General features: G+C 69.9%; 55 protein-coding genes, 1 tRNA gene and 2 pseudogenes (1 of these 58 only partly in view). 28 read left to right on the forward strand and 30 right to left on the reverse strand.

Going from position 1 to position 52,490, the window contains the following annotated elements:
- The 3 genes in view from A4R44_RS26835 to A4R44_RS26845 are tightly spaced (at most 52 nt apart) and all read left to right on the forward strand, a layout consistent with a single transcriptional unit that may run on beyond the window.
- On the forward strand, positions 1–138 hold the 3' portion of the coding sequence (locus tag A4R44_RS26835; protein WP_067586438.1) for a hypothetical protein. It extends 387 nt beyond the left edge of the window; 138 of the gene's 525 nt are visible here — the last part of the coding sequence; its start codon lies off the left edge, out of view; the stop codon is at positions 136–138.
- Positions 139–190: 52 nt separating this feature from the next.
- Positions 191–958, forward strand: a complete 768-nt coding sequence (locus A4R44_RS26840; RefSeq protein WP_067586441.1) for a trans-aconitate 2-methyltransferase — start codon at positions 191–193, stop codon at positions 956–958.
- Positions 958–1,533 carry a trans-aconitate 2-methyltransferase gene (locus A4R44_RS26845; RefSeq protein WP_067586444.1) on the forward strand — a complete coding sequence of 192 codons (576 nt, stop codon included), beginning with the start codon at positions 958–960 and terminating at the stop codon, positions 1,531–1,533. The genes A4R44_RS26840 and A4R44_RS26845 overlap by 1 nt, the downstream gene beginning before the upstream one ends.
- A gap of 11 nt (positions 1,534–1,544) precedes the next feature.
- Here the strand turns inward: A4R44_RS26845 and A4R44_RS26850 are convergent, their stop codons facing one another.
- Positions 1,545–1,724 (reverse strand): hypothetical protein, encoded by a 180-nt coding sequence (locus A4R44_RS26850; protein WP_067586600.1) that lies wholly within the window; start codon positions 1,722–1,724, stop codon positions 1,545–1,547.
- Positions 1,725–1,889: 165 nt separating this feature from the next.
- Between A4R44_RS26850 and A4R44_RS26855 the strand changes: the two genes are divergently transcribed.
- Positions 1,890–1,962: transfer RNA gene (locus A4R44_RS26855), tRNA-Asn, on the forward strand.
- A gap of 1,195 nt (positions 1,963–3,157) precedes the next feature.
- Positions 3,158–3,403: a hypothetical protein gene (locus A4R44_RS26860; protein ID WP_067586447.1), complete on the forward strand. Its 246-nt coding sequence runs from the start codon at positions 3,158–3,160 to the stop codon at positions 3,401–3,403.
- 81 nt (positions 3,404–3,484) lie between these two features.
- On the opposite strand, the pseudogene A4R44_RS26865 reads toward A4R44_RS26860, so the two are convergent.
- Positions 3,485–3,853: pseudogene (locus A4R44_RS26865) on the reverse strand (fatty acid desaturase); the annotation flags it as partial.
- Between the two features lie 2 nt (positions 3,854–3,855).
- On the opposite strand from A4R44_RS26865, the pseudogene A4R44_RS26870 reads away from it, so the two are divergent.
- Positions 3,856–4,380: pseudogene (locus A4R44_RS26870) on the forward strand (ABC transporter permease); the annotation flags it as partial.
- A gap of 277 nt (positions 4,381–4,657) precedes the next feature.
- On the opposite strand, the gene A4R44_RS46200 reads toward A4R44_RS26870, so the two are convergent.
- The 8 genes from A4R44_RS46200 to A4R44_RS26915 form a co-directional block, all read right to left on the reverse strand.
- Positions 4,658–5,494 (reverse strand): IS5 family transposase, encoded by an 837-nt coding sequence (locus A4R44_RS46200; RefSeq protein WP_338080300.1) that lies wholly within the window; start codon positions 5,492–5,494, stop codon positions 4,658–4,660.
- A gap of 827 nt (positions 5,495–6,321) precedes the next feature.
- Positions 6,322–7,947, reverse strand: a complete 1,626-nt coding sequence (locus tag A4R44_RS26885) for a CdaR family transcriptional regulator (RefSeq protein WP_067586453.1) — start codon at positions 7,945–7,947, stop codon at positions 6,322–6,324.
- A gap of 23 nt (positions 7,948–7,970) precedes the next feature.
- On the reverse strand, positions 7,971–9,224 hold the full coding sequence (locus A4R44_RS26890; RefSeq protein ID WP_067586456.1) for a M20 family metallopeptidase: 1,254 nt from the start codon (positions 9,222–9,224) through the stop codon (positions 7,971–7,973).
- Positions 9,221–10,135, reverse strand: a complete 915-nt coding sequence (locus tag A4R44_RS26895) for a DUF1028 domain-containing protein (protein WP_067586458.1) — start codon at positions 10,133–10,135, stop codon at positions 9,221–9,223. Before A4R44_RS26895 ends, A4R44_RS26890 begins: the two co-directional genes overlap by 4 nt.
- Positions 10,132–10,956 (reverse strand): alpha/beta fold hydrolase, encoded by an 825-nt coding sequence (locus A4R44_RS26900; protein WP_067586461.1) that lies wholly within the window; start codon positions 10,954–10,956, stop codon positions 10,132–10,134. Before A4R44_RS26900 ends, A4R44_RS26895 begins: the two co-directional genes overlap by 4 nt.
- A 24-nt stretch (positions 10,957–10,980) precedes the next feature.
- Entirely contained in the window at positions 10,981–11,445 is a 465-nt protein-coding gene (locus tag A4R44_RS26905) for a nuclear transport factor 2 family protein (RefSeq protein WP_067586464.1), read from the reverse strand.
- A gap of 16 nt (positions 11,446–11,461) precedes the next feature.
- Positions 11,462–12,475 (reverse strand): glucose-6-phosphate dehydrogenase (coenzyme-F420), encoded by a 1,014-nt coding sequence (fgd, locus tag A4R44_RS26910; protein WP_067586467.1) that lies wholly within the window; start codon positions 12,473–12,475, stop codon positions 11,462–11,464.
- 12 nt (positions 12,476–12,487) lie between these two features.
- A complete protein-coding gene (locus tag A4R44_RS26915; protein ID WP_067586469.1) occupies positions 12,488–13,462 on the reverse strand; it encodes an LLM class flavin-dependent oxidoreductase in 975 nt (324 codons plus the stop codon).
- Positions 13,463–13,603: 141 nt separating this feature from the next.
- Here A4R44_RS26915 and A4R44_RS26920 point away from each other — a divergent pair, with 141 nt between their 5' ends.
- From A4R44_RS26920 to A4R44_RS26950, 7 genes are all read left to right on the forward strand, one after another.
- Positions 13,604–16,072, forward strand: a complete 2,469-nt coding sequence (locus tag A4R44_RS26920; RefSeq protein WP_232791785.1) for a xanthine dehydrogenase family protein molybdopterin-binding subunit — start codon at positions 13,604–13,606, stop codon at positions 16,070–16,072.
- A complete protein-coding gene (locus A4R44_RS26925; RefSeq protein WP_232791786.1) occupies positions 16,069–16,725 on the forward strand; it encodes a xanthine dehydrogenase family protein subunit M in 657 nt (218 codons plus the stop codon). Before A4R44_RS26920 ends, A4R44_RS26925 begins: the two co-directional genes overlap by 4 nt.
- A gap of 15 nt (positions 16,726–16,740) precedes the next feature.
- Positions 16,741–16,950, forward strand: coding sequence for a hypothetical protein (locus A4R44_RS50775; protein WP_232791787.1), 210 nt, complete (start codon positions 16,741–16,743; stop codon positions 16,948–16,950).
- The gene (locus A4R44_RS26930; protein WP_067586472.1) at positions 16,947–17,435 is read left to right on the forward strand and encodes a (2Fe-2S)-binding protein; all 489 of its coding nucleotides are present in this window, start codon (positions 16,947–16,949) and stop codon (positions 17,433–17,435) included. Before A4R44_RS50775 ends, A4R44_RS26930 begins: the two co-directional genes overlap by 4 nt.
- Before the next feature lie 1,275 nt (positions 17,436–18,710).
- Positions 18,711–19,196 carry a hypothetical protein gene (locus A4R44_RS26945; RefSeq protein ID WP_067586492.1) on the forward strand — a complete coding sequence of 162 codons (486 nt, stop codon included), beginning with the start codon at positions 18,711–18,713 and terminating at the stop codon, positions 19,194–19,196.
- Positions 19,193–19,351, forward strand: a complete 159-nt coding sequence (locus A4R44_RS48290; RefSeq protein WP_157905006.1) for a hypothetical protein — start codon at positions 19,193–19,195, stop codon at positions 19,349–19,351. The genes A4R44_RS26945 and A4R44_RS48290 overlap by 4 nt, the downstream gene beginning before the upstream one ends.
- A gap of 501 nt (positions 19,352–19,852) precedes the next feature.
- Positions 19,853–20,791, forward strand: a complete 939-nt coding sequence (locus A4R44_RS26950; protein WP_067586609.1) for a phosphotransferase — start codon at positions 19,853–19,855, stop codon at positions 20,789–20,791.
- A 1,198-nt stretch (positions 20,792–21,989) separates the two neighbouring features.
- On the opposite strand, the gene A4R44_RS49280 is transcribed toward A4R44_RS26950, so the two are convergent.
- Positions 21,990–22,220: a hypothetical protein gene (locus A4R44_RS49280; protein ID WP_163069776.1), complete on the reverse strand. Its 231-nt coding sequence runs from the start codon at positions 22,218–22,220 to the stop codon at positions 21,990–21,992.
- Here A4R44_RS49280 and A4R44_RS26955 point away from each other — a divergent pair.
- The 4 genes from A4R44_RS26955 to A4R44_RS48295 all read left to right on the forward strand — a co-directional run bounded on the left by A4R44_RS26955 (position 22,212) and on the right by A4R44_RS48295 (position 24,686).
- Positions 22,212–22,487 carry a hypothetical protein gene (locus A4R44_RS26955; protein ID WP_232791788.1) on the forward strand — a complete coding sequence of 92 codons (276 nt, stop codon included), beginning with the start codon at positions 22,212–22,214 and terminating at the stop codon, positions 22,485–22,487. The genes A4R44_RS49280 and A4R44_RS26955 overlap by 9 nt on opposite strands.
- Positions 22,488–22,540: 53 nt before the next feature.
- Positions 22,541–23,230 (forward strand): Crp/Fnr family transcriptional regulator, encoded by a 690-nt coding sequence (locus A4R44_RS26960; protein WP_161269368.1) that lies wholly within the window; start codon positions 22,541–22,543, stop codon positions 23,228–23,230.
- Between the two features lie 120 nt (positions 23,231–23,350).
- A complete protein-coding gene (locus A4R44_RS26965; protein WP_067586496.1) occupies positions 23,351–24,121 on the forward strand; it encodes a hypothetical protein in 771 nt (256 codons plus the stop codon).
- The gene (locus tag A4R44_RS48295) at positions 24,114–24,686 is read left to right on the forward strand and encodes a hypothetical protein (RefSeq protein WP_067586500.1); all 573 of its coding nucleotides are present in this window, start codon (positions 24,114–24,116) and stop codon (positions 24,684–24,686) included. The genes A4R44_RS26965 and A4R44_RS48295 overlap by 8 nt, the downstream gene beginning before the upstream one ends.
- A gap of 804 nt (positions 24,687–25,490) precedes the next feature.
- Here the strand turns inward: A4R44_RS48295 and A4R44_RS26975 are convergent.
- From A4R44_RS26975 to A4R44_RS27045, 15 genes are all read right to left on the reverse strand, one after another.
- Complete coding sequence (locus tag A4R44_RS26975; RefSeq protein WP_067586503.1) at positions 25,491–25,928, reverse strand: response regulator; 438 nt, start codon at positions 25,926–25,928, stop codon at positions 25,491–25,493.
- Positions 25,925–27,472 (reverse strand): ATP-binding protein, encoded by a 1,548-nt coding sequence (locus tag A4R44_RS26980; RefSeq protein WP_067586506.1) that lies wholly within the window; start codon positions 27,470–27,472, stop codon positions 25,925–25,927. The genes A4R44_RS26975 and A4R44_RS26980 overlap by 4 nt, the downstream gene beginning before the upstream one ends.
- Positions 27,469–28,542 carry a PP2C family protein-serine/threonine phosphatase gene (locus A4R44_RS26985; protein ID WP_232791789.1) on the reverse strand — a complete coding sequence of 358 codons (1,074 nt, stop codon included), beginning with the start codon at positions 28,540–28,542 and terminating at the stop codon, positions 27,469–27,471. The genes A4R44_RS26980 and A4R44_RS26985 overlap by 4 nt, the downstream gene beginning before the upstream one ends.
- 109 nt (positions 28,543–28,651) lie before the next feature.
- Positions 28,652–29,617, reverse strand: coding sequence for an AraC family transcriptional regulator (locus tag A4R44_RS26990; protein WP_067586512.1), 966 nt, complete (start codon positions 29,615–29,617; stop codon positions 28,652–28,654).
- A 108-nt stretch (positions 29,618–29,725) separates the two neighbouring features.
- On the reverse strand, positions 29,726–30,016 hold the full coding sequence (locus tag A4R44_RS26995; RefSeq protein WP_067586615.1) for a putative quinol monooxygenase: 291 nt from the start codon (positions 30,014–30,016) through the stop codon (positions 29,726–29,728).
- Between the two features lie 35 nt (positions 30,017–30,051).
- Positions 30,052–30,786: an iron-sulfur cluster assembly protein gene (locus A4R44_RS46215; RefSeq protein WP_232791790.1), complete on the reverse strand. Its 735-nt coding sequence runs from the start codon at positions 30,784–30,786 to the stop codon at positions 30,052–30,054.
- 30 nt (positions 30,787–30,816) lie between these two features.
- Entirely contained in the window at positions 30,817–32,052 is a 1,236-nt protein-coding gene (locus A4R44_RS27005; RefSeq protein WP_067586515.1) for an NAD(P)/FAD-dependent oxidoreductase, read from the reverse strand.
- The gene (locus A4R44_RS27010) at positions 32,049–32,375 is read right to left on the reverse strand and encodes a Rieske 2Fe-2S domain-containing protein (protein WP_232791791.1); all 327 of its coding nucleotides are present in this window, start codon (positions 32,373–32,375) and stop codon (positions 32,049–32,051) included. Before A4R44_RS27010 ends, A4R44_RS27005 begins: the two co-directional genes overlap by 4 nt.
- Entirely contained in the window at positions 32,372–33,403 is a 1,032-nt protein-coding gene (locus A4R44_RS27015) for a toluene hydroxylase (RefSeq protein ID WP_067586518.1), read from the reverse strand. The genes A4R44_RS27010 and A4R44_RS27015 overlap by 4 nt, the downstream gene beginning before the upstream one ends.
- Positions 33,400–33,717, reverse strand: coding sequence for an MmoB/DmpM family protein (locus tag A4R44_RS27020; protein ID WP_067586520.1), 318 nt, complete (start codon positions 33,715–33,717; stop codon positions 33,400–33,402). The genes A4R44_RS27015 and A4R44_RS27020 overlap by 4 nt, the downstream gene beginning before the upstream one ends.
- Positions 33,714–34,016, reverse strand: coding sequence for a toluene-4-monooxygenase system B family protein (locus A4R44_RS27025; protein ID WP_067586523.1), 303 nt, complete (start codon positions 34,014–34,016; stop codon positions 33,714–33,716). Before A4R44_RS27025 ends, A4R44_RS27020 begins: the two co-directional genes overlap by 4 nt.
- Positions 34,017–34,019: 3 nt before the next feature.
- Positions 34,020–35,549, reverse strand: coding sequence for a toluene monooxygenase (locus A4R44_RS27030; RefSeq protein WP_067586526.1), 1,530 nt, complete (start codon positions 35,547–35,549; stop codon positions 34,020–34,022).
- 14 nt (positions 35,550–35,563) lie between these two features.
- Positions 35,564–36,037, reverse strand: a complete 474-nt coding sequence (locus tag A4R44_RS27035) for a nuclear transport factor 2 family protein (RefSeq protein ID WP_067586529.1) — start codon at positions 36,035–36,037, stop codon at positions 35,564–35,566.
- A gap of 20 nt (positions 36,038–36,057) precedes the next feature.
- Entirely contained in the window at positions 36,058–36,540 is a 483-nt protein-coding gene (locus A4R44_RS27040; protein ID WP_093573509.1) for a nuclear transport factor 2 family protein, read from the reverse strand.
- Complete coding sequence (locus A4R44_RS27045; RefSeq protein WP_067586532.1) at positions 36,537–37,556, reverse strand: type 1 glutamine amidotransferase domain-containing protein; 1,020 nt, start codon at positions 37,554–37,556, stop codon at positions 36,537–36,539. Before A4R44_RS27045 ends, A4R44_RS27040 begins: the two co-directional genes overlap by 4 nt.
- A gap of 245 nt (positions 37,557–37,801) precedes the next feature.
- On the opposite strand from A4R44_RS27045, the gene A4R44_RS27050 reads away from it, so the two are divergent.
- Positions 37,802–38,524: a type 1 glutamine amidotransferase domain-containing protein gene (locus A4R44_RS27050; protein WP_067586534.1), complete on the forward strand. Its 723-nt coding sequence runs from the start codon at positions 37,802–37,804 to the stop codon at positions 38,522–38,524.
- A 34-nt stretch (positions 38,525–38,558) separates the two neighbouring features.
- Here A4R44_RS27050 and A4R44_RS27055 read toward each other — a convergent pair whose 3' ends face one another.
- Positions 38,559–39,512, reverse strand: coding sequence for an AraC family transcriptional regulator (locus tag A4R44_RS27055; RefSeq protein ID WP_067586537.1), 954 nt, complete (start codon positions 39,510–39,512; stop codon positions 38,559–38,561).
- A 105-nt stretch (positions 39,513–39,617) separates the two neighbouring features.
- On the opposite strand from A4R44_RS27055, the gene A4R44_RS49285 reads away from it, so the two are divergent.
- The 4 genes from A4R44_RS49285 to A4R44_RS27075 all read left to right on the forward strand — a co-directional run bounded on the left by A4R44_RS49285 (position 39,618) and on the right by A4R44_RS27075 (position 43,531).
- Entirely contained in the window at positions 39,618–39,887 is a 270-nt protein-coding gene (locus A4R44_RS49285; protein ID WP_067586540.1) for a hypothetical protein, read from the forward strand.
- Between the two features lie 114 nt (positions 39,888–40,001).
- Entirely contained in the window at positions 40,002–40,694 is a 693-nt protein-coding gene (locus tag A4R44_RS27065) for a helix-turn-helix transcriptional regulator (RefSeq protein WP_067586543.1), read from the forward strand.
- 68 nt (positions 40,695–40,762) lie between these two features.
- Entirely contained in the window at positions 40,763–42,088 is a 1,326-nt protein-coding gene (locus A4R44_RS27070) for an amidase family protein (RefSeq protein ID WP_067586545.1), read from the forward strand.
- A 159-nt stretch (positions 42,089–42,247) separates the two neighbouring features.
- Entirely contained in the window at positions 42,248–43,531 is a 1,284-nt protein-coding gene (locus A4R44_RS27075; protein WP_067586548.1) for an FAD-binding oxidoreductase, read from the forward strand.
- Positions 43,532–43,622: 91 nt separating this feature from the next.
- Here the strand turns inward: A4R44_RS27075 and A4R44_RS27080 are convergent, their stop codons facing one another.
- Entirely contained in the window at positions 43,623–44,897 is a 1,275-nt protein-coding gene (locus A4R44_RS27080; protein WP_067586551.1) for a CdaR family transcriptional regulator, read from the reverse strand.
- A 772-nt stretch (positions 44,898–45,669) separates the two neighbouring features.
- On the opposite strand from A4R44_RS27080, the gene A4R44_RS49290 reads away from it, so the two are divergent.
- Together A4R44_RS49290 and A4R44_RS27090 are read left to right on the forward strand one after the other, a co-directional pair.
- Positions 45,670–45,969 carry a hypothetical protein gene (locus A4R44_RS49290; RefSeq protein ID WP_067586554.1) on the forward strand — a complete coding sequence of 100 codons (300 nt, stop codon included), beginning with the start codon at positions 45,670–45,672 and terminating at the stop codon, positions 45,967–45,969.
- Positions 45,970–46,221: 252 nt separating this feature from the next.
- On the forward strand, positions 46,222–47,430 hold the full coding sequence (locus A4R44_RS27090; RefSeq protein WP_232791792.1) for an MFS transporter: 1,209 nt from the start codon (positions 46,222–46,224) through the stop codon (positions 47,428–47,430).
- A 4-nt stretch (positions 47,431–47,434) separates the two neighbouring features.
- Here A4R44_RS27090 and A4R44_RS50780 read toward each other — a convergent pair whose 3' ends face one another.
- The gene (locus A4R44_RS50780; protein ID WP_067586557.1) at positions 47,435–47,623 is read right to left on the reverse strand and encodes a hypothetical protein; all 189 of its coding nucleotides are present in this window, start codon (positions 47,621–47,623) and stop codon (positions 47,435–47,437) included.
- A gap of 45 nt (positions 47,624–47,668) precedes the next feature.
- On the opposite strand from A4R44_RS50780, the gene A4R44_RS27100 reads away from it, so the two are divergent.
- The 4 genes from A4R44_RS27100 (at position 47,669) to A4R44_RS49300 (ending at position 50,791) form a co-directional block, all read left to right on the forward strand.
- Entirely contained in the window at positions 47,669–48,955 is a 1,287-nt protein-coding gene (locus A4R44_RS27100; RefSeq protein ID WP_095213618.1) for a GGDEF domain-containing protein, read from the forward strand.
- 304 nt (positions 48,956–49,259) lie between these two features.
- On the forward strand, positions 49,260–49,856 hold the full coding sequence (locus tag A4R44_RS27105) for a bifunctional DNA primase/polymerase (protein WP_232791793.1): 597 nt from the start codon (positions 49,260–49,262) through the stop codon (positions 49,854–49,856).
- A 186-nt stretch (positions 49,857–50,042) separates the two neighbouring features.
- The gene (locus A4R44_RS49295; protein WP_198545449.1) at positions 50,043–50,189 is read left to right on the forward strand and encodes a hypothetical protein; all 147 of its coding nucleotides are present in this window, start codon (positions 50,043–50,045) and stop codon (positions 50,187–50,189) included.
- 173 nt (positions 50,190–50,362) lie between these two features.
- The gene (locus tag A4R44_RS49300) at positions 50,363–50,791 is read left to right on the forward strand and encodes a hypothetical protein (RefSeq protein WP_198545450.1); all 429 of its coding nucleotides are present in this window, start codon (positions 50,363–50,365) and stop codon (positions 50,789–50,791) included.
- An 841-nt stretch (positions 50,792–51,632) separates the two neighbouring features.
- Here A4R44_RS49300 and A4R44_RS27115 read toward each other — a convergent pair.
- On the reverse strand, positions 51,633–51,989 hold the full coding sequence (locus A4R44_RS27115; protein ID WP_067586566.1) for a hypothetical protein: 357 nt from the start codon (positions 51,987–51,989) through the stop codon (positions 51,633–51,635).
- Between the last annotated feature and the right edge of the window lie 501 nt (positions 51,990–52,490).

A 52,490-nucleotide genomic window follows, 5' to 3' on the forward strand; every position in this document is an offset into this window, starting at 1 on the left:
GCGTGGTTCGTCCAGCGCAAGGTCCCCGGCCGCGACGGCGTGGAACTGCAGGTCCGTCCCGATCCGGGCACCGACCCGGCGCTGGTCGAGGCGGTCGCGGCAGAGGTCGCGGAGAAGCTGGCCAACCGCGGCGAGTAGCAGTACGCTCGTACTCAGTACGTCTGTACTGTTTACTGGCGGGAGGCTGCTCGTGTGGGACCCGGCGAAGTACCTCGACTACTCCGACCTGCGCGGCCGGCCGTTCTACGACCTGATCGGGCGAATCTCGGCGACTTCGCCCCGCCGGGTGGCCGACCTGGGCTGCGGCCCCGGCACCCTGACCCTCGACCTGGCTCTCCGCTGGCCCGACGCGGTCCTGGAGGCGATGGACAGCTCGCCGGAGATGGTCGCCGCCGCCCGGGAACGCGGGGTGGCCGCCGAGGTCGGCGACGTCCGGACGTGGACGCCGAAACCGGACACCGACGTGGTCGTCTCGAACGCGGTCCTGCAGTGGGTGCCCGGACACGAGGACCTGCTGCGCCGCTGGGCCTCGGAACTGCCCGCCGGAGCTGTGCTGGCGGTGCAGGTACCCGGCAATTTCTCGGCCCCTTCGCACGCCCTCACGCGTGCGCTGGCGGCCTCCCCGGCCTGGGCCTCGCGTCTCTCGCCGGTGTCCTTGCGGGCCGAAGACGCAGTCGGCGAACCCCGCGACTACGCGAACCTCCTCGCCGACGCCGGATGCCTGGTCGACGCGTGGGAAACGACGTACGTGCAACAACTTTCCGGCCCGCGCGCAGTCCTGGAGTGGATCACCGGAACCGCACTCCGTCCCGTCCGCGCCGCCCTGGGCGACGAGGACTGGGCCGCCTTCCAAGACGACCTCGCCCCGCTGCTGGACGAGGCCTACCCGCCACGCCCGGACGGCACCACCTGGTTCGCATTCCGGCGCATCTTCTTCGTCGCCAAGATCCCGGGCTGATGTCGTACTGGACCACGAACGTCGCCCGCCATCCGGGCATCCTCCGCGCCGTTCCCCGCGGCTGCTCGACCGCGCTCGACGTCGGCTGCGGAGACGGCCTGCTGGTGCGGAAACTGGCTCTCGTGGTGCCCGAGGTCAGCGGCATCGACAAGTCTGCGGAGATGGTCACGCAGGCTCGTTCGCGGTCCGGCGACACCTTCGTCGAGGGAGACTTTCTCTCCGCTGACCTCGGTACCTACGACTTCATCTGCTCAGCGGCCGCCATCCACCACCTGGATTTCGAAGCCGCCCTCACCCGGATGCGGGATATGCTGCGCCCAGGCGGCGCACTGGTGGTCGTCGGCCTGGCCCGCGACGCGAGCGCGACGGACTGGGCAGCGACGATCGCGGCCGCACCGATCGTGCGAACCGTGAAGACGGTCCGCCGCGCACACGGCCCGGCGGGCATGCCGACGGTGCAGCCGCGGATGAGCTACCGCGAGGTGCGCACCGCAGCGCGGCGGCTGCTGCCCGGAGTGCGCTACCGCCGACACGTGCTGCGCCGGTACTCGCTCACCTGGCAAAAACCGTCCTGAGCTGGGCTTGCTCAGCCGTTCCCGCGCCCGAACTTCTCGCCGAGCTTCGCCCGAGCCACCCCGGCGGCCCCCTGGACCATCGGATGGTCGGCCAGTTTGCGGTAGGTGCGCACGATCTGCTCGTACCGTCCCCGGCCGGCCTTGGTGCCCAGCACGTATCCCAGGCCCACGCCCAGCAGGAACTTCTTCATCAGCGGCCACACCTCTTTCTCACCAGGACTTCCGACTGTCCATTGTCCAACACAACCGGCTTCCGCGCGGGGCCGCCGCAAACCCACCCCCCTGTGCGGGGCGGGGAGGGCATGGGCTAAAGTTCTTCTCGTCAGCCCGGAGAGATCCGGACCGGCGAAGCACGATCCCCTGTAGCTCAACTGGCAGAGCATTCGGCTGTTAACCGGAGGGTTCTTGGTTCGAGTCCAAGCGGGGGAGCAAAGCCCAGGTCAGCGACCTGGGCTTTTGTGTTACCTGTGAGTAGGGGCGATTTAGTGTCGATTTTGACGGTCGTCTAACCGGTCGGCTGTCGAGGCCGTGGGTGGTTCGCTGCCGTTGCCGGTGGCAGTTCGGAGCCGCAGGACGGCGCCGCGTTGGCCGCTGTCGATCTTGGCGGGGGTGATCCCGCTCGATATGTCGATTCGTCGCTTGACTCGTGTGCGCAGTGCCTGTCGCGGTTTCGGGTTGCCGATCGGGCTCTGGGACTGTGTCCGGTGTGGGCGGACAGGTTGCTGCCGCGTGCGGTGTTCTCGACGTAATCTCTGTGCGGTCCAGGCGGGCGGCCGTAGAAGTTCGATGCGGTTGAGTCGACCAATGTGGCCGGTGGGGCGAAACGTCGCAGCGCTGAAAGATCATTGGCAGAGGCGTGATGAAGCCGCGGAGCGCGCGTCGCCTGGAGATTCTGCGGTCGGACGTCGGTGAACCGCGTTAGCTCAATTGCCCTCGGAAACTTCCTTTCCTGTGTTGATGGGAATGGTGAATGAAATATTGGAATGCATTATTCGAGAAACCGTCAGAAGCAGTTAGACGCAGTGTGTCCGGCGAGTTGTTCAGCGGGGCGCGCGTGTTGCTGCACTGCTCGTTAGCCGGATGTTCCTGACCTGCGGGAACGGTGCGGATGACTCCTCGCTGCCAGTATCGCCTACGCGGTCTCTGACCTGCGGTTTTGTAGAACCGCTGGACGGGTGGTGCAGTTGGCTGCCGTTGAGTGCGATTCACCGCTGATCGCTGCCGGTGGGGCACGGCGCTGCTCCAGGTCTGTTCGCGTGAATGTGTTTGGTGCGAGTGTGTTCGTCGTCGGGTGGAAGCATGGTGAGCGCGTGCGACGTCGCCAGATGATTTGTGACACATTCCAGTGTTGTGGCGCGTGGAGGGGAAGGCGGGTCCCCTCGCTCGTCGCGACCGGCCAGCCCCAGCAGCCCTGCCTCGCCCGATGGCTCCTGCTCACCGCGGCGCTGTTCGCGATCAGCGGTCGCCTGCGCCGTCCGTCTCGGCCACGAACGCGACTGGAGGACTCGCAGCCGGAAGAGGCCCAACGCCGACGTACCGCCGAACGAACCACCTGGGAACGCGTCACACCAGCGGCGGCGCGTCCGCACGCTCTGGGTGCACCCGGGCAGTCCGAGGAGGCTCCATGACCCGGCACGCCGAAACTGTCGCGGCCGCCAGCCGGACGGCGACCGCGGCAACGCGCGGTCTCGATTCCCAGCGCCCCTGTGCCGTCCTGCAGGTGCGGCCCGGCGAGGGCATGGCCCACGCCTTGGACCGCTATCTGGCCAGCGGTTACGACATCGAGAGCGCCGCCGACGGCTGGGTGCTGTTGCGCAGCCCCCGCGGCCGCGTCGCTCTCACCACCGGTCAACCGCCGCGTCCACCGTGAAATGCCGAACCACCGCAGACTGAACGCACGGTGGCCCGCACTCGTGGAGAGTACGGGCCACCGTGACGGTGCTGCGGAGTGTCACGCGATCTTGAGTTTGCGGGCCAGCCGTTCCGGTTTCGGCCACCGGACCTGGGACGCCCAGCCGAGTTTCTCGAACGCCCAGATGACGCGGGCTGAAATATCGAGCTGTCCGCGTCGCACCCCATGGCGGGCTCCGGTGGGGTCGGCGTGGTGGGAGTTGTGCCAGGACTCGCCGAAGGACAGGATCGCCAGCGGCCAGAAGTTCGCCGACTTGTCCCGCGCCTCGAACGGCCGGTGACCGATCATGTGGCAGAGCGAGTTGACCGACCAGGTCACGTGGTGCAGTGCGACGACTCGCACCAGGCCGGCCCAGAAGAATCCGGTCAGCGCGCCCCACCACGACATCGTGATCAGACCGCCTAGCAGTCCGGTCCCTGCCGATGTCGAGAGTCGCGGTGCTGCTCGGCCGGACCACTTCGGACCTGACCACCAGCGTCGTCAGCCTGCTCATCACCAGTCTGTGCGGGCTGGCCATCGGCTGGCGCATCCGCGGCAACCCGCTCGACGCCGTGCTCGCCTACCTGCTCATCCTGCTGTTCGCGTTCGCCATGTCCTGGGTCGGCGCCTTCATCGGACTGGTCTCCCGCAGCGTCGAAGTCGCCCAGAGCCTCGGCCTGATCTGGCTGTTCCCGGCCACCTTCATCTCCGCGGGCTTCGTCTCCGTGGCCGCCCTGCCGGAGCCCCTCGCCACGATCGCGGAATGGAACCCCATCACCGCGCTCGCCAACGCCGCCCGCCGCCTCTTCGCCAACCCCGCCCCGGCCGCCGTGGCCCAACCCCACAGCTGGCCCGCCGAAAACGCCATCCTCTACTCGGCCCTGTGCTCACTCGGTCTCATCGCCCTGTTCCTGAGCCTCGCCGTCGCGCGCTACCGCCGCGTCGCGAGTCGATAGGTCAGATCGGCGACGAGCAATGTGGTCTGCGGAAGGCCTCGCGGCCGCCGAGCCAACGAATCGGCCGGCAGGACAGCGACCGGTCGCCGCACTCTGGAAGAGGCCGCCGCGGCGCTCTGTCCCTGATGATTGCTCAACGCACCAGGCCGACCGGATCGGGCTCGCCGCCCGTTCGTCAACGCCCTTGCCGCCTGCGGCCACCGACCTGAAGCGATCATGCAGCCCCGTAGCGGCTCTGCCGATGGCCCGTTCAACGGCAAGCCACTAGGTACGTGTCTCAAAGTCGTAGCCACTCGTTGATCGCGGCGACGTGAACGGCTGCCTCGTAGCGGAGGGCGAGCTTGTCATGTCTCGTGGCCGCGGCGCGGTTGCGTTTGAGCCGGTCGATGCCGCACTCGACAGCGTGGCGCCGCTGGTAGATCTCTGGCTCGAACATCGGTGGCCGGCCACCGACGCGTCCCTTGGCCTTGCGGCGGCGCACCTGGTCGACCTTCTCCTGGATCGTGCACCGAACACCGCGACTGCGCAGGTAAGCACGGTTGGCTCGTGAGCCGTAGGCTTTGTCTGCCGGCACACGATCCGGCCGAGTCCGCGTCCGACCACGGCCGGGGCGGTCCACGCGAATACGACCCAGCACGACCTGAAACTGCGGCGAGTCCCCGCGCTGGCCCGCGGTAACCACCAGGGACAGCGGTTTCTGCTCCTGCTTGGTGGCCAGGTGCAGCTTGGTGGTCCATCCGCCCCGCGATCGCCCCTGCGCATGATCAGCCGGCTCCGGATTTCCCGCCCCGGTCGGGAGTTCTTTCTGAGCATCCCCCTTTTCGGCGCACCAGCCGCATGCCGGTGCGCGCGGGCGACGGTCGAGTCCACACTGACGTTCCGGGTGATCAACTCCGCAGCGTCGGCACGGGCCTGCAACTGAGACAGGACGGCCGCCCAGATCCCGGCCCGTTGCCACCGCCGGAACAACCCGTACACCGCCTGCCAGGACCCATGGGCCGGCGGGACGTCTTGCGTCGGTCAGGTCTGCCCGCCCCGCCGCCGCTACGCTGGCCACGAGGTCTCCGGTGTTCTCGATCGTCTTGGTCGATGATCGATCTACCGGAGACCTCACCTATCTGATCAACGACACGCCGACGACGACCTCACACAGAGATCTCGGCTGGTCAACACTTCGCGACACGCCCTGGCCCCGTTCACCCGAAAGCTGTTGAGGTGATGGGTTGCGCGGTGCGGTACAGATACGGCAGAGGAATCGTTGCGAACAGGCAGTCCGACGTTCATCAGGGCAGTGCGTGCTGCCAGTTCGCCGACATGCTCAACTCGGTCAAGCTCTCCGGTCGACGTCGGACGGCTCCGACTGCCTGCCTCCGCCCACGAACTGATGCTGGCTCTCTTGTATGCCGCCGGACAGAACCAGGACCCCTGCCTCTCTCAGTAGCTCTCGTTGACCGCGCGTCTGTTTCACTGTCAGCGCCATCNTTGCGTCTGCCGGACGGTCCATCGCGCCATCGCGGTCCGGAAACACAACCGCGGGGATCGGCCAAGCGAGAGAGAAGCGCAATCGCTTCGTTGCCCGGGCATCCGGTATTCCGAGAGGCTGCGCGCGGAACTGCTGGACCGCACGCTGATCTGGAACCAGACCCACCTCCGGCACGCGCTGCGCGAGTACGAGCGGCACTGTAACCCGCACCGAACCCACCGATCGCTTGGCCGCTGCGGCACCTCTGCGAGCCCGGCCCCGGCCTCGTGAACCCGATCGGATCGACCGCCTCGCGATCCGCCGACGGGACCGTCTCGGCGGAGTCGTTCATGAGTATCGGAACGCGGCTTTACCTGCATGGAGGTGGTTTTCGGCACACCCGGAACCTCGGCGCGGACGTGCCGCTCTGGGCGACCAGCACGCGTTGGCTGAAGCAGCCTGACCGGTGAGGGAGGGCGTCAGTGCGGCCGGACCGGGACGGCCGGGAGTTCCTCCTGCAATTCCGGATGCGCGGTGAACGCGGCGACCTGCAGTTGCGCCACCAGTCGTTGAGCTGGGTCGTCGAGGTCGACGCCGAAGATGTCGCGGATGCGGGTGAGCCGGTACTTGAGCGTGTTGCGGTGCACGTACACCGCACGGCCGGCGGCGGTGAGGTCGCCGCCTGCGTCGAAGAACGCGCGCAGGCTCGCCAGGTGTTCGGTGCCGCAGTCGCGGTCGCTGACCACCATGCCCGCGAGGCCGCCCTGCAGCAGGCGCGGCCGTTCGAGCAGGATTTCGGTGATCTCGGAAAGGATCGCGTCGGCGACGGAGTCGTCGAAGGCGAGCACCCGGCGCGATTCGTCCAGCAGCGGCAGGTCGAGCAGCCGGTCGACGGCGCGGCGGGCCTCGGCGAGCTGGGCCGCGGAGCCGAGTTCGCCGCTGATCGCCGCGCGCACGCCGAGGTGCAGCTTCCGGTGTGCCTGTCCGGTGATTTCCCTGGCGAGCCGGGCCGGTTCGGCGGGCGTGCGGTCGTCGACCGGGAACGTGGCGTAGATGAGCCCGTCGCACGAGGTGACCGCGCCGCGCCGGCGCGAGGCTCCCACGCGCAGCGCGACGAGGTCTTCGAGCGGGCGGAGCTCGGGTGCGGCGGGCGGCGGCGAGCCGGGCCGGTCCGGGACGAACGCGACGAGCCGGAAGCACACGCCGTCGAGGCCGAGGCGGCTTTGCACGGTGGCGGCGTTGGCCCGGCCGGCCAGTGCGTTGCGGAGCAGGTCGCTGCGCAGCCGCCGGTCGAGGTCCTCGCTCATCCGGGACCGCAGCAGCTGCAGGGCGGCGACGCGGGCGGTTTCGGCGAGCAGGTCGGCGGAATGCTGGTCGAGCCGGTGCTTGGACTCGGCGACCCAGAGGTAGCCGAGGATGTCGCTGCCGCCGCGGATGGCGGTGACGAGCCGGGTCGCGCCGTCCGGCGGCACCACCCGCACCGGGGTGAGGCTCTGCCGTACGCGTGGCAGGATCCCGGTGGACTCGCACCAGTCCATGAACTCGCGCGGCGGCCTGCGGTGCAGGATCGAGTGCTCGCGGATCTCGTCGATCGGGTCGTCGAGGCTGGAGAAGGCGATCACTTCCATGCGGTCGTCGTCGATGATGACCGGGCCTTCGAGCATCGCGGCCGCGGAGTTGGCGAGCGCGAACAGGTCGCCGAACGGGACGCCGCGTTCGTCGGGAGCGCCGGCCGCGGCCGACGCGATAGAGGTGCGGGCGAGCGAATGCAGCTGGTCCCACGACATTTCCGGTGAGATCGCGAGCACGGTGGCTCCGTGCGTCTCGCTCAGCGCGCGGATCCGGGCCCGCTCGGCGTCGTCGTGAACCTTGAACGCGAGCACGGTGTCCGGGCGGACCCGCGCGAGCAGGCGTTCGGCGTCCGGGTCGGCCGCGCGCAGGCCGATGCCGAGCACGAGGTCGCCCGGGTTGATCTGCACCGCGGTGCTCGTGTCGTGGATGAGCACGGCCACGACCGGGAGGTCGAGGCCTGCCGGGGAGTGCACCACGTCGACGAACTCCCCGCCGACGAGCCCGAGGAACGTGTCCAGGGTGAGTCCTGCCATGCGGATGCCTCCCTCCGGGCGGCTCAGCGCGCGCCGGGCGCCCCTGCGGCACCGGCGGCGGCCGAAGAGGTCCCGGCATTGTCCGCCATGGACGGCGTCCCGGTAAATGCCGCGAAGAGGTACGCGTAGACGCCGACCGCCGTGACCAGGGCGTCGACCTCGACGTATTCGTCCACCGCGTGCGCCACCGCGAGGTCGCCGGGGCCGAACACCACCGACGGGATGGCGAGCTGGTTGCGCATGAACCGGGCATCGGTCGTGAAGGGCAGCCCGGTCGTGCCGGGCGCGCGGCCGGTCATCGCGGTGCACGCCGCCGCGACGAACTCCACGAACGGATGGCCCTCGGCGATTTCGGACGGTTCGCAGAAGGTGTCGACCCGCAGTTCGTAGTCGGTGCCGCGGGCGAGGCCGAGCGAGGCGATCCGGTCGACGATGCCCTGTTCGGTCATCGCCAGGGTCTCGCCCGGCAGGACCCGCCGGTCGATCTCCAGCCGGCACTCCTCGGGCACCACGTTCGGCCCGCTGCCGCCGCGGATCGTGCCGACGTTGCAGGTGGTCCTGCCGAGCAGCGGATGCGGATTCTGCGGGAACTCGTTGTCGTGCAGCACCTGCGCGATCGCGGCCGCGGAGATGATCGCGCTGCGGCCCTTGGCCGGTTCGCTGCCGTGCGCGGGCACGCCGTTCGTGGCGACGGTCGCGAACATCAGTCCCCGTTCGGCCAGGCACAGCCGCAGTCCGGTGGGTTCGGGGTCCAGGCAGGCGTCGGCGTGCACGAGGTCCCGCGCGACGAGGGCCGCGGTGCCTTGTGCGCCGCCCAGCTCCTCGTCGGCCACGAGGTGGAACACCAGCTCGCAGGGCAGTTCGAGACCGAGCGAACGGCACACCTGCAACGCGGTGAGGGCGGCGGCGACACCGCCCTTCATGTCCGCGGACCCGCGGCCGTAGAGGCGGCCGTCTGTCACCTGGCCGCCGAACGGTTCGTGCCGCCAGGCGTCCGGCCGCACCGGGACGGTGTCGAGGTGCCCGTTGACCAGCAGGACTGGCGCCCCCGGCCGTGCGCCTGCGGTCAGCAGGAGATTCTGCCGTCCGGGCGCGGTTTCCACGACGGCCGCGTCGAGCCCGAGGTCGGGCGCCCGTTCGCGCAGGTGCCCGACGATCTCGCTTTCCCGCCCCGGCGGATTCTCCGAGCGGATGCGCACCAGGTCCCGGGTGAGGCCGACGACGGCCTCGACGTCGACTGCCGCGCGGATCTGCCGGACGAGGTCGGCGCGGTTCATCGAAGGTCCTTCCGGTCGTCGTGGTCGAGGAATCCGGCGTCGGCGAGGCGGTCGAGGAACCGGTCCAGCCGCGGGTTCGCCGCCAGCGGACCGGCGAGCTGTCCGCGCGCGGACGCGAGGTCGCCGGAACGGGCCAGCAGCACGCCGCGCCAGAACTCCGCCTCGGGATTGCCGTCCAGTACCCGCGCCGCGCCGGCGAGTGCGGCGAGGGCGCGGTCCCGGTCGCCGGGCTCGGGCTCGTTGTAAGGGCCGACCATCAGGCCGGGAGCGAACATCGTGCCGGAGACGGCGTCGAACGCCCGACGGCAGGCGAGCAGCCGGCGCAGCTCCGCCACCGGAGCGGGATGGTCTTCCACCCGCAGGTCGATCGGTTTGTGCTGCCACGGCCGCGCCGTGCGGGCTCCGTCGACCACCAGCAGCGCCGCGCCCTGGCTGCCGCGGATGTCGCCGCCCGCGTGTTCGGCAGCTTCCAGAGCTCGCACGAGCCGTTCGGCCAGATCGCCTTCGCCGCGGTGCCAGGCCGCGAGCATCGCGGGCAGGACGCCGTCGTGGTCGAGCATGTTGCCCTGCACGCTGACCGGTCCGTCGATGAGGTGACCCGCCGACGCGATGCACGCCTGCCCGGTCCACGCCGCCGCGTCGCCCTCCGCGCCGACGAGAGCGACCTGGCGGACGTCGGGATGGTCGTCGCCGCGCAGCAGCTGGTCGAGCGCGGCGGCCGCGGGGACGCCGCCGTCCAGCAGGTTCAGGCCGTGCGCGCCGTAGCGGCCGTCCACGAACGCCTGGGTGGCGATCGCGCCGACGCCGGGCGCCGCCCAGGTCACCGACGCTCCGGGCGCGAAGAAATGCGATTGGCAGGCGACCCCGAGCTGGCCGGTGCTCTCGTCCCTGGCCACGATGGAGTACGTCATCGGCCCTCCTCGACCGCGGCGTGGAATTCCCTTGCCGCGGCGGCGGTTCCGGCGGGGTCCTCCAGCATCGGCAGGTGCCCGATCCCGTCCAGCACCCGCACTTCCGTGTGCAATCCGGCGGCCAGCTCCCGCGCCCGGGCCGGCGGGCAGGTCGGGTCGTGGCTGCCGACGAACACCCGCCCGGGCGGGGGAGCGGCGGCCACGACCGCCGCGGCCGGACGGGAATCGGCCTCGCCGAACGTGCTGCGCAGCACCCGCACCACGGTGTCCAGCCCGCGGTCGCCGTCGCGTCCGCCGGAGGCGAGTTCCACGAGCCGCCCGGCGGCGTCCGCCCGGGATTTCGGGCCGAGGATTTCCCCGCCGTGGCGGGCAAACCAGGCCCGGACGCCGAGTTCCCGCAGGCCTGCCTCGGCCTCGTCGAGCAGGTCCGGTCCCCAGCTCACCCGCAGGGCCGCACCGAAGGCGGCGATGCTGGCCACCCGGTCCGGTGCCGCCGCGGCCAGTTCCATTGCCACCGCGCCGCCGATCGATCCGCACACCAGATGCGCCCGGCCGACCCCCGCCGCGTCGAGCACGGACAGCGCGTCGGCAGCGTAGTCGGCCGGGAGGTACGGCCCGCCGGGTTCGGACCGGCCGTGCGCGCGGTAGTCCACCGCGAGCGCACGGCGCGCGCCGCCGAGCGCGGCGGCCACGTCGGTCCATACCTCGGCGGCGGTGTTCACCGGGTGCAGGAACAAAACCGGGGTGCCGGGCCCCGGCCGGTCCAGATAGGACAGTTCGCCGGAGCGGCCGCGGGCGGACCGGCGTGCGTGCTGCGTCATCGCCCTCGTTCTCCTGAGGCCCGTTCAGGCTTCCTGCGGGAAGCGGGGAAGATCCGGCGACGCGATCGGGGAGGCGTGGAAGTGCCAGATCTTCCACACCTGGTTGCCCTTGCCGTCGTCGCGCCGGTACACCTCGGTCACCCGGAACACCAGCGGTTCGGGGTCGGGTTCGAGGACGCCGGTGCCCTTGTCGCCGCTGACCTGCGCGCTCCAGTACGTGGTCAGGTACGCCAGGTCGCCCTCGGCGTGGACCTTCGGCTCTTCGACGATCTTCATGTCCGACAGGTTGAACCCGATCTGGTGCAGGCCCTCCCACAGCTTGGCCTTCTCCGCCGGGCCCTGGTACTCGTGGCCGTTGAGGTTGAACTGCAGGTAGCCCGGATCAGCGAAGTTCGGGTACATCTTCTCGATCACGAGATCGTTGTTCGACTCGAGCCAGGCGTGGTGCACCGCCAGGATCTCCTTGATGTCGTTCTCGTTGCCTGCCATCGCTTTTCTCCTTCGGTCAGACCTCGCGCACGGCCGCGCGCAGGGCGGGGACGACGTCCTCGGTGAGCTGGGCGAGGAACCGGCGCTGGTCGGCGCCCGGCCCGTGGAACACCAGGTGGGTGAATCCGGCGTCGAGGTACGGTTTGAGCTGCGCCACGGCCTCGCCGGGTTCGGCGGCGACGATCCACCGCCGGGCGACCTGGTCGAGCGGCAGCGCGTCGGCGAGCCGTTCCATCTCCTCGGCGGAATCGACGGTGTGCTTCTGTTCCGCCGAAAGCGCCAGCGGCGCCCAGAACCGGGTGTTCTCCAGCGCCGCGGCCGGGTCGCGGTCGTAGGAAAGCTTGATCTCGATCAGGTGGTCGACGTCGCCTGGCGGGCGGCCCGCCTGGTCCGCGCCGGTCGCGACCGCGGGCACCAGCTTGTCGGTGTAGAGATCCATGCCCTTGCCGGAGGTGCAGATGAACCCGTCGGCGACGCGGCCGGCGTAACGGGCGACGACCGGGCCGCCAGCGGCGACGTACACCGGCACCGGCTGTTGCGGCCGGTCGTAGACGCGGGCACCGGCCAACGTGTAGTACTCGCCGGCGAAATCCACCGAGTCCTCTGTCCACAATGTACGCATGAGCGTGACGGCCTCGCGCAGCCGCGCGAACCGCTCCTTGAACTCCGGCCAGTCCATTCCGGACACCGCGACCTCGTTCAGCGCCTCGCCGGTGCCGACGCCGAGCACGACCCGGTCGCCGGTGAGCAAAGCCAGGGTGGCGAACGTCTGCGCCATCACCGCCGGGTTGTACCGGAACGTCGGCGTGGTCACGCTGGTGCCGATGCGGACGCGGGAGGTGCGCTCGCCGACCGCGGCCATCCAGGTCAGCGCGGACGGCGCGTGGCCGCCGTGGTGACGCCACGGCAGGAAGTGGTCGGACACCCAGACGCTGTCGAGCCCGGACTCCTCGGCCAGGACCGCGAATTCGACCAGCTCGCGCGGGCCGAACTGCTCGGCGGAGGCTTTGTACCCGATCGTGAGATCCACGCGGAGTTCCTCCTAGGTGAGCCGCGGCAGGACCGCGGACGCGGTGAGTTCCAGCTCTTCCCGGGCGGACGCAGCGTTCACCGGCGACAGCACCACGCTGGTCGCGCCTGCCGCGCGCAGGGAGTTCACCCGTTCGGCGATGTCGTCGGGATCGCCGGCGACGGCCAGCGTGTCGATCCATTCCTCCGGCAACGCCTCGGCCAGCCGTCCGGCGTCGCGGGCGAGCAGTTCGGCGAGCTGCTCGTTGTAGCCGAAGGCGCCGGTGAGCGGATTGTGCGGGCCGACCGCGGCCAGGTACCCGGCGAGCGCCGGGCGCACCGCGGCCCGCGCCCGCTTGCTGTCCCGGTGCACGCTGAACAGCGCGAACGTCGGCACCAGATGCTCGGCGGCCCCGGATTCCCGCATGCCTTCGCGGATGCAGCCCAGCGCGGACGCCAGATATTCGGTCCCGGCGAGCACGCTCATCACGGTGCCCTGCGCGATCTTTCCGGACAGCCGCAGCGATTTCGGACCGAGCACACCGGTCAGTATCGGCACCTCGGCGTCCGGCCGGTGCGCCGCGGCGACCGAGCGGAAGGTGAATTGCTTACCGTCGAGGTCGACGGTTTCTCCGCTCAACAGCGCGCGAACGGATTCGACGCATTCCCGCAGCGCGGTCAGCGGCGAACGTGCGGTCAGGCCCATTTGGCCGGTCCAGGCGGGCACACCGTGCCCGATGCCGGGCAGGAAGCGGCCGGGGTAGGCGCGGGNGGCGACCGCCGGATGCCGCGCCACCGACGCCACCACGCCGAGACCCACCTTGACCCGCGTGGTCGCGCCGAGCGCGAGCGCCGCGCCGGTGAACCCGCCGTAGCAGAAGTAGTCCTCGGCGACCCACACCTCGCCGTAGCCGAGCCGTTCGGCCGACGCGGCGAGCCCGGCGATGTCCTCCGGCGGCGTTGCCGTCGCGACGAACACCCCGAGCGGGGCGGTTTCGGTACCGCTCATGGAAAACCTCCCGGAGGCGGGGATGAACCGGACCGCGGCGGAACCGGGTCCCGGCCGCTGTGCACCAGTCTCGGTTACCGGGGCCGTGCGCGGCAATCGGCGGTGCGACGAACCGGGGCCGGTCATTTGGGCGTTGTGCCCATGGACGCGGGCGCCGGCCCGGCCGACGATCGGGACACCGGGTGTTTCCCGGCCGAGACGTCGTTCACCGCGACCGGAGGCATGACCGTGACCCAGCAGGTACCGCCAGGACTGATCGGCGCGCGGGTGCGCCGCAAAGAGGACCCCCGGTTGCTGACCGGACGCGCGCAGTTCGTGGACGACGTCGTGCTCCCGCGCATGCTGGAGGCCGCGGTGCTGCGCAGCCCGCACGCGCATGCCCGGATCCGGTCGGTCGACACGAGCCGCGCCCGCGCCCTGCCCGGCGTTTTCGCCGTGCTCACCGGTCCCGAGGTGCGCGCCGCGTGCGCCGCGCCGCAGCCGGTCGTCTGGCTGATGATCCCGGACCAGCGGATGACCGGGCAGTACGCGCTCGCGGTCGGCAAGGTCCGGTACGCGGGCCAGGCGGTCGCCGTGGTCGCCGCGAAGAACCGGTATGTCGCCGAGGACGCGCTGGCGCTGATCGAGGTGGACTACGAGGTCCTGTCCTCGGTCAACACGCTCGACGAGGCACTGGCCGAGGACGCGCCGCTGCTGTACGAGGAATGGCCGGACAACGTCAGCTGCCGCCAGACGATCCCCAAGGGAGACGTGGAAACCGCGTTCGCCGAAGCGGACGTCGTGGTCACCGAGACGCTGGAATTCGGCCGCCAGATGGGCACTCCGCTGGAAACGCGCGGGGTGGTCGTGTCCTGGGACCCGCTGTCGGACCGGCTTGAGGCTTGGCTGTCGACGCAGTCGCCGAATCTCGCCCGGGATCTGCTCGGCGAGGTGCTGGGCCTGCCGGTGGAGCGCATCCGCGTGCGGACTCCGGACGTCGGCGGCGGGTTCGGGAACAAGTTCGACTTCTACGCCGAGGAAGTCCTGGCCGCACTGCTGTCCCGGCGCACTGGTCGCCCGGTGAAGCTGATCGAAGACCGGTATGAGAGCTTTGTCGCCAACGCGCATTCGCGGGAACAGCGGATCGAAGTGTCGGTCGCGGCGAAATCGGACGGCACGATCACCGGGCTGCGCGGCACTGTCTGGGCGGTGCTCGGCGGACAGCTCGCGACCGTCGGGATCGGGCCGTGCTGGCTGTCGATGGCGTTGCTGAGCGGGCCGTACGACATCCCGAACGTCGAAGGCACCGTGGTGGGCGTGGTGACGAACAAATCGCCGTACGGTTCCTATCGCGGCTGGGGACAGCCGAAGTGCAACTTCGCGCACGAGCGGATCGTCGAAAAGCTCGCGCGGGAATTGGGCCTGCCAGTCAACGAGATCCGGCGGCGCAACCTGATCGCGCCGAACAATTTCCCATACCCGAGCCCGGTTTTCTTCTACGACAGCGGGAACTATGCCGAATGCCTGGCGCTCGCCGAACGCGGTGTCGCCGAGCGCGGGTGGCCGGGGCAGATCGCCGCAGCCGCGCGCGAAGGACGTTCGCTCGGCATCGGGTACGCCTTCCACATCGAGATCACCGCACTCGGGCCGACGAGGATCATGAACGGGGCGGGCCTGCAGCACGGGTCCTTCGACGAGGAGGTGGTCCGCGTCGATTCGAGTGGCGGCGTCATCGTGCGGACCGGGCTTTCCGCGCTCGGCCAGGGCATTCAGACCGCGCTCGCGCAGGTCGCGGCGGGCACGTTGGGCGTGCCGCTCGATTCGGTCACGGTGCTGTCCGGAGACACCGAGACGACGCCGTTCACCGGCTACGGCACCGGGGCCAGCCGCGGCGCGAGCCTCGGCGGCGGCGCGGTGCTGCGGGCGAGCACGCGGCTGCGCGAGAAGGTGCTGCGCGTCGCCGGGCACCTGCTCGAAGCCGATCCCTCCGATCTGGAGATCGCGGACGGCCGGATTTCCGTCGTGGGCAACCCGTCTGGTCCGTCGGTGACGATGCGCGACATCGGCGACGCCGCCTACCGCAGGCTGGCCGGGAACCTCCCCGGCGACGAGAACCCGACGCTCGAGGAACGGGACGTGCTCGACCCGGACAACGTCGCCTTCTCCTATGGCACGACCGCCGCTCTCGTCGAGGCGGACCGGGAGACCGGGGCCGTGACCGTTCTCGGCTATCTGGTCGCGCATGACTGCGGAACGGTGATCAATCCGACCATTGTGGACGGACAGCTGCACGGCGGCGCCGCGCAAGGCATCGCGGGAGCGCTGTACGAGGAGATCGTGTACGACTCCGGCGGCCAGCTGCTCACCCGGTCCTTTATGGACTACCTGCTGCCCACCGCCTCGGAAATCCCGGAATTCGCGACCCTGCACATGACCACGACCGCCGGCCACATTCCCGGCGGCTTCAAGGGAATGGGCGAGGCGGGAACGATCGGCGCGGCTTCCGCGATCACCGCGGCGATCGAAGCCGCGCTGCCGGAGCTCGGCGTGAGCCTGACCCGGGTCCCGGTGACCCCGCCCCGGCTGCTCGACGCGCTCGACGCGGCCGCCCGCATCGAGGAGAGCGCATGAAATCCGCCCCGTTCGACCACGTCCGCGCCACCAGCGTCGAGCACGCCGTCGCCGTGCTCGCGGAGCACGCGGACTCCGCGCGGGTGCTCGCTGGCGGGCAGAGCCTGGTCCCGCTGCTGGCCACCCGCCGCGCCCAGCCGTCCCTGCTGGTCGACATCAACGGTCTCGCCGAACTGGCCTACCTGCGCACCGAGGACGGCCACGTCGAGATCGGCGCGCTGACGCGCAACCGGGTCATTGAAACGTCGCCGATCACCGCGAAAGACGCACCGCTGATCGTCGCGGCGCTGCGTCATTCCGGGCACGTGACGATCCGCAACCGGAGCACGATCGGCGGGAGCGCGTCCTACGCCCATCCCGCGGGCGAGAATCCGGCCGCGTTGCTGACCCTCGGCGCCTCGATCGTCCTGACCGGACCGGCCGGCCGCCGGATCCTGCCGGCCGGCGAGTTCTTCCGCGGCCCGCACCGCACCGCCGCGGGCCCGGACGAACTGCTGACCGCGATCCGGGTCCCGGTGTCGCCGCCGGAAACCCTGGTCGCCGTGGCGGAACTGGCCCGGCGGCACGGCGATTTCGCCCTCGTGGCGGTGTTGTCGACGCTCCGGCTGGACAGCTCCGGCCGGATCGCCGCTGCGTCGCTCGGCGTCGGGTGAGCGGGGCCGACACCGTTGCGTGCTACCGCGGCCGAGCAGTTGCTGGTCGGCGAGGAACCGTCGGAAGAGCTGCTGCGCGCCGCGGGTGCGGCCGCCGCCGCCGCGGTCGATCCGCCCGCTGATGTGCACGCGCCGGCCGCCTACCGGCACCGGATCACCGACGTGATGACGCAACGCTGCCTGAAGCGTGCTCTCCGCCCGGCCGAAAGGACTTCCGCGGCATGACCAGTACCCAGACCGACCGCGCCGTTTCCCTTACCGTAGACGGCGAACCGGTGTCCGGTGTCGTCGAACCGCGCCGGACGCTGTCGGATTTCCTTCGCAAGGACTGCGGCAAGACCGGCGTGCACGTCGGCTGCGAGCACGGCGTGTGCGGCGCGTGCACCGTGGTTCTCGATGGCCGGACCGCGCGGTCCTGCTGCACACTGGCGGTGCAGGTCGAAGGCTCGGAGGTGGAGACCGTGGAAAGCCTCGCCGAAGGCAGCCAGCTGCATCCGCTGCAGGAGGCGTTCTGGGAACACCACGGCTTGCAGTGCGGATTCTGTACGCCCGGGCTGCTGTTGACCGTTCGCGAACTGCTGGCCGACAATCCGGATCCGACTGACGACGAGATCCGCGCCGGAATCTCCGGAAATCTGTGCCGCTGCACGGGGTATCAGTTCATCGTGGACGCCGTGCGCGCGGCGGCGGCGAAGCTGCGGGCGGGCTGACGCGCCGCTGCATCTGTTCAGCGAGATCGCGCGACCTCGACGACGATCTCCCGGGTCTGGACCGCGAGCGGCGACGGCTTCAGCGGACCGATGCCGAGCTGATCGTCAGATCAGGCGTCGTGTCCGCCCGGGGTGCAGGCCCAGGCGGCGGAACAGCCGCTGCTGGCCGGCCGGCAGGTCGCGGGAGTAGAGGCTGAAAGCGGCGACGTCGTCCGGGTAGCCGGCGGCCAGGTCCCGGCGCTTTGCGTGAGCCGGTCGATCCTGTATCGCAGAGTCCAGGTCGGGAGGCTGACCAGCCGGCCCGCGGCCATGGAGATCGCCAGCGGAATGCCGCCGCACAGGGCCGTGATCTCCCGGATCTCGTTGTCGTCCGGGGGCAGGAGCCGGCCGCGGGCGTGGCGTCGGAACATGTCGACGGCCTGGTCTGCGGGACGCACGTCGAGGGAGACGGGTTCGGCGTCGGTCAGAGCGGTGAGCCGGCGTCGGCTGGTACGGCCCGCGACTGCCGGCGCCGGCGCGGTCGACGCACCCGGACATCGAGGCCCTTCCGGTGACACCCGCCATGCGCATCGACTTCGCCTCAGACGCGCTCTGACCAGTCAGCGCCGAAGATGTCTGGAGGCATCAGCGTGGTACGAGACAGTGCCCCGGCTCCGCTTCCTTCAGGACACCCGTCGGCGGTGACGTGCGGAGCCTTGGCCCGGCCGCAGCCGTGCCCGACATGACTCCGGCAAAACGCCGCCGCCGCTCAGAAGGCCGCCGACGAAGCACTCGGGGCGTTCCTCGGACCGGTACCTACCTGCTGATGATCGGCGAGGTCTGCTTCCTCAACGGCGGGCCGGNGGTCTCGGCCACGGCTTCGGCATCCGGCTGTCCGGGATCCGCGTCGTCCGGGAATCGGTGCCCGAAGGTCCGGAGGGCGCGAGGATCCTGCTGATCACCTGCTGCCCGGTCGCGGCCTGAGGACCAGCCCTGATCAACATGCTCCCTTCGCACGTCCGCCATTTAGTCACCCGTCAGGAGGCGGGATTCGGGAAGATCTTCCGCGTTTCGAGCGAGCCGATCGTCCGAGGAGCCCTGCCCGAGGCACTCGGCCCGGCCAACCGGGGCGCTCTGCATGACCGAGATCCTCGGCACCGAAATGGCCAAACCCCACGTGACCACCCCCCGCCTCAAGATGCTGATCAGCCAGATCTGGAAACTTCCGGACAGGGGCCAGGGATTCGGGAGCGGCAGCGTCACCGCGGCCGCACGGGCGGAGAAAGCCTTTGCGAAATGGGAGTCAAGCTCAACGGAGCCGACCACGTCGAGAAGATCCGGACCCTCATCCCCGCCTTTGAGGACTGGCTGGCCAAAAACGGCCAGGTGATCCACCACAATACTCGGGTGGCAGAGAACATCGTGACAACCGACCACGACGACGCGTCGGAGACGTCGGCGGACCTCGAGCCCGAATGGCTGGCCAGGCTCCTCACGCTCGCCCCGGAATTCGCCGAGGCAGACCGGGACCTCCTGGCTTACTGGGACGAGCCGCCCTGCCGCGACCCTACCTGGGAACCGCTCGACGAGGACACCGCACTCCGTCGCCCGAACCTGCTCCCTCGTGTCCGCCTGTCCCAACGGGTCGTGACGATCGCCAACACGATCGTGCAGACGTGGGACCAGTTCTACGAAGACATCCGCCCCGGACCTTCGACTACATCGAGCACGCCTTCCGCACTGCGAAGGAGACCGGCGACGAGCAGACCCGCTTCCAGATGAACCTGCTCGGCAACGTGCAGAACATGGCCGGAGCCGAGCGCGAGGACATGCTCCGTGAGATATGGCCTTACCTGGGACCCGAGTCGAAGAAGGACTGCCTCGCACTGGACCGGGCACAAGGGATCGGGAAGGCACCGGAGTGGAAACTGCGGTGACCGGTCACCGCAGCCCAGCGCACTGCGATGGGAATGAGGGCAACGATGTCCGCGGAACACTGCCGGACGCCCGGCACATCAGCGGGACCCAATTCGGGGACGATGAGGATCGGAGTCTCCGAGAATGCTGACGGCGCGTCAGCATGGAAACAACGGGAGCCGTCCGCAATCGGAGCGCCTCGTTGTGGCTGCGCTCGACGTCCTGGTCGAGCGAGACATTCGACGGCAGAAGCGGAGTTTCAGACACGATCCCGAATCCCCGTGTCGAGTTGGCCGTCAGCGCCTGGTTCCAGGCCGACCTGTGAATGCTGAACGCATCTCGGAATACCTTCTCCGCCCCGCTCCTTATGGTTGAATGTTGGGCGACTACCAGCGTGCTGCACCCGACGGCCGGCGATACCGGAGCTTCGGGGTCCGGGATCCACTGAACATTCCCTGCGACACTGAGGTATGGGGACGGCCGGGATGTGTTGTCAAAACGGTGATGGGCACTTCGAGCCGATGAACGAGGGCGTCCATTCCGGAGAGCTGCTAGCCGAGGTCCTGGACGACGTGGCCAGGGTGGTCGGGGCGGAGGTCACTCGTCTCGATCGCCTGCCCGGCGGCGTTAACGCGGGTGCCATGCGGGTTCAGTTGGCCGGAAGGGGAAATGCGGTTCTCAAAGCAGTGCCCCGGGCGCATCCTGGCCACCTCGATGAGATGTTGCGAGCCCGCAGAGTGGTCGAGCACATGCGCGGGCGCGGCTATCCGACCCCGGCCTGGCTCGGAGTGGGGGCCACCGCCACTCAGGTATGGCATTTGACGGACTTCGTTGACGCGGCTCCCGCTCCGGAGCTGACCCCGTCCCTCGTTGAACAGTCGATGGAGATCATCGAAATCCAGGCCGGCCAAGCCGCTGAGCCCTACGACCACTGGTCGTTCGCCTGGCGGGTCGCCACCGGTCGGGAATCGGCTGTTGCCGGGCTGGATTTCCCCGAGACGCCGGAGCAGTCCCTTCTGCGCCGGTCCGCGGCGAAGCTCTCGGGGTATTCCTCGGCGGTGTCGGCTTTGGTCGAGCGCTTGCGGCTCGTGTGTGCCGACATCGCACCACCGGAAGCGGCGCCGGATATGGTCCATGCCGATTTCAACCCCAGTAACGTCCTGGTCGGTGACGGAGTGGTGGTGGCGGTCGTGGATATCGCGAACGCGGGTAGCGGCACGCGGGCGACTGATCTCATGACCCTCCAGTGGCACACCTTTGAGGATCCGCTGGACGACGCCCGCAGGAAGCTGTGGAAGAGAATCCTCTCCGTGGTCGGCTGGGAGGGCGCCGCGGTGCTGGCGGCGACACAGATCCTCATGCAGCTTGAGTGGCCCATCCGTCTTGGGCGTCACGATATCGTCCCGGGGGTGGTTGAGCGCGGCCATCGCGCTTTCGACGAGTTGAGCGCGCTTCGTTAAGTGTCGCCCAGCGGAGATGACGCGGGAAACGGGTCGTTGCGGTCGTTGGCACTCGCGACGGAAGCGCTGACGACTCCTGTTCGATTTCCAGGGGATTGCAGCGCCCGTTCTGACCGTTGTTTAACGCTCGTCTCAACTCCGAAGGGAGGCGTCAGCCGCGCGAGAAATGGAGGTATTTCTGTCAGGAGAGTCGATCTCATTCGTTGCCTGAACTCCGAGGTGATGGTGGCGGTGCTGGATGCTAATCCTGATGTGTTGGTTTCGCGGTCCGGGGTTGGCGTCGGCGGGTTCGACGAGTCGCTCAGCGGTTACGAGGATCGGAACTAGTGAATCGATATTGGTAAGCGGGGACACTTGATGAACAAAGTCCAACGGCCTCTGCTGAACTGCCGATCTAATGCTGACGGACGGCTCGCGCGGGCGCTTCCGTGCGATTTGGGCTGGGCGGTCGGCTGCCGGGCCGTCGTTGTTCGCTGCGCCGGTGGCAGTTCGGGCGGTAGCGACGTCCGCTCGACGTGTCGATTCGTCGGTCGAGGCGTGCGGGGAACGCCTGTGGTGGCTTGGGTTGGCGGTCGGTCCTTGGAGCCGCGCCCGGTGTGGCGGGCAGGTTGCTGCCGCGTGCGTGTTCTCGACGCATGGCTCCGGGGTACGGGCAGAGCGGCCGCCGCGAGTTCGGTGCGAACGGGATCACGGCCGCGGAGCTTACGCATTGACGGTCACCTCGGTAAACGCGCTGGAATTGCAGCAAGTGTGGGGCCGCCCGCTGCGGACCGGCGTGGTCAGGGCGCGTGCCTTCCGGGAGCCGGATGCGCTTCAGGTCCGGTCCCCTGGCGAACCATGGTGTGAATGCAAGTCCGCCGATCTTTCGCCAGGACCTGTGCGTTCCCGCGCGGCAGCAGGTGACCAGTCGTCTTGCCGCAGATGAGTCCTGTCCACTGATCGGGGTACCTCTCGCTCCGCAAGAGTCCTCCGGACGCCGGTAGTTCGCTCCGCTCCCGATTTCACCGGATCGAGATCGGGCTTTGTGCGGTGGTGAACGGAACTTTCGAGCTGGGCCTGTTCTGGTGGCGGGATGGGTTTCGCGAGACGGTCGGTCGGCGGTGAGGAGCGGGTGGCGGTGTGGGTGCGGCATCGGTTCACGTTGGGCGAGGCGGTGGAGGCGGTGCTGGATTCGCACGCGGCTGCCCATGGCGGCACGTTAGGCGTCGCTGTCGGGGAGTTGTCGGTGCTGGGTGTCCGGGTGGATTTGAAGCGCGCCGGGCGCGGACGGCAGTCTGCCGGAACGCGTGTGCCGCCGGTTGACCCGGACTGTGTCGTTCGGCGTTGTCAGGTCGCGCGGGTACGGGGTCAGCTGGTTCGGCTGGGGATGTTCCCGGCCACGGCGGGCAGCCGGGGCGATTGTGCGGCGCAGGAAGTTGTCGTGGAGCATCAGTTCACCTTCGCCGAGGCGGTGGCGGCGGTGATGGGGGTGAAGTCGATGGTGCGGCCGGCGCCTGGCCGCCGGATTGTGCCGCTGACCGCGGGGGAGGTCCGCAGTGCGTTGTGGTGGTCTGCCGAGCACGGTCCCGACAGGGTGCTGCTGGAACGGTGGCGGGCGGAGCCGGAGGACGGGCCGTTGAACCGGCTGGCGGGCTGGGTTCGCGGCGAACTGACGCGGCTGCGGGTGTTCACCGGTCCGCCTGCTGAGCGCGGGTGATCGTCCGCGCTTAGGCTCCCTGCTCGGGGGACGGCATGCGGAGCGGAGGGTGCGTGGAGCGGGGAACAGGGGGCGGGCGGAAGCCGTCCTTTCTGAACCGGTTGCCGGAACGGGACAAGACGCGGTTGACCGCCTTGGGCAGCCGGCAGGGGCTGCGGCCGCGGGCACCGGTCCTGGCGGTGGGCAAGCCGGGCGTCGACGTGGTCGTGCTGGAGAAGGGGCACGTGAAGGTGACCTCGACCGATCACGAGGCGCGGCAGGTCATTCTGGATGTCGGCGGCCCGGGCGACATTTACGGCGAGGCCGCCGTGATGACCCGGCTGCCGCGCATGGCCGACGTGGTCGCGCTGGACGAGGTGGTGCTGCGGCGGATCGACGCGGAGACGTTCCGCCGGTTCCTGCACGAGAATCCGGAAACCATGTACCAGATCAGTGTCCTGCAGAGCGAGCGGCTGTGGAACGCGCAGCGGGAACGCACCAACACCCGTACGCCGGACATGGCCGTGCAGATCGCGCGGCGCCTGCTGTACCTGGTGGACGTCTGTGCGAGCGAGCGGGACGGGGGATGGTCGGTGGACGCGCCGCTGACCCAGGAGGAGCAGGCGGCGTTCATCCCTGTCTCCCGCGGCACCCTCGCGAAAGCGCTGAAGCAGTTGCGGAGCGAGAACGTGATCGCGACGGGGCGGCGATCGCTGACCGTGATCGACCTCCCCCGGTTGCAGTCCCTCGCTGAGATGACCTAGATCACCCGTCCGGGAGCGATTGGTGGTCGGTTCTGTGCACCGGTGAACAGAACTTGATGCCGGGTAGTCGTGACACTCCTGCCTGTTACCAATTGATGACAGCGCAGGGGGAGAACACCGATGAGCGCGTTCACGTCGAGTCACTACGCCGCGCGCACCCGGGCGGTCATCGTGGTCGACATCGTCGGGTCGTCGCGGGCCAGCGACGACCTGCTCGACCCGATGAAATCCGAGATGGAGTCCTTGCTCGCGCAGGCGCTGGCCACGGCGGGACTGTCCTGGGACGAGGCCGGGCATCCGCGGGAGACCGGCGACGGGGCGATGCTCGCCTTTCCCGATCACGAGGCCGGACGGCTGGTGGAGGTCGTGTTCCACCTCGACCACCTGCTGCGGTCGCGCAACCGCTACCACCGGTTCCCGATGCGGGCGCGGGTCGCGGTGCACCTGGGGCCGATGGCGGACGACCGGCGGTACCACCGCACGTACATCACCTTGACCCGGTTGCTCAATTCGGCCGCGTTCGTCGAGGTCGTGCGGCACTGGTGCCACGCCGATCCGGCCGGCGAGCGGTTCGGGGCCGCGCTGGTGATGTCCGAGGCGATCTGGCGGGCGGTGGTCGAACCGTTCACCGTCGGACTGGTCCCGCCCGCCCGCTGCGCCCCGATCCACGTCAGCACCGCTGATTTCACCGGCGACGCCTGGATCCACCTGCCCGGCCTCGACACCTCCGGCACCGTCATCAGCCTGCAGGACCCTCCTGCCGCGACGCCCCTTCCGCCGCTCCCGCCGCAGGGACTCCGGCTCACGCCCCTGAGCCCTGGCGACGCCGCCGGCCCCGGCAGGCCGAGCAGCAACGGCCGCGCCGACAACGGGCTGGCCCACGGTGCCTAGTTTCGGCTCCGGCGCTCGCCCTGTCTTCGGCTACAGCACCAGCAGCGCGATCGCGCGCACCCGGGCCAGACTGCGCGGCAGACACGTCGCCGTCGTCGCTCACCGGGCGGCCACCGCCGGGCTGAGCGTCAACTCCGGCGAACGCTTCTATCTCATCGACCGGCGACTGCAGACCGACAGTTTCCGGATCGCTTTGCCCGCCAGAAGAACAGAACGGCGCTGGCTGACAGTAAAAGCCGATTGGTGGATCCATGATCCGTACCTGCTCCTGTCCACCGCGCCCAGCGACGCACACCAGCAGCTGCACCACGACGTCACGCGGACGGTCAGCGCGCTCGCGCGCACCAGCCCGAGCCCGGAATTGCTCGCTGTCCGTCGCCACGTCGAAGAACTCCTTCGCGGCACGACCACCCACACCTCAGCCGGATGCGCCTGGAAACTCACCGCGATCCGCGCCAGCGCTGCTCCTGCCGGAAAATCCTGGCGAGCCGACGTCGACACGTGGCTGCACCGCCATCTGCGCGAGCTGCCCGACGAGGATCCGCCGCGACAGCATGCGGAGTGACCGACGGCGCGCGTCTCTCGCCGGTCGGTTTCCCCGCGGAGTTCGGCTGGACGAGTGCGCCTGGCGTGCTGTCGCCGCCGGAAAACGCCGCTCGCGGCGAGCCAGGCGTAGAACGGCAGGTCGGCGACCGGACCGAACTGGAGGTACGCGCCGGTGCTTTTCTTCGTGAGCCAGCGGAAGCAGGCCTTGCGGTCGTGCGGCTGGCCGGATTTCGGCGGGTTGGCCGAGACTGGCCAGCCGGTCGCGCCGAACGCGGCCACCGAGCGGAAATAGGTGTCGGTGGTGCGGTTTTCCTGGACCAGGACGACGACGTGGTCGATCGGGCCGGTGGCGGCCATGGCGATCTGTGCGGTGCTCCGGCTCGGCTGAATGATCGCCTGCCGCGGCCATCGGAAGACCCGATGGGAGCAACCGGATTCCTTTGCGTTGCCCGGGATACGGCGGGGTTGCGCGGAAGGATCTGTTCGCGGCGGGCGTCTGGGCTGGCCGGGTCAGTGCTCGGCGGCGACCGCGTAGCGGCGCATCGGGCGGCCCGCGGGTCCGTGCGCGGCGCGGAGAACGGAGTACACACTGTCCACTGTGGTTTCCCAGCAGCTGTGGCGTGTGGCTTCGCTGCAGCACCGGCGCTGGACCGGGTGGCCCTCTTTGCTCCCCCTCACCTACGCGCACACCGATCGACGTCGTCGCTTCCTGCGGCGCGTTCGCACCGGTTGTGCAGGGGAGTACAGTCCACTATGGACACTTTACCGTCTCTTGCGGACGGTGGTGCGGGCCTCGGCCGTGCTCAGGGTGTCGGTCCGGCTCTCAGCGCGGAAGCTTGACCACCGTGACGAAGAAGTTGTCGATTTGGCGAATAGCTTCGACAAAGCGGTCGAAATCGACGGGTTTGGTCACGTAGGCGTTGGCGTGCAGATCGTAGCTGCGGAGGATGTCTTCCTCGGCTTCGGAGGTGGTCAGGACGACGACCGGGATGCTGCGGAGCTGCGGTGAGGCCTTGATTTCGCTGAGCACTTCGCGTCCGTCTTTGCGGGGCAGGTTCAGGTCGAGCAGGATCAGTCCGGGGCGCGGGGCGTCTTCGAACGGGGGTTCGCGGTGGAGGAACCGCAGGGCTTGTTCGCCGTCGGAGACCACCGAGAGCGTGTTGCGGATTTTGTGGTGCTCGAACGCTTCCTGTGTCATCAGCACATCGCCGGGGTCGTCCTCGACGAGGAGGATTTCGATGGGTTCGACGGCGTCGGTCATGGTTGTTCGGTCCTTTCGGGAGTTTCTGGTGCGTGCTCGGGCGCCGGGAGGGTGAAGCGGAACGTGGCGCCGGGGCCGGCGGCGGTGTCGAGCCAGATCGCGCCGCCGTGGTGTTCGACGATTTTCCGGCACAGGGCCAGGCCGATTCCGGTGCCGGGGTAGTCCGCGCGGCCGTGCAGCCGCTGGAAGATCACGAAGATCCGTTCGGCGTATTCGCCGGCGACGCCGATGCCGTTGTCGGAGACCGAGAACAGCCATCCCCCGGGGGAAGGCGCGGCGGTGACGCGGACTTCGGGCGGTTCGGCGCCGCGGAACTTGATCGCGTTGGCCACGAGGTTCTGGAACACCGCGGTCAGCAGCGCGGGCTCGCCAGTGACAGCGGGCAGGGCGCTGTGGGTTATCTGTGCTTGGCTGTCGGCGATCGCGGTCTCGAGGTTGGCCAGCGCGGCCTCCAGGGAGGCTGTGGTGTCCACTTCGACGGGCTCGCCGGTGTTGCGGCCGACGCGGGAGAAGGCGAGCAAGTCGTTGATCAGCACCTGCATCCGTTTGGCGCCGTCCACGGCGAAGCCGATGTACTGGTCGCCGCGCTCGTCCAGCTTGCCCTGGTAGCGCTTTTGCAGCAGCTGGCAGAAACTCGTCACCTTGCGCAGCGGCTCCTGCAGGTCGTGGGAGGCGACGTAGGCGAACTGTTCGAGGTCGGAGTTCGAGTGTTCCAGTTCCTGGGTGCGCTCCTCCAGCAGCGTCCGGGTCTCTTCCAGCCGCCGGACGTCGTTGGTGATGCGGGCGCGCAGGGACTCGACGTCGGCGGCCAGGTCCCGCATCTCCCGCGGCCCGGACCCGCGGACCTGCCGCGTGATGTCGTTCCGCGTGACGTCCCGGACCTCGGCGGCCAGAGTCCGGATCGGGAGGACCAGCTTGCGGTGCAGGACGGTGACGGCCGCCGTCAGCGCGGCGCACAGCAGCACCGCGATCACCACGAGCATGGCGGTGAGCAGGCCGGTGGCGTTGTCGAGGCGGTCGCGGGCGGCCTGCTGGTCGGCGAGCAGGTGCGAGCGCTGCGTGGTCAGGGCCCGGCGGAGCCGGTCGAACACGTCCTTGCCTTCGAGCACCTGGGCCGGGCTCACGGTCGTTCCGGCGAGCGCGGGCGCGACGAGGGTGCGGCGCCACTCGTCCGCCGTGGCCAGGACCGCGTCCAGATCCTGGCCAGCCGTGCTGCCTGGCCCGGCTCCGAGCCGGCGCAGTTCGCTCGCCGCGGCGTCCTGCGTGGCCAGGCCGGCCCGGTAGGGGGCGAGGAAGTCCGGCTGCCGGGCCAGCAGGTAGCCGCGGACGCTGGTCTCCTGGTTCAGCAGGGCCGCCGAGAGCACGTTCGCCTGGGCCACCTGCGGAGCGGTGACGTCGAGCAGTTGCCCGCGAGCGCTGGTCAGCTTGGCCACGGCGAACCCGCCGGCGACGATCGCGGCGGCGAGCAGCGCCGCGGTGACGGCGCCGGTGACCCGTCCCCACCGGCTCAGCGGCCACGCGTTCGCGGTTCGGCCGGCCTTCATCGTCGTTCTCCGGCCGGGTCGCAGGTCAGCAGCGCCAGCGCGATGTCGTCGTCGAGCGGGCCGCCGTGGAGAGCGTCCATCGTGCGGATGAGGCGGTCCAGGGTCTCGTCGCGGTCGCGGCGCTCCGGCAGCAGCCGGGTCGCGATGTCGTGCATCCGCTCCGGTCCGGTGTGCCGCCGCCCGTCCGGGGTGCGGCCTTCGAAGATCCCGTCGGTGTAGAGCAGCAGCGACCACTGCCGCCCCAGCGGCACGTGAAGCTCGTGCCGTTCGATGCCCGGCGTCACTCCCAGCGGCGGGCCCAGGTTTTCCGACAGCAGCCGCGGCCCGTCCGGAGAGTCCAGCAGCAGCGGCGGCGGATGGCCGGCCAGGGTCATCCGCAGGCTGCGCCGGTCCGGGGCGACGGTGAGCGCGCAGACGGTGGCGAACAGCGGCTGGATGGCCTCGACGAGCAGGAGTTTCTCGACGAGGTCCAGCACGTCGGACATCGGCATGCCGGCCAGCACGACCGAACGCCAGGCGATGCGCAGCGCCACGCCGAGCGCGGCCTCGTCCGGGCCGTGCCCGCTGACGTCGCCGATGATCAGCCGGACCGATCCGTCGGGCACCTCGATCGCGTCGTAGAAGTCGCCGCCCAGCAGCGTGCCGTCCCGGCCGGGCCGGTACCGCACGGTCAGGCCCAGCCGCGGGTCCTCGATGAGCGGGCTGGGCAGCAGGCCGCGCTCGAGCCGCGCGTTCTCCCGCATCAGCAACTGGTGCTGCAGCAGCCGCTGCTCGAACTGTTCGGCGCGGCCGCGCTCCCAGGCATACCGCAGAGCTCGCAGCAGCAGCTGCCCGTCGACCTGGTCTTTGGCCAGGTAGTCCTGCGCGCCCGCGCCCACCGCGGCGATGCCCGCCGTGTCGTCCTGCCGCCCGGTCAGCACCACTACCGCGATCGTGGGCGCCTCGGCCAGTATCCGCGCCAGCCCGTCGAGCCCGACCGCGTCCGGCAACTGCAGGTCCAGCAGGACGCAGTCGGCCCGCGGCAGCCGGGGCAGTGCCTCGGCCACGGCCGACACCCGCTCCAGGACCACGCGTTCAGAGTTGTCCGAGGTTTTCGCTGAACTGAACACGCGGATTCAACTGGTCGTGGTGCGGCACTTTCCTGATCTGCGGGAACAGCGCCGCTGACCCCTTCGCTGCTCAGATCGGGTTCGCGGTGTGCTGCGCGCCCAGCTGGGAACGCAGCGTGTTCAGGTCGCAGTACGCCCGCGGCGGCAGCCCGAAGCGGCGGCGGAACTCGTTGATGAAATGCGACGCGCTCGGGTAGCCGACCGCCCGGGACACCGACACGACGGTCCCGTTTCCCCGCACCAGCAGGTCCCGCGCCCTGGTCAACCGCATCTCCTTGACGAACTGGTACGGCGACTTCCCGGTGGACTGCCGGAACAGCGCGGTCAGCGCGGACGGGCTCATCGCCACCTGCTCCGCCATGTCGGTGACGGTCAGCGGCTCGGCCAGGTTGTCCTGGATGAACGTGACGACCCGTGCGACCGGATCGTGGTTCTGCTGCGCCGCGGCGATTTCCAGCAGCCGCTCGTACTGCTCGGCCTGCAGCACGCGATAGACCATCTCCTGCAGGTACGCCGGCGCCAGGATCCGCCGGTCCGGTCCGGTGGACAGCGCCCGCAGAAACCGGATGACCGAACTCATCAGCCCGGAGTCCAGCGCCGAGACGAACGCCTTCGACGGGTCCGGCGGGCTGTCGGCCAGCATTTCCGCCCGCCGCTGCTCCAGCATTTCCACCGACACCCGCCGGACCACCGCGGGGTCGATCTGCAGCACGAAGGAGAGGAAGGGCTTCGTGAAGGTGGCCTCGAGAATCTCGGCCTGGAAGTGCAGGTGGCTGTTCAGAACCAGGTAGTTGAACGGGTCGTACCGGTAGGGCTGCCCGTCCACCGTCACGCACTTGCGGCCCTGGCCGACCACGCACAGCGACAGCGACTGGACCTCTTCCCAGCTCGGCGCGGTCGGCTCGGAGAAGCGGTAGATCGTCAGCCCCGGCCACAGGCCGGTGTTGCCGCCGGCCTCCGGTGCGCGCCTCGCCAGCTCGGCGATCAGGTCGCCGGGTGTCATCCGGTCTTCCAGCGGCGGAACGGACCGCACCATGCCTGCCTCCGACGTCACGGAGCCGCCCCGCCGCACCGGCGACTCTGCCGTTTGGACCTGGGAGTTTACCCTCTTCGGACGAGCGAAGCGAGGCTCGTTCGAGTCCGCTCACCCGATGGTCTCGAACTCCCGCACGCTCCGCTCGGCCAGGTTCGGGATCGCTTCGCCGAGCACATGCTTCCGGAACGCGTCGGTAGCGCGGTGGTCGGCGTACCCGGAGGCGTCGACGTACTTCTCGTACAGCACAAAGGTGTCCGGGTCGTCCCGGCTGACGTGTGCCTGGAACTCCAGCACCTTCTCTTCGGCCCGGTTGCCGGGCGTGACCGTTTCCAGGATCTGCCGGATTTTCTCCGCCTGCCCCGGCTTCGCGACCCAGGTGGCGACGACGACGTAAGCCATGAACCCTCCGAACTGCGCAGAATTGTCAGAACTGCTCACAAGGTGCTGAACCCGATGGCGCGCAACTGTTCGCGGCCGTCGTCGCTGATGTCCGAGGGCCGCCACGACGGGGACCAGACCCACACCACGCGGAAGTCCGCGACGATCCCGGGGTCTTCCAGCAGCGCCGTCCGGATCTGGTCTTCCATGATCCCCGTCAGCGGGCAGGCGGGCGAGGTCAGCGTCATGGTCAGGGTGGCGATGTCGTGCTCGTCCACGGTCACGCCCCGCACGAAACCCAGGTCGACGACGTTGACCCCCAGGTCGGGGTCTAGCACGTCGTAAAGCGCCTCCCGCACCGGAACCGACCGCGCGTCCGCCGGCGCACTGTCGAGGGCGGGTTCGTCCGCGGCCTCGACGGGCACCGGTACGGCGGCGGCCTCGTACGCGCCTGCCGGTTGCAGTTCGACCCGCACGTCGGCTGTCTCGCTGCTGATCCAGTCTGCCTTGCCGTGTGCCTTCCGCCGCACCCGCACGATCGGCTCCGCAGGCGTGGCGGAACCGCCTGCCACGATCAGCTGCCCGGGCGAAAGCCCGGCTCGGGCGGCGTTCGCCAGTGCCTGGTCGAGCACCCTGGCGACCGGCTCGCACGTACGACCAGGCCCCAGTCGCAGCTTCGCGACCGCGTCCACCACGCTCAGCCCACGCACTCGCGCCAGCGCCGCCCGGGCGTCGGCGACTGTCACCCTCGTCTGGGACGCGAGCGTTTCCAGCACTGCAAGGGTCGTCACGGCAGTTCCTCCTCGGTGAACTCAGCGGGCTCAGGCCCGGGATGCTGTCTTGGTGCGCGGCATCAGCCGTTTCAGCGGCAGCGACTCGTCGGCGAGCTGCTCGGCCGTCACCTCGTGCGGTGCGAACAGCATCCGGCGGGCGGCGAGCACGTCACCGGGCCGGTTGAGCGAGATGACACCCTGAATCCGGCCGTCGGCCAGCGAGAACGCCGAGAAGCTGCGATCGGCCAGCCGGCCGCGCAGCACCACCGAATCGAAGGCGCCCATACGGCCGGTCGACTGCAGACTGTGCTCGTACTGGTCGGACCAGAACCAGTGCGGCTCCTCGAACGGCGTCGCCTCGCCGGCCAGGTTGGCGGCGACGTTCGCGCCCTGGCGCACGGCCGTGTCGTGGTGCTCGACCCGGATCCGCGTGCCGTAGCGCGGGTGGTGCTGCGCCGCGACGTCACCGGCCGCGTACACGTGCGGTGCCGACGTCCGCCCGTACTCGTCGACCGCGAGCCCGCCGTTCGCCACGGCGAGCCCGGCGTCCCGTCCCAGCTCGCCGTTCGGCAGCGAGCCGATGCCGACCACCACCAGATCGGACTCCACGCGGTCGCCGCGACTGGTGGTCAGCACGAAGCCGTGCCGGCCGCGGTCGACAGCCGTGACGTGCTCGCCCGCGCGGATTTCCACGCCGCGTTCGCGATGGATGTCCATCAGTATCGCGCCGATCGCCGCGCCGAGCACCCGCGCGAGCGGAGCGGGCTCCGGCTCGAACAGGGTGACTTTGGTGCCGAGCGCGGTGGCGGACGCGGCCACCTCGCACCCGATGAACCCGGCGCCCAGGATCGCGATCCGTTGCGCCGTCGCCAGTTCGGCACGCAGCCGTCCGGCGTCGGCGGCCGTGCGCAGGTAGTGGATGCCCTCGCCGTCGAACCCGGGAAGCCGCCGCGGCCGCACGCCGGTGGCCAGCACCAGGTCGTCGTAGCCGAGACGTTCCCCTGTGGACAGTCCTACGCTTCGGCCGGCCACGTCGAGGGACACAGCGCGCACGCCGAGCCTCAGCTCGACGTCGTTGGCCGCGTACCAGCCGGGTTCCTGCGGCCGCACCAGCTCGGGCGGTCCGGTCAGGAACTCCTTCGACAGCGGCGGCCGCTCGTACGGCACCCCCGGCTCCTCCCCGATGAGCACGACGTCGCCGTCGAAGCCCTTTTTGCGCAGGTGGGCGGCGGCCGACGCGACCGCGGCACCGCCGCCCACGAGCACACAACGCCGGGTCGTCATCCGAGGTCCACCCGGATCGTGCCGTCCTCGTCCACCCGGCAGGGGAACGAGGCGAGCCGGCAGTTGTCCGGGTTCACGCCGGAGCCACTGCGGGCGTCGAACACCCACATGTGCCGGGAGCAGGTGAGCGTCTCGCCGTCGAAGTCGCCCTCGTCGAGCGCCCAGGCCTGGTGCGGGCAGCGGTTCCGGTACGCCCGCACGTCGCCGTCGATGTTCATCAGCAGGACCTTCTCGCCGCCGACCTCGACGCCCGCCATCTCGCCTTCCCACAGCTCGTCGAGCCGCATGGCCTCCCGCCACTGCCCGGTCACCGCTCCGCTCACCGCGCCGCACGCATCCCTTCCGGCTCGAAGATCGGCTCGTGGAACGCCTCGCGGGCGGCCTTCGCGCCGGCGGCCACCTCGCTCGCCGGGCGGCCGCGCTCCGGCCGGGTCGCGAGCAATTCGCCCAGCCCGGCCGCCGCCGCGTCCGCGATCGGCGACCAGCGCTCGATCCAGCGGCGCAGCACGTCGGCGTTCGACGGCCGCTGTTCGACGGCGAACCGCGCCAGCGCCGAACTCCACCGGTTGCGCCGGTTGTTGTCCTCCTGCAGGAACGACAGCAGCAGCCAGGACTCTTCGTCGCGGTTCTCGCGCGAGACCTCTTTGAACTGCCTCACCAGCACGTCGTCGAACGTCGGCGCCAGCACCAGGTTCAGCGCGGCAAACGCCTCGCCCCAGTCGTAGCTGACGAGCGCCTTCTCTACCGCGCGCCGGGCCGGCTGCCAGGCTTCGAGCGTTTCCCACAGCCGCCGCTCGGCAGTGCCGGCTCCGCTGTCCGGGTGCGCGATCTGCAGCTCGCGGGTGCGGTAGGCGGTCAGCGTGACCCGGCGCAGGTAGTCGGCCGTGGCGAAGCCCGCCGTGTTGGTCACATACGAGGTCGGGGCCAGGTAACCGAGATACGCCTGGATCTGCTGACAGCCGTGCAGGAGGTAGCGCGACGGCGTGAACAGCGAGGTCAGCAGGGCCAGCTGCCCGGGCGCGAGCGCGGCGTCCGAGCCCGCGTACTCGTCGAGCACGCCACCGGTCTTCGCCTCGGCTTCGGCCTGGGTCGTGACGTATGTCTTGTAGGTCAAGGCATCCGGGTCGCGGAAGGCGTCCCAGTCGTCGACCTGCAACGGCGATTTGTCGCGGTAGGTCAGAAACCACAGGTTCGCCGGCGAGGACGGGTTCTGCTCGAACGCGCCCGTGCGGTTCTTGCGCAGCGTCCAGTTCTGGGCGTGCGTGACGATCTCGTAGTCGCTCGGCATCCGGCGGATGTCGCCGAACGCGCTGAACGTCTTGCGCGGCCTTGTCTTTTTCGGCTGTGTCATGCCCGCACTCCTTTACCGGCCGCCGCGGCTTTCCGTGCCGAGATCCGTTCCCAGACGATCGCGCCGCTCGTGGTGATGGCGCGCCCGGCGAAGGAGGACATCATGGTTTCGAGCGAGCGGATCTCGAACTCGCTGCCGAGGTAACGCCGCAGCGTCTCCTCGGTCAGCACCACCCGGTCCTCGCCCTGGACGCGAACGTAGGCGCCCCGGTCGACGACCTCGATCTCCTTGTCCGGGTTGTCGTCCTCGATCGCCGCGATCACCTGTTCCACCTCGTCGCCCATCCGCAGGATCGGGCCCACTGGGTTCTTCACCGTGCTCCCTCCCGCAGGTCGTACTCGACCCGGACATGGTCGAGCGGGCCGATGCCCGCCTCGGCCACGGTCAGCTCCGGAGCCAGCCGCCGTCCTTGGTGGAACACGACCTTTTCCGCGTCCTGGGCCCGCACCCGCTTGCCCTCGACGTGGTGGGCGACCGCGGCCGCCACTTCCCGGATCGTGTCCGCGGTGGTGACCGGAACCAGGATCTGCACGAAGTCGTCCGCGAAGATGGCGTTGAGCGGCACCAGCTGCGGCGCCTGGTCCTGCGGGTCCGGCTCGACGGTTTCGGCCATGGCTCAGCCCTCCCCGGCGCCGGCGGCCAGCGCCAGGCCCTTCGCGGGGCGGCCGACGTAGTCCCTGGTCCAGGCCTCGTAGTCCGGGTCGTCGCCCATCACCTCGGGCGTGAGTCCCATGTGGGCGAGGATGCCGCCGACGTCCATCGGCTGGATCTGCCCGGCGAGGAACCGGTCGATCAGCGTCTCGTGGTTGACGTTGTCCCGGTCCTTCCACCAGATCTGGCGGCAGGCGTTGGTGCAGAAGTGGTGCGTCTTCCCGTCGTAGTCCAGCTGCCAGGACGGGACGCGCCAGCGGCCGGACCGGGTCGGCACGGCATTGCAGCAGGGCAGGTTGCACATGCTGCACAGCCACGGCAGCGTCTCGGGGAGCGTGGCCTCGACGTTGTTGGCGTTGATGTTGTCGATGATCACGTCCCACTTGTCGCCGTAGACCTGCTCCCAGTTCGGGTACTTCTCGCGCAGCCAGTCGCGCTCGTCCTTGCTGACCGCGGCCTTCGGGCGCCACCACAGCGTCGGGCGCCAGAACCACAGGCCCATGTGCAGCCCGTGGTGCCAGGTGTCGAGGCCGCGCATGAACTCGTCCCAGAACCACGGCTTCTTCAGCCCGTAGTCCTCGATCGTGTGCACGAACTGGTCGACGATCCACTCCTCCATGAACTCCCGGTAGGACTGCTTCCGGTGCTCCAGCGGGGTGTAGTAGTCCATCGCCGGGCCGGTGAGCGCGGCGAACGCGCGGGCCGAGCCCCAGAAGTTCTTGTCGATGATCCACTGGGCGCGCACGGGGTCGTGCTCGACGAGGATCTCCATCGTGGGGCCGCCCTGCTGCGAGTGGCGGGCCTCGTCGGTCTGGATCGAGGAGATCATGTTGGCGAAGTTCACGTCGCCCGCTTCCAGCGCGTCGGCCGAGAGCGCGACGAACTGCAGGTTGGTGAACCCGGTCTCGAAGGTGAACGGCAGCGCGATCGCCAGGTCCACCACGTTCGGGGCGATCATCATGCCGTCGAACAGGTTCCGCAGCGAGATCGGCACCCAGTTGTCCATGTGGAAGGTCTTCTGGGTCCAGTCGTACTGCGGGTCCTTCTTGATGAACTCGTGCCCGAAGAACGTGGTGATCTGCGCGTGCCGCAGCTCGTCCAGCTGGCCGAAGGCGGCCATGTTGCGCCAGGCCGCGTTGAGCCCGAACCGCGCCATCTTCAGTTCGCCGAGCACCGCGGCGTACTCGACCAGCGCGACGCCGCCGAAGTGCATCTTGGTCGAGGACTTCCAGCCCTCGTCGAGGTGATCGAAGGTGGTCGACCGCTGGAGCGCGGCCTTGACCGCGTACGCGGACTGCTCCTTGTCGCGCTGGGTCGTCACGTAGTCGGGGTAGCTGACCTTGTAGTCCTCTTCCCAGTCCAGCCAGGCCTCCCGCGGCACCTTGCCGGTGCCGCTGTGCCATTCGGGGAACACGGCCTCGTCGTCGACGTAGCTGTAGGTCCAGTCGACGTCGCGGACGAACCCCTGCCACTCTTCCCGCTTCAGCAGCGTCATCGGTGCTTCCCTTCTCAGTCGACTTCGAGGTGGCCGAGCTGGCGGTTGATGCCGGCCCCGTCCCAGTAGGCGGAGATCCGGTCGATGAGCCCGTCGCCATCGACGTGGAAGATGAACAGGTGGGGCTCGCTGAACTTCTGTCCCCGGGGCTCCGCGGCGCCCCAGGCGAGCTGCTGGCTGCCGCCGATGTCGCACCGCACCACCACGTCGCCGTTGTCGTTCGCGTCGACGCTGTGCACGTCGGCGAACAGGTCGGGGAACGAGGCGATCAGCCCGACCCAGATGGTCTTGCCGACCGTCTTCACCTTGCCGTCGCCACGCAGCACACGCTGCTTTCCCCACACCTCGAAGGGCACGTAGAAGAAGTCGGCGTTGTCGGCGCACAGATCGGTCATCGCGTCGACGTCGTGGCGCCGGTAGGCGTCGAAGAAGGCGGTGACCTGTCCGGCGGCTTCCCGGCTCCGGCTCCGCGGTTCGGTTGTTGTCATCGGATTCCCCTCACACGANCTCACACGAGCGAGATCTGGTCGAGGCGCTTCACCGCGAGCCGCCGGTAGAGCTGGTTCTGGCACCAGTACGCGTCGACGCCGGTGATGCGGTCACCGGCGACGGTGAACCGCCAGGCCTGGTCCACGTCGAGGTGCTTCTCCTGGTTGATCGCGCCGAGGTAACCCGCCGCCTGGGTGCCCTCGACCTTCAGCTCCGCGGTGACCACGGACCCGGTCTCGATGAGGTTCTTCACCGTCACGAGCAGGTCCGGGAACGCCGTGGCGGTTTCGGTGAGGAACGCCCGCAGTTCGGCCGCACCGCCTTCGCTCAGCCCGGTCGGATGGATGTCCACGCGCACCGAATCGTCCACAACGGACAGTGCGGCCCCGGCGTCACGATTGCCGAACGCGGTCAGGAAAGCCGACACGATCTGCGTGGGGGTCGCCTCCGGGGCGGTCTCGGCCCGGTCTTCGGACTGGTCCCCGCGGGTGAAGAGTTTCATCGCTGTCCCACCGCCTTCAGCAGGGCGTCGGCCGTCGCCTCGGTGGAGGCGGGGTTCTGGCCGGTGATCAGGTTCCGGTCCACGACCACGTGCGAGACCCACGCCGACGGCCCGTCGTCGAACACCGCACCCGCGTTCTTCAGCGCCGTGTCGACGTACCACGGCAGGCCGAGCTTGCCCGGCTCCGTCTGGTCTTCCTCTTCGTCGGTGAAGCAGGTGAGGCGGTAGCCGTCGAAGAGCCATTGCCCGTCTTCGCGTTCGGGGGCCGACAGCAGCAGCGCGGGACCGTGGCACAGCGAGGCGATCGGGGCCTGCTTGTCGTGCAGCACCTTCAGCAGCCTGGCCACGTCGGGGTTGTCGGAGAGGTCGACCATCGGCCCGTGCCCGCCCGGGGCGAAAACGGCGTCGAACTCGGCGAGCTGCTCGTCGCTCAGGTCCGCCAACGAGGCGGGCTGCCGGAAACCCGGGATGGCGTCCAGCTTCGCCTTGCGGTCGGCGGCCAGCTGCCGGCTCGCGGCGTCCAGTTCGGCGACCGCGGCCCGGATCTCCTCCGCGGGCAGACCGCCGTCGAGACCGTCGTCCGTCATCACGTCGGCGAGCTGCCGGTCCTCGCGCCAGGCGATCCGGGCGGCCTTGCTGACCAGCGCGTGGGCCTCGACCGGCGAGAACCCGCGGGTCTTGAGCCGCTCGGCGAGCCGCCGCGCGGCGACCAGGCCCAGCTCGGTGTTCTGGTGCAGCGTGATCCGGATGTCGTCCGGGTCGCGGTGGAACGTGCGGGTCACGGACGCGAAGAAGTCCTGATCCGGTTCGGGGTAGTGGAAAAACGGCTCCAGCCCGTAGGGGTCGGCGAACGGCGGCTCCCCGTCGGGCGTCAGCACCACCACCTCGGCTCCGGCGTCGACGAACCGCTCGTACGGTTTGACGGCTTCTTCGGCGAAGTAGCCAGTAGTGTGCCGGCCGCCGTCGGCGAGTTCGATCTCCTTCGCACTCGAGACGAGGTAGGCGATGCGCGCCATGTGACCTCCAGATGAACGTGCGGTTTCGGTTGGCGTGCCGAAACGCTAGCCGCCGGATGATCCCGGCCGCATCGAAGATTCCTGCGGAAGATGTGCGGATTCCGGCAACCGGTGCGGGTTCCGGTCGAGGTCTGCAAGATTCGTGCACGAACCAGCTCGCGCCGCGGCCGCGGCGGTTACTTTCGGGACGGTCTTTCCGGCCGGCGGCGCCGGAGTCGTCTCTTTTCGAGAGCGAGGTTTTCCCCATGACACGCGTACTGTTCGCGGTGTCCGGCTCGGCCCACTGGACACTGGCCGACGGCACCCGGCACCCGTGCGGCTTCTGGCCGGAGGAACTGGCGGTGCCGCACAAGATCTTCCGCGACCACGGTTTCGATCTCGTGATCGCCACCCCGGGCGCGGTGGTCCCCACCGCCGACGAGGCCGGTTTCAGCCCCGAGATGAACGGCGGCTCGGCCGAGCCGGGACAACGGTTCCGCGCCTACCTCGAAAGCATCGCGAGCGAACTCGGCGCACCCGCCGACCTGAACGAGGCCGACCCCGCCGAGTTCGACTTCGTGTTCGTCCCAGGCGGACACGGGCCGATGGAAGATCTGGCTGCCAGCAAGGAATTCGGCAGGCTGATCGCGGAGTTCGACGCCGCGGGCAAACCCGTGGCCGCGGTCTGCCACGGGCCGGCGGCTCTGCTGCCGGCGACGGACGCCGACGGCCGGTGGCTGTTCGCGGGCCGCCGGTTGACCGGCTTCAGCAACGTCGAGGAAGGTCAGGTCGGCTTCGCCGACAAGGCGCCGTGGCTGCTGGAGGACCGCCTTGGTGACGGAGGCGGGCAGTTCGAGAAGAGCGCCAGCGCTTGGGAGCCCCACGTGGTGGTGTGCGGAAACCTTTACACCGGACAGAATCCGGCCTCGTCGGCCCCGTTGGCCGAGCGGCTCGCCGGGGCGCTGAAACCGGTCGAGACCGTTCACTGAGCCGTGCCGGGGGTGCCCGCAGGGGGCACCCCCGTCACCCGTTGCGGACGCCGAACTCCGCGCGAAGCGCGCGAAGATCGGAATACGCGCGCGGGGTTGCCCCGAACCGCCCGCGGAACTCGTTGATGAAATGCGACGCGCTCGCGTAGCCGACCGCCTTCGACACCTGAGTGACACTCAGCCTTTTTTCGATCAACAGATCGCGCGCGCGGTTGAGCCGCATCTCCTTCACGAACTGGTACGGCGATTTCCCCGTCACCTCACGGAAGAGGTGCGAGAACGCCGATGGGCCGAGCGAAACCCGTTCCGCCAGGTCGCTTACCGTCAGCGGCTCGGACATGTTGTCCCGCACGTAGGAGACGACCTCGCTCACCGGGTTGCGCGCCACCTCGGACGCCGCGATCTCCAGCAGCCGCGAGTACTGCTCGGCTTGCAGGATCCGGTACACCATCTCGGCCAGGTAGATCGGCGCCAGCACCCGGCGGTCCGCGCCGGTGCCCGTCGCACGGAGGAACCGCAGGGTGGCCGACATCAGCGTGCAGTCCAGCGGGGTGACGAACGCCCGCTCGGACTGATTGCGGGCCATCCGGTCGAACGTCGTGGCCCGCCGGTCGAGGACGTCGGCCGACACCCGCCGCACCAGCGCGGGGTCCACCTGCAGCACCAGCGAAAGGAACGGCCTGGCCGGGGTGGCTTCGAGAATCTCCGCGGTGAAGTGCTGGCGGTCGCTCAGCACCAGGTAGTTGAACGGGTCGTACGCGTGTGCGCGCCCGTCGGCGACCACGCGCTTGCGCCCCTGCGCGATGATGCACAGCGACAGGGACCGCACCTCTTCCCACTGCGGGGCGACGGGCCGGGTGTAGCGGTAGAAGGTCAGTCCCGGCCAGCCACCGGAGTTGCCGCCGAGCGCGGGCGCGCGGTCCGCGATTTCGGCGAGCAGGTCGCCTGCCGTATGGCGTTCTTCGAGGGGCCGGAGCAGGTCCGTCACGTCGTTCGCCTCCCGTCGGCGGGCCCTCGTCGGCCCAGAACCCCACGGTAGGCCGCAGCCGATCCTGCGGGACTGCGGATTCCGGGTGGCTGTCTGCGGATTCGCGTGCGGCCGGCGCAGGCGGTCCGGCCCGGGGATGGTCCCGCAGGGCACGATGCTCGCGGCCGTCGGCCTCGGCATCCGCCGCGGCGGCTGTTCACCCGCCATCAGGTCGGCCGCGAGCACCGGCAGGCCCAGGACCACGAGATCGCGGTGTGCGGGATGCCGCTGGGCTCCCCGGCTCGGGTGCTCCGGGTCAACCAGCTGAGGACTGCCCCGGAATCGGGGTCGGCCTTCGCGCAGGTCATCGGACTCAAGGAGCCGGGCGGGGATTGATATCCGCCGCGTTGCTGCTGGTCCGACGTCCGCGCCTTACACTTTCGTGCGAGCAGGGAGCCGACGGAGCTGAGCTGGCGTCGCGCTCGCTACTTCGCACCGAAGCGAGGCAGTATGGGCCAGGAGTACGCACTGACGTGCGAAGCGATCGATATTGTCCTCTCGGACACCCCGCCCAAGACGAAGCGCCTTCTGCTGGGTGATGCCCTGCGTCGCATCCTGGGGGCGGACGTCTTCGCCTCCTTTGTCTGTGATTCGTCCGGGCCTTACGCCGACCCGGTTCAGCTCGACCTCGGCGACGACGCGCTTCGTGCTTATCACCGGCATTTTCGGCACGTCGACGACCTGACCCCGAGCCTTTTCGCGCGGCGGAGCGCTTCGCGGGTCACGCCGGCCGCCGGTGTCTCCGCCGAGTTCGTCCGCGATTTCCTGCACCGCGGCGGGATGTACCACGGCATGAACTACTTCCCGGCCGACGCCGGTCCCGGTTCCGTGGACCTGCGGCTGTGGCGCGGACGCGGCGGCCGCGCGTTCACGGAGGCGGACGCGCGGGTCTTGCGGTCGTTCGGGGACCTGGTCGCCCGGGTCTGGCCCCGGCAGACCCCGGTCGGCGGCAGGCCGCTGTCCAGGCGCGAAACCCAGATCGCGGAGCTGGTCGCGGCCGGGTACAGCGACCGGCGGATCGCCGCGGCCCTCGGCATCGCGCCGCCGACGTTGCGGACCCACCTGAGCAACGCGTTCGCCAAGACCGGCGCCGCCAACCGCGCGGCCCTGGCGGCGCACCACCTGCGCCATCGTCAGAAATGACGATGGCGGCTACCGCGCGGCATGCCGAGACTCCCGGATGAGCCTCATTCGCTGCAAAGGAGCCCCGGATGCCGCTTTCCCCGGCGGGCGTCGCCGCCCTCGCCCACGTCTTCATCCCGGCCGCGGTCGAACGACCGGAACCAGGAGAGTGGACGCAAATCTGTACGGCCGGCGAGATCGCGGCCCAAGTGCCCTCGGCGGGCGGGCAGCCGTATCCGCTCGCGGTGAAAGCGAACATCTCGGTGCGCGGACTGCGCCGATCCGCGGGATGCGCACTCCTGGACCTCGCGCCGGAGGAGGCCGACGCCCCGGTTGTCGCGCTGCTGCGCCGTTCCGGCGCGGTGGTCGTGGGCATGGCGAACATGCACGAACTCGCCTTCGGGATCACTTCCCGAAACGCGAGCTACGGCGCGGTGCGCTTGCCCGGCCGTCCGGACCGCTCGGCAGGGGGATCGTCGGGCGGCAGCGCCGCGGTCGTCGCGCGCGGCCACGCCGAGGTCGCGCTGGGCACGGACACCGGCGGCTCGATCTCGATCCCCGCCAGCCTGTGCGGGGTGGCCGGATTCCGCCCCAGCACCGGCCGCTGGCCGACCGCGGGCACCGTCGGCTTGTCGTGGACCCGGGACACTCCCGGGATCTTCGCGCGATCAGTGCGGCGCCTCGCCGAGATCGACCTGGCGACGCTCGGCGGAACACCCGGCCAGGACCTCCCGCGCCCGCGGATCGGCGTGCCCGCCGAACTGTTCCGCGAGCTGCACGCCAGTACGCGAGCGGCGGTCGAACCGGCCCTGGCCGTTCTGGCGGGTGCGGCCGAGCTGGTGCCGGTGCGGCTCGCGGAGGTCTGGGAGCTGACCCGCGCGGCGGCGATGCCCGTCGTCCGATGGGAAGCCCGTCGTCTGCTCGGCGACGTCGCCGCGCGCGCACTGGGCATGAACTCCGAGCAAGCGTTCGCCAGGCTGGTCGCGGAGGTGCGCAGCCCTGACGTCCGGCAGATCCTGGAAGCGGAGATGTCGTCCCCGGTATCGCCCGGCGAGTACGCGATCGCCCAGCGGCAAACCGAGCAAGCGAGAGCGTGCTACACGGAACTGCTGCACAAGCACGCGCTCGACGCGCTCGCGTTTCCCGCCACGCCCGCACCAGCTCCGCCAGCCTGCTGCGACGGGCCGGTGGAGCATCGGGGAAGCCGCGTCGACGCTTTCGAGCTCTATACCCGGAACACGACACCGGGCGCGATGCTCGGGGCGCCCATGGTCACCTTCCCGCTGGCCACCCCCGCGACGGGTCTCCCGGTCGGGCTGACCGTCCAAGGAGCACGGTTCGACGACCGCCGGACGCTGCGCCTCGCCGAACGAATGGCGGCGGGGCTGTCGGACACCGCCGAGCAGGCCGGTTGACTGAGCGAGAGCGGCGTCAGCCAGCGCCACCGCCCGTTGCCGGCCGGCGTGATCGGGGCGACAGATGTCGTCGCGGCCGTGCGGAAGCGGCGACAGTTGCCTGCTGCCGAAGGGGCGGTCAGCCGGAAAACTGGGGACCACACGGGAGAAAGGCAGCACATGGGCACGGAGATCGTGGTGGTCGGCGCCGGGGTGATCGGGTCGTCGGTGGCGCTGGAGCTGGCCCGCGCGGGGCACCGGGTGACCGTGCTGGACCGCGCCGCCGGACCCGGCCAGGGCTCGACCTCGGCGTCGAGCGCGGTGGTCCGCTACAACTTCTCGACCGCAGCCGGCGTCGCGGCCGCGTGGGAGGCGCATTTCGGCTGGCTGGACTGGGCCGGGCATCTCGGCCGCGACGTCGGGGAACTCGCGCGGTTCGAGAAGAGCGGACTGGTGATGCTCGACGTCGCCGCGGCTCCGCGTGCCGCGTGGCTGCCCTTGTTCGACGAAGCCGGGGTGCCGTACGAGGAATGGGACAGCGCGACGCTCGCCGCGCGCGTGCCCGGCATCGACACCGGCCGCTACTGGCCGCCGAAACCGATTGCCGACAGCCGTTTCTGGGACGACGCCGAAACAACGCTCGGCGGGGTGTACACGCCAGATGCCGGGTACGTCACCGATCCGGCGCTCGCCGCGGTCAACCTCGCGACAGCGGCGGCGGCGCACGGCGCGGAGTTCCGGTTCCGCAGCCAGGTGACGTCGGTGCCGGCGAAGGGCGGGCGCGTCGCGGAGGTGGGGCTGGCCGACGGCACGAGGCTGGCCTGCGACGTGGTGGTGAACGCGGCCGGTCCGTGGTCCGGCGCGCTGAACCGGCTGGCGGGCGCGGGCGCGGACTTCGCGGTGAACGTGCGGCCGATGCGCCAGGAAGTCGCGCACGTGGCCGCGCCGGAGGGCTACGCGGGGCCGGCGATCGCCGACCTGGATCTCGGCGTCTACTTCCGCGGCGAGGTCGGCGGCGGCCTGCTGATCGGCGGCACGGAACCGGAATGCGACCCGTTCCCGTGGCTCGACGATCCGGACGACGCAGTCCCGCATCCGACGATGGCGGTGTTCGAAACCCAGGTGACCCGCGCCGCCCGGCGGCTGCCGGAGCTGGCCGTGCCGAACCGGGCCCGCGGCGTGGCCGGGGTGTACGACGTCGCGGACGACTGGACCCCGATCTACGACCGCACCGGCCTGCCGGGCTTCTACGTGGCGATCGGCACGAGCGGCAACCAGTTCAAGAACGCGCCGGTGGTCGGCCGGTTCCTGACCGCGCTGATCGAGCAGGTCGAGAACGGAGCCGACCACGACGCGAATCCGGTGCAGTTTCGCGCTCCGCACACCGGCGCGAAGATCGACCTCGGCGCGTTCTCTCGCCGGCGCAGCCCGAATAGGGGCAGTTCCGGCACCGTCATGGGATGAATCCGAAGACGGGATCCGCGGGCCGCCCGAGTCCGGACCGCGCCGGACGGCCAGGAGACCGCGGCCGCTGACGAATTCCCGGGTATCCCCTTCACGGACCTCGTAAGAGTTCTCGCCGCCGGGTACGCACTTGCCGGTCGGCTTCGTCACCCGCGAGATGCTCGCGCAGCGCGGCCGACAGCGTCCGGAGCTTCAGCCCTAAGTGGAGGGTCAGCCGGTCGTCCCCGTTGCCGAGGGTGCGGCCGGTGACCTGCTCGACCCGCTTCAACCTCTGGTACAGGGTGGCTCGGTGGATCTTCAGCGCCTCGGCCGTACGGCGGATGTTGCCGCCGTGGTCGAAGAACGTCTCCAGGGTCCGCACGAGGACCTGGTGGTTGTCCTCCTGCTCCAGCGCGGCGAGCGCGGGCACTTCGGCCGCGTCGGCGAGGTCGTCGGCGGAAAGCTTGAGCAGCAAGCCGTACGGCCCGAGCTCGTTCCAGCAGGCGACGTCGCCGACGCTCGGGACGAGCAGCGCCGCGCGGGCGGCCAGCGACGCGTGCCGGTAGGAGCCGGCGACCTCGTCGAGCCGTTCGACGGTGGTGCCGATGCCGAACACCGGGTCCGGCCCGGTCGGCGCGATCCGGGCGAACCTGCCGCGAATCCGGTCGGTGACAGCGGAGATCTGCAACCGCGTCGGCGGCTGGCGTCGCGCGAGCAGGATCCACGCCCGCGCGCGGTTCGCCGCCATCAGCGCGACGTCGGGCGAAACCGCGCGCAGGCCTTCCTCGACCGCTGCCCCGAGCGCGACCTCCTGCGGCGGGGGAGTGGCGCCGCCGGTGCGGCAATGCACCGCCACCACGGTGAATCGCGTGGCCGCCTCCGGGAACAACTCCTCGGCCCGCAGGTCTTCGACGGCCTGCGCCCGGATCAGCGCGTCCGGCGACACCAGCTCCCGCAGGATCGCTTCGTGCCGGGCAAGCGATCGCTGGTGCAGCAACAGCCGCCGGTACAGGATCGTGCCCGCCTGGCGCGCCGCCTCCGCGGCCGCGGCGAATTCCGCCTCGCGGAACGCGCCTTGCCCGTCGATCAGCCACAGGTAGCCGAGCAGCAGCCCGTCGCACCGCACCGGCGCGCACAGCCGGGGCAGCGCGCTGTCGAGGTCGACCACTCCCGGCTCCGTCCAGCTCGCGATCCCCCTGGCGAAAAGCGGATCGGAGACTTCGGCCGGGATCGAGCGGTTCAGCACCGAGCTCACCCGCAGCGGGTCCTCGTCGCCGAAGTGCCTGCTGGCGGCGAGCAGCCGGATCGCCGGGTCGTCGATCGCGACCGACTGCTCCAGCCGTTCGGCGAGTTCGTCCACGATGGACTGCAGATCGTCGTCGGACACCGTCCGCTCCCTTTCGCCGGCCACCCGGCTCTAGGCGTCGAGGGGTCTCCGACACGAAACCATCAGACCGTTGCCGAGGACAATACGCAGGCACCGCCGGCCGCCGGGGCAGGCTCCGGCGTGCGCGGAGTGACTACCCTTGGGATCGAATCGACCGCGGGAGATGGGGCGAGACCCTGGGTGGCCACCCGAGCATCCCGCGCGGCTTCCGCCGTCTGAACACTCGCCGCCCGACCGGCCGAACCGCCCTGCCCCGCCGATGGAGAACGGTCATCGCAGGCAGGCGCCGCGGTGGCCTCCGGTCCGGTCGTGGCGTCAGGAGCGCGCGCGGAACAGCATGCCGTTCGGTGCGCCGCCGCTGGTGCCGGACGATCCCGACGCGACGGTGTTCATCCCGCGGATCGGCGGAGTGCCGGCGAGTGCGAAGTGGCCGGTCGCCGACCCGGATGCGTTGCGCCCCTACGATTCGCTCGCCACCCGGATGCTGCCGCGGCCGCCGTCCGGCCGGGACGCGCGGCAGCCGATTGCCCGCCGCGCGTCGAGCCGAGGGCGGCGGCACCGTCGATCGCCTCGCTGGTCAGCCGGGTCACCGGCTTCCTGGGGAAGATCATGCTCGTGTGGGCAGTCGGCACCGGCGTGGAAAACGACTCGTTCACGATCGCCAACACCTTGCCGAACAGCGTCTTCGAGCTGCTGCTCGGCGGCGTGCTCACCAGTGTCGTGATGCCGCTGATCGTGCGGTCGCAGGACGATCCCGACGGCGGCGCAGCGAATGCTCACGATGGGCCTGACGGTTCTGGGCGCGGGCACCGTACTCGCCGTGGCAGCGGCGCCCGCGCTGACCTCGCTGTATCTGGAGCAGGGCGGAAACGCCGACTCCGAACTGACCAACGCGTTCGCCCGGCTGCTGCTGCCCGAGATCTTCTTCTACGGCGTGTTCGCGCTGCTGTCGGCGATCCTTGCGCGTCAATCGAGAAGTGCGCGTCCCAGCCGGACACTTTGGCCTGCCAGATCAGCAGCACGTCGTTCAGCGAGCCGTGGTGGAACAGCTGTATGCAACAGATTTTCCTGAGTTCGGTGTTCGCGTCGAACCCGGCCTGCGTCTCCGTCGCGAGAAATGCCGCGGATCTCGTCCAGCCGGCCGCCGGCGGGATGCAACCCGTATCGCTCAAGAAGCCGGAATCAGCATTAGATACCTACCTTGACGACGGTCTAGCCTGTCGATTTCGGGACGAGAGCGGGAATCCTGCGGCAAGACGGTGATTTCCTATTCCGTACCTGTGGGGGGTGTGCTCGCCCGGCCGTGCTCGGCCAAGCTGGGCTGGTGGCGACGTATCGGCGGGTGTTCGGCAGACCGGAGTTCCGGGCGCTGTTCGCGAGCATGGTGGTTTCGGTCGCGGGCGATCAGTTCGCCCGGGTGGCGTTGTCGTTGCTGGTCTTCGACCGGACGCGGTCGGCGGGCTGGACCGCCGGTGTCTACGCCTTGACCTACGTGCCCTCGATTTTCGCCGGTCCGTTGCTGTCGGGGCTGGCGGACCGGTGGCCGCGGCGGCGGGTCATGGTGGCGGCGGACCTCCTGCGCGCGGGGCTGGTCACGGTGATGGCGATTCCCGCGCTGCCGTTGCCGGCGGTCGCGGCGCTGCTGGTGGCGGTCCAGGCGGCCGGTGCGCCGGGCAACGCCGCTCGTGCGGCGACGGCCGCGGCGGTTCTGCCGGGGGAAGAGTTCGTGCTGGGCAAAGGCCTGCTGGACATGGTGGTCCAGGTGGCGCAAGTGGTGGGGTTCGCGACCGGCGGGACGCTCGTCGCGTTCCTCGGCCCGGGGCAGGCGCTCGTCGCGGACGGGGTGACGTTCGTGGTGTCGGCTGTGCTGGTGCGGTTCGGGATCCGGGTGCGGCCGGCGCCAGCAGCGGTGGACTCCGGGGCGCGGCTGGGGCGGTGGTGGGCTGATCTGCGGGCCGGGACGGTGCTCGTCGTGCGGACGCCGCGGTTGCGTTCGCTGGTCGGGTTGGCTTGTGTGGCCGGGTTTTACGTCACGGTCGAGGGGCTGGCGGCGCCGTACGCGGAGTCGATCGGCGGATCCGCCCAGGCGGTGGGGGTACTGCTCGCGGCGAGTCCGGCGGGGACGGTGCTCGGGATGGTGATCGTGGCGCGGCTGCCGTCGCCGGTGCGGATGCGGTTGCTCGGGCCGCTCGCGGTGGCTGCCAGCGTTCCGCTGGTGGTGTGCGCGATCCAGCCGGGGCTGGTCGTGACGGCGGTCTTGTGGGGGCTGTCGGGCATGGCCAGCGCTTACCATCTGCCCGCGTCGGCGGCGTTCACCTTGGCGGTTCCCGATCATCGGCGGGCGCAGGCCTACGGGCTGGCCGCGACCGCGTTGACGACCAGCCAGGGCGCCGGGATCGCGCTGGCCGGGCTCGCGGCGACCGCGGCGGGCGCGAGCACGGTCCTCGCCGTCGCCGGGTTGCTCGGCGTGCTGACGGCGCTCGCGGCGGGAGCGGCATGGAACCGCGCCCGCCGCGCTGCCGAACCGGGGTAGCGGGTCAGCGGGTCCACTCGTTTCCGCGACGGCGGTCCCACTCGTTGCCTCGCCGGATCCATTCGTTGCCCTGGCAGCGGGTCCACTCGTTGCCGCGGCCGAAACGGGTCCATTCGTTGCCGGGTGCGTAGGTCATGGTGATGCCTTTCTCGCGGGTGGTTGGTCCGACCGGCGTATCGACGGCCGGTGACATGGCGATTATGGTGATTAATCTTCGTTGACAGGGGCGGATACCAGCGTGACTGGTGAGAGTGGCAGCCGCATAACAACGTGGGGATTGTGGTCCCTGCCGCGCCCCGCGCTGTGCTTGGTGCTCGCGGTCGACGCGGTCGCGGTCGCGATCACGGTGTTTTCGTCGGTGTCCGTCGCCGTCACCCGGACGCAGTGGCTGTGGTTCGCCGTCCTCGTCGCGGCGGCGGTGGCGCATCTTGAGGCGGTCCGCACGATCGAGCGGCGCCGCGAGCAGGCGTCGAAGAAAGCGCCGTACACCAATCTCAAGAGCCTGTGGGTGTTCGCCGCGCTGCTGGTGCTGCCGCTGCCGCTCGTCATCGGCTTGACCGCGGTGTCGTATTTGTATTGCTGGTACCGGGTTTACGGACCGGCGATCTTGTTCCGGAAGTTCTACTCGGCCGCCACGTTCGTGCTCGCGTCGGCCTTCGCCTCCACTGTCCTGGACGGTCCCCGGCTGCCGCACGACGTGTGGTCGCTGCTGCTCGTGGCCGCCGCGGCCGGCGGGTGGTGGCTGGTCAACTACGCCCTGGTCGTCGTCGCGATCGGATTGTCGTCGCAGGAGAAAGTACCGGTCCGGCAGGCCCTGGGGCATCCGGGCGACCAGCTGGTCGTCGCCTCGGCGCTGGGGCTCGGCGCGACCATGGCGGTCCTGCTGGTCCACGAGCCGTGGGCGTTGCCGGCCCCGATGATCGCCGTGCTGTGCGTGCACCGCGATCTCTTGCTGCCCCAGTACTTGCGAGCCTCCCGGACTGATCAGAAAACGGGCCTGGCGACGCCGGTGTACTGGGCCGGCGTCGTCACCGCCGCCCTCGACCGCGCGAAACTCAGCCAGACCGGTCTCGGGGTGCTTTTCCTGGACGTCGACAAGTTCAAAGCCATCAACGACACCTACGGGCACCCGGCGGGCGACCAGGCCATCCGCGCTGTCGCCGACCTGGTGCGGGCCGAAGTCCGGGCTCAGGACCTCGTCGCCCGCTACGGCGGAGACGAGCTGGCGATTCTGCTGCCGGGTCTCGAACCGGGTCAGGTGCTGGCTGTCGCCGAGCGGATCCGCTTCCGTGTGGCACGTACTCCGGTCGTGCTCACCGCCACTACGGACGGTCAACCTCGCACGCTGTCCGGGGTGAGTACCTCGATGGGTGTGGCGTCTTATCCCGACGACGGCGTTTCGGTTGAGCAACTGCTCACCTCCGCGGACGGTGCGTTGCTGCAGGCCAAGCGGAACGGCCGCAATCAGATCTGGGTGGCGGGCGCGGGTGGGTGCCGGGGTGCTGGCGCGGGCACATCCGCGTGACGTCCGGCCGCCCGGCTGAGTCTTTCTCCGGTGTCCGAGGCTTCTGGCCTGGTGCGTGAAGCTGAGATGCGCGCCCCGGCGAGGAACCAGGTTCGCTAGAGGTTCACGGTGTCCCTGGAATGGTGCGTGCGGCTTCACTGACCCGGTGCACCGGCAAGGCGCGCTGCCGGTTTGCTCCCGGTTCGCTGGCTGGTCCGCGGCTCGCCGCGGCCGCATGGTGGTCGGGCGGTGCCCCGGTCTCCGCACCGTCCGTCGCAGTTTGACCTGCGCGGACGGGGATTGTCACGCAGAAGGGAATATTGTGATGACCGCTGTTGCGCGCGGTAGCCGTTCACGGTGCTTGGCTGGGGACCACCGGGTCGCGCTGCGTGCGCTGCGCGCGGCGGCCGAGAACTACGCCGCACGGGGCTGGCCGGTGCTGCCGGGGCCGGTGTGCGACGGGCTGACGACCTGGGATCCGGTCAGTTTCGAACTGCTCGGCGGCCGCGAGTCGTCGGCATCCCGGTCCGAGGCCACGGTCGATCGCCGTGTTGTCTCGGAATGGTGGGCGGTGCATCGGCAGGCGATTCTCGCGCCGGTCGGAGAGCACTTTGACGTCGTGCGCGCGCCGACCCACCTTGGCTGGCGGGCGCTCGCCGCGTTCGACGGCGGGCGGCCGCTCGGCCCGATGGCGTTGTCGCCGCACGGGGCGTTCTTCTTTGTCGAGCCCGGGACCTGCGGGGAGCATGAGCTGGCGTCCGGGGTGGAGGTCTTTTCGCCGGGCGACCTCGTGGTTCTCCCGCCCAGCAGGGTCGTCGGCGGGGTTGTGTGGTGGCGGATATCGCCGGTGGATCGCGAGGCGTTGGGCGATGGGGCCGGGATTGTGGGCAAACTTGCCGAGCTTTCCGCCGGATCCGCGTAGGTTTCGCGGACAGCCTGCTGAGTGCGGGCATGCTCAGCGGGGGCAGCGGTGTTTGCCTCCGTCCCAGGTTCCGCCGCTGTTCCGGCAGTCAGCGAATTCTTGCTGCCCGTCGGCCCACGCTTTGCGGCCTGCGCATACGTCGTATTTCACCTCGTCTCCGTCCCGGCATTCGCAGCCGGGACGGCCATGGTCAATCGCGGCGTGCTCGACGGCGCCCACGCGGCCATGATGGTGCACCCGACGCTCAAGGACGCCGTGGTCCCGACGCTGCGTGCGTCGCGTTCCTGGCAGGTGGTCTACACCGGGGTCGGCGGGCATGCTTCGCCGCAGTGAACGCGGCGGTCGTTGCTCGGACCGCGATTGGCTTGCTGCGCCAGCAGTTACGCGATGGCATCAGGGCGCACCACGTGGTTCAGAAGGCTGGGGAGTCGGTCAATGTCATTCCTGCCTACGCGGTTGTCGACTGCATGATTCGCGCTGACACCCATCGCCGAAGTCGACGAGGTGTGGGAGCGAGTGCGTCGCTGTTCGACGCGGGGGCGGTGGCGACTGACACCAGTATCGAGCACACCACGTTGCCGTCGATCTACCGGGAATTCCGGCATGATCCCGATTTGGCTCCGCTGTCCGAGAAACACGCGAAGGCGGTCGGCCGGGCTTTTCCGGATTGTCCGGACACGATGTTCGGCTCGGCCGGCCTGGGGAATGTGTCGCCGCGGATCCCGGCGATCCATCCCCTGCGGTCGTTCGATCTTCCGGCCGAGGGAGGCGACCACACCGCCGCTCTCGCGGTGACGGCGGGAGGTCCGGAGGGAGATCGGTTCGTCCGGGACGCTGGGTTGGCGATGGCTCGCACGGTCGCCGAGGTGCGCGGGCCGGGAGAGGCGCCGGGAGCGCTGAGTTCGGGGACGCTCGTCCAGGTGATCTCGCGGTGATCGGTGACGCACGGGAAACGAGGATCGCCATGACTGCCTGGTGGGCCGGACTGTCCGGCATCGCCGGGGCCAGTTCACCCGCATCCTTCGAACGGGGGATCCCCGATGAACTCCCGCGTACGCCGCCAAGCCTGCGCTCTCGTTGCCGAGGCGGTAACCCGCTGGCCGGGTCCGTCGATGCGGCCGTCGTGGTGCCTGGATCCGCGCAACCGCGGAACACCCACGACGACAACGGATTGCGGAGCTTGCTCGGGCTGTCCGGCCTTCTCGGTCTCGCGGGCCCGGGTGCGTGCGCCGAGGGCTCAAGCCGGGCGGGATGCCCCGGCTGCTCCGGACCGGCGGCCGCCGCCTCCCGACGGTCTCGGACGAACGGCTCGGCTGCTCGGGCCTTCTCCTGGACCAGGACGGCGATTCGTCGAAAGCCGCTGTCCGGCACAGTGATTCCCGCACCGGCTTCCGGCGACCGCGGCTTCCGGCGGTGGGTTCGGCCGGGCGCGATGCGGGCCGGGGAAATGCGGGGCAGGGCACCAGCGTGCGCGGAACGGCCGCCGCCGGAAACGGAGTGCCCCGCACGAAAACCGCCGTCCCGGGCATCAGTCGCCGGGACGGCGGAAGTGGGTTACGGTGTCGAGCACGCCGGGTGGGACCGGCAGGTATCCAGGCCAGGTCACCGGTCCCACCCGCGCCGACGTCGCTGGGCGTCGGATGCACCCGGGGCACGGAGCAGGAGTGTGCAGCTCTCTCCGTGCTCCGGGTACACCTCAGGACGCTGACGCGAACCGTCGGACTCCGTGCCTCAGCCAGCTTTCCGCACACACAGCGGGCGGCTTCGGCAGGAGACTCAGCCGCCCTGGACGCTGCCGCCGTCGACGACGGCGCCCGAGGCGCAGTTGTACGGGGACTCGCCGGCCGCGGTGTTCTCACCCGGCGACAGGATCGGCACGCCGATGCCGTTCAGCGAGTTGCGGACCGGGACCTGGACGCCGAGCACGTTCACGTCGTTGCCGCACAGGCCGAGGGTGCCGTTGACGTTGTGCAGCACGTCGGTGTTGTTCAGGTTCACCAAGCCGACCTGGCCGGGTCCGCCGTGGTGGTGGCCGTGGTGGTGGCCGTCGGTCGTGTCGGCGGCGGCGATGCCGCCGAACAGGAACGCGCCGGCCGCCATCGTGGCGGACACGAGACCGATCTTCTTCAGCATTCAGAACTCCTCTGGGATTTCGCGACCGGCAATGCCAATCGCGGGCTTTGACGATTGCGTCAGCGGTCGCGGCAATAAAGGTGTGTGCTCCGCGACCGGATGAGGAAAACGTACTGACAATCCGGGGCTGTTTCCAGCTGGCGACACCATCGTGTCGGCAGCTGGTCCTCTGACCAAGGGGCAAGGTCTCGTTCGGGTTTACCCGGACCGTTATTGTATTAAGGCCAACAACGCTCGCCTCTTCTCGGATGTGCGGGTGCGGCGGCACGGACCATGCGGATTCCCGAGTAAACCAGAATATTCCACGCACACTAAAGGGCCCTGCGCCGCCTGGTGCTGCGGCGCAGGGCTTCCCGGAAAGCGTTGCTACCGCGCGGGCCAGGCCTCCGCTTCCGCCGCGAGGGCCGTGGCGACGTCCAGTTCGTTCGTGCGCACTTGTGCCGCGAGCGTCCCCGGCCGCGGCTGGAGCAGCAGCCAGCCGGTGACGTCCTGGTCGGTGTA

This window comes from Amycolatopsis sp. M39 (assembly GCF_001651785.1).
Lineage (GTDB): Bacteria > Actinomycetota > Actinomycetes > Mycobacteriales > Pseudonocardiaceae > Amycolatopsis > Amycolatopsis rubida.

Bases quoted from the DNA above. Each gene is read 5' to 3' on its own strand.
- A4R44_RS26965 (WP_067586496.1), top strand. From the start codon at position 23,351: ATGAGCGCGTTCACGTCGAGTCACTACGCCGCGCGCACCCGGGCGGTC.
- A4R44_RS26860 (WP_067586447.1), top strand. From the start codon at position 3,158: ATGACCCGGCACGCCGAAACTGTCGCGGCCGCCAGCCGGACGGCGACC.
- A4R44_RS26895 (WP_067586458.1), bottom strand. From the start codon at position 10,135: ATGACGTACTCCATCGTGGCCAGGGACGAGAGCACCGGCCAGCTCGGG.
- A4R44_RS27115 (WP_067586566.1), bottom strand. From the start codon at position 51,989: ATGCTGAAGAAGATCGGTCTCGTGTCCGCCACGATGGCGGCCGGCGCG.
- A4R44_RS27050 (WP_067586534.1), top strand. From the start codon at position 37,802: ATGACACGCGTACTGTTCGCGGTGTCCGGCTCGGCCCACTGGACACTG.
- A4R44_RS26930 (WP_067586472.1), top strand. From the start codon at position 16,947: ATGACCAGTACCCAGACCGACCGCGCCGTTTCCCTTACCGTAGACGGC.
- A4R44_RS27005 (WP_067586515.1), bottom strand. From the start codon at position 32,052: ATGACGACCCGGCGTTGTGTGCTCGTGGGCGGCGGTGCCGCGGTCGCG.
- A4R44_RS27065 (WP_067586543.1), top strand. From the start codon at position 40,002: ATGGGCCAGGAGTACGCACTGACGTGCGAAGCGATCGATATTGTCCTC.
- A4R44_RS26990 (WP_067586512.1), bottom strand. From the start codon at position 29,617: ATGGTGCGGTCCGTTCCGCCGCTGGAAGACCGGATGACACCCGGCGAC.
- A4R44_RS27075 (WP_067586548.1), top strand. From the start codon at position 42,248: ATGGGCACGGAGATCGTGGTGGTCGGCGCCGGGGTGATCGGGTCGTCG.
- A4R44_RS27045 (WP_067586532.1), bottom strand. From the start codon at position 37,556: ATGGCGCGCATCGCCTACCTCGTCTCGAGTGCGAAGGAGATCGAACTC.
- A4R44_RS26845 (WP_067586444.1), top strand. From the start codon at position 958: ATGTCGTACTGGACCACGAACGTCGCCCGCCATCCGGGCATCCTCCGC.
- A4R44_RS26925 (WP_232791786.1), top strand. From the start codon at position 16,069: ATGAAATCCGCCCCGTTCGACCACGTCCGCGCCACCAGCGTCGAGCAC.
- A4R44_RS26905 (WP_067586464.1), bottom strand. From the start codon at position 11,445: ATGGCAGGCAACGAGAACGACATCAAGGAGATCCTGGCGGTGCACCAC.
- A4R44_RS26950 (WP_067586609.1), top strand. From the start codon at position 19,853: ATGAACGAGGGCGTCCATTCCGGAGAGCTGCTAGCCGAGGTCCTGGAC.
- A4R44_RS49295 (WP_198545449.1), top strand. From the start codon at position 50,043: ATGGTCAATCGCGGCGTGCTCGACGGCGCCCACGCGGCCATGATGGTG.
- A4R44_RS27070 (WP_067586545.1), top strand. From the start codon at position 40,763: ATGCCGCTTTCCCCGGCGGGCGTCGCCGCCCTCGCCCACGTCTTCATC.
- A4R44_RS27105 (WP_232791793.1), top strand. From the start codon at position 49,260: ATGACCGCTGTTGCGCGCGGTAGCCGTTCACGGTGCTTGGCTGGGGAC.
- A4R44_RS26945 (WP_067586492.1), top strand. From the start codon at position 18,711: ATGGGAGTCAAGCTCAACGGAGCCGACCACGTCGAGAAGATCCGGACC.
- A4R44_RS27035 (WP_067586529.1), bottom strand. From the start codon at position 36,037: ATGACAACAACCGAACCGCGGAGCCGGAGCCGGGAAGCCGCCGGACAG.
- A4R44_RS50780 (WP_067586557.1), bottom strand. From the start codon at position 47,623: ATGTCACCGGCCGTCGATACGCCGGTCGGACCAACCACCCGCGAGAAA.
- A4R44_RS27040 (WP_093573509.1), bottom strand. From the start codon at position 36,540: ATGAAACTCTTCACCCGCGGGGACCAGTCCGAAGACCGGGCCGAGACC.
- A4R44_RS27015 (WP_067586518.1), bottom strand. From the start codon at position 33,403: ATGACACAGCCGAAAAAGACAAGGCCGCGCAAGACGTTCAGCGCGTTC.
- A4R44_RS27030 (WP_067586526.1), bottom strand. From the start codon at position 35,549: ATGACGCTGCTGAAGCGGGAAGAGTGGCAGGGGTTCGTCCGCGACGTC.
- A4R44_RS26980 (WP_067586506.1), bottom strand. From the start codon at position 27,472: ATGAAGGCCGGCCGAACCGCGAACGCGTGGCCGCTGAGCCGGTGGGGA.
- A4R44_RS26975 (WP_067586503.1), bottom strand. From the start codon at position 25,928: ATGACCGACGCCGTCGAACCCATCGAAATCCTCCTCGTCGAGGACGAC.
- A4R44_RS26885 (WP_067586453.1), bottom strand. From the start codon at position 7,947: ATGGCAGGACTCACCCTGGACACGTTCCTCGGGCTCGTCGGCGGGGAG.
- A4R44_RS26890 (WP_067586456.1), bottom strand. From the start codon at position 9,224: ATGAACCGCGCCGACCTCGTCCGGCAGATCCGCGCGGCAGTCGACGTC.
- A4R44_RS49290 (WP_067586554.1), top strand. From the start codon at position 45,670: ATGCTCACGATGGGCCTGACGGTTCTGGGCGCGGGCACCGTACTCGCC.
- A4R44_RS26900 (WP_067586461.1), bottom strand. From the start codon at position 10,956: ATGACGCAGCACGCACGCCGGTCCGCCCGCGGCCGCTCCGGCGAACTG.
- A4R44_RS26995 (WP_067586615.1), bottom strand. From the start codon at position 30,016: ATGGCTTACGTCGTCGTCGCCACCTGGGTCGCGAAGCCGGGGCAGGCG.
- A4R44_RS27025 (WP_067586523.1), bottom strand. From the start codon at position 34,016: ATGGCCGAAACCGTCGAGCCGGACCCGCAGGACCAGGCGCCGCAGCTG.
- A4R44_RS49280 (WP_163069776.1), bottom strand. From the start codon at position 22,220: ATGCTCCACGACAACTTCCTGCGCCGCACAATCGCCCCGGCTGCCCGC.
- A4R44_RS26850 (WP_067586600.1), bottom strand. From the start codon at position 1,724: ATGAAGAAGTTCCTGCTGGGCGTGGGCCTGGGATACGTGCTGGGCACC.
- A4R44_RS48290 (WP_157905006.1), top strand. From the start codon at position 19,193: ATGAACCTGCTCGGCAACGTGCAGAACATGGCCGGAGCCGAGCGCGAG.
- A4R44_RS26920 (WP_232791785.1), top strand. From the start codon at position 13,604: ATGGACGCGGGCGCCGGCCCGGCCGACGATCGGGACACCGGGTGTTTC.